59 protein-coding genes (2 of these 59 only partly in view) are annotated in these 57,671 nt (G+C 30.1%); 38 read left to right on the plus strand and 21 right to left on the minus strand.

Annotated features, from left to right (window positions below):
- The 5 genes from ACMC9J_RS07165 to ACMC9J_RS07185 form a co-directional block, all read right to left on the minus strand.
- Positions 1 to 676: the 5' portion of a TatD family hydrolase gene (locus ACMC9J_RS07165; protein ID WP_427003140.1), read on the minus strand. The gene continues 116 nt to the left of window position 1, outside the view; the window shows 676 of its 792 coding nt (coding positions 1-676); the start codon lies at positions 674 to 676; the stop codon falls past the left edge of the window.
- Between the two features lie 12 nt (positions 677 to 688).
- Complete coding sequence (gene pyrH / locus ACMC9J_RS07170) at positions 689 to 1,366, minus strand: UMP kinase (RefSeq protein WP_427003141.1); 678 nt, start codon at positions 1,364 to 1,366, stop codon at positions 689 to 691.
- 173 nt (positions 1,367 to 1,539) lie between these two features.
- Positions 1,540 to 2,925 carry an MATE family efflux transporter gene (locus ACMC9J_RS07175; protein WP_427003142.1) on the minus strand — a complete coding sequence of 462 codons (1,386 nt, stop codon included), beginning with the start codon at positions 2,923 to 2,925 and terminating at the stop codon, positions 1,540 to 1,542.
- Complete coding sequence (locus ACMC9J_RS07180; RefSeq protein ID WP_019264301.1) at positions 2,918 to 3,397, minus strand: MarR family winged helix-turn-helix transcriptional regulator; 480 nt, start codon at positions 3,395 to 3,397, stop codon at positions 2,918 to 2,920. Before ACMC9J_RS07180 ends, ACMC9J_RS07175 begins: the two co-directional genes overlap by 8 nt.
- 159 nt (positions 3,398 to 3,556) lie before the next feature.
- On the minus strand, positions 3,557 to 4,687 hold the full coding sequence (locus ACMC9J_RS07185) for an adhesin (protein WP_427003143.1): 1,131 nt from the start codon (positions 4,685 to 4,687) through the stop codon (positions 3,557 to 3,559).
- A 447-nt stretch (positions 4,688 to 5,134) separates the two neighbouring features.
- Between ACMC9J_RS07185 and ACMC9J_RS07190 the strand changes: the two genes are divergently transcribed.
- Together ACMC9J_RS07190 and ACMC9J_RS07195 are read left to right on the plus strand one after the other, a co-directional pair.
- Positions 5,135 to 9,379: a DUF11 domain-containing protein gene (locus ACMC9J_RS07190; protein ID WP_427003144.1), complete on the plus strand. Its 4,245-nt coding sequence runs from the start codon at positions 5,135 to 5,137 to the stop codon at positions 9,377 to 9,379.
- A 262-nt stretch (positions 9,380 to 9,641) separates the two neighbouring features.
- Positions 9,642 to 10,085, plus strand: a complete 444-nt coding sequence (locus ACMC9J_RS07195) for a hypothetical protein (protein WP_019264298.1) — start codon at positions 9,642 to 9,644, stop codon at positions 10,083 to 10,085.
- A 10-nt stretch (positions 10,086 to 10,095) separates the two neighbouring features.
- Here ACMC9J_RS07195 and ACMC9J_RS07200 read toward each other — a convergent pair whose 3' ends face one another.
- A complete protein-coding gene (locus tag ACMC9J_RS07200; protein ID WP_019264297.1) occupies positions 10,096 to 10,677 on the minus strand; it encodes a ZPR1 zinc finger domain-containing protein in 582 nt (193 codons plus the stop codon).
- Positions 10,670 to 11,614 carry a 3H domain-containing protein gene (locus ACMC9J_RS07205; RefSeq protein ID WP_019264296.1) on the minus strand — a complete coding sequence of 315 codons (945 nt, stop codon included), beginning with the start codon at positions 11,612 to 11,614 and terminating at the stop codon, positions 10,670 to 10,672. The genes ACMC9J_RS07200 and ACMC9J_RS07205 overlap by 8 nt, the downstream gene beginning before the upstream one ends.
- Positions 11,615 to 11,823: 209 nt before the next feature.
- Here ACMC9J_RS07205 and ACMC9J_RS07210 point away from each other — a divergent pair, with 209 nt between their 5' ends.
- Positions 11,824 to 12,873 (plus strand): DUF1611 domain-containing protein, encoded by a 1,050-nt coding sequence (locus tag ACMC9J_RS07210; protein ID WP_019264295.1) that lies wholly within the window; start codon positions 11,824 to 11,826, stop codon positions 12,871 to 12,873.
- Positions 12,874 to 12,878: 5 nt separating this feature from the next.
- Positions 12,879 to 13,328, plus strand: coding sequence for a cell division protein SepF (locus ACMC9J_RS07215; RefSeq protein ID WP_019266314.1), 450 nt, complete (start codon positions 12,879 to 12,881; stop codon positions 13,326 to 13,328).
- 8 nt (positions 13,329 to 13,336) lie between these two features.
- Here the strand turns inward: ACMC9J_RS07215 and ACMC9J_RS07220 are convergent, their stop codons facing one another.
- Positions 13,337 to 14,092, minus strand: coding sequence for a TatD family hydrolase (locus ACMC9J_RS07220; protein WP_094516671.1), 756 nt, complete (start codon positions 14,090 to 14,092; stop codon positions 13,337 to 13,339).
- A gap of 194 nt (positions 14,093 to 14,286) precedes the next feature.
- Between ACMC9J_RS07220 and ACMC9J_RS07225 the strand changes: the two genes are divergently transcribed.
- Positions 14,287 to 15,078: a helix-turn-helix transcriptional regulator gene (locus tag ACMC9J_RS07225; RefSeq protein ID WP_019264292.1), complete on the plus strand. Its 792-nt coding sequence runs from the start codon at positions 14,287 to 14,289 to the stop codon at positions 15,076 to 15,078.
- An 11-nt stretch (positions 15,079 to 15,089) separates the two neighbouring features.
- Here the strand turns inward: ACMC9J_RS07225 and glyS are convergent, their stop codons facing one another.
- Together glyS and dcd are read right to left on the minus strand one after the other, a co-directional pair.
- Positions 15,090 to 16,784 (minus strand): glycine--tRNA ligase, encoded by a 1,695-nt coding sequence (gene glyS, locus ACMC9J_RS07230; protein WP_250416502.1) that lies wholly within the window; start codon positions 16,782 to 16,784, stop codon positions 15,090 to 15,092.
- Between the two features lie 15 nt (positions 16,785 to 16,799).
- Positions 16,800 to 17,384: a dCTP deaminase gene (gene dcd, locus ACMC9J_RS07235; RefSeq protein ID WP_427003145.1), complete on the minus strand. Its 585-nt coding sequence runs from the start codon at positions 17,382 to 17,384 to the stop codon at positions 16,800 to 16,802.
- Between the two features lie 259 nt (positions 17,385 to 17,643).
- On the opposite strand from dcd, the gene ACMC9J_RS07240 reads away from it, so the two are divergent.
- Positions 17,644 to 17,772 carry a hypothetical protein gene (locus tag ACMC9J_RS07240; RefSeq protein ID WP_019266311.1) on the plus strand — a complete coding sequence of 43 codons (129 nt, stop codon included), beginning with the start codon at positions 17,644 to 17,646 and terminating at the stop codon, positions 17,770 to 17,772.
- 21 nt (positions 17,773 to 17,793) lie between these two features.
- Positions 17,794 to 18,582 (plus strand): hypothetical protein, encoded by a 789-nt coding sequence (locus tag ACMC9J_RS07245; RefSeq protein WP_427003146.1) that lies wholly within the window; start codon positions 17,794 to 17,796, stop codon positions 18,580 to 18,582.
- A gap of 62 nt (positions 18,583 to 18,644) precedes the next feature.
- Here the strand turns inward: ACMC9J_RS07245 and upp are convergent, their stop codons facing one another.
- From upp to tfrB, 5 genes are all read right to left on the minus strand, one after another.
- Positions 18,645 to 19,271, minus strand: a complete 627-nt coding sequence (upp, locus tag ACMC9J_RS07250; RefSeq protein ID WP_019264286.1) for a uracil phosphoribosyltransferase — start codon at positions 19,269 to 19,271, stop codon at positions 18,645 to 18,647.
- Complete coding sequence (locus tag ACMC9J_RS07255) at positions 19,264 to 20,550, minus strand: uracil-xanthine permease family protein (RefSeq protein ID WP_029143238.1); 1,287 nt, start codon at positions 20,548 to 20,550, stop codon at positions 19,264 to 19,266. Before ACMC9J_RS07255 ends, upp begins: the two co-directional genes overlap by 8 nt.
- A gap of 286 nt (positions 20,551 to 20,836) precedes the next feature.
- Complete coding sequence (locus ACMC9J_RS07260; RefSeq protein ID WP_427003147.1) at positions 20,837 to 21,031, minus strand: polyferredoxin; 195 nt, start codon at positions 21,029 to 21,031, stop codon at positions 20,837 to 20,839.
- A 185-nt stretch (positions 21,032 to 21,216) separates the two neighbouring features.
- Positions 21,217 to 22,122 (minus strand): TrmJ/YjtD family RNA methyltransferase, encoded by a 906-nt coding sequence (locus tag ACMC9J_RS07265; RefSeq protein WP_427003148.1) that lies wholly within the window; start codon positions 22,120 to 22,122, stop codon positions 21,217 to 21,219.
- An 11-nt stretch (positions 22,123 to 22,133) separates the two neighbouring features.
- Positions 22,134 to 23,615 (minus strand): fumarate reductase (CoM/CoB) subunit TfrB, encoded by a 1,482-nt coding sequence (tfrB, locus tag ACMC9J_RS07270; protein ID WP_427003149.1) that lies wholly within the window; start codon positions 23,613 to 23,615, stop codon positions 22,134 to 22,136.
- Positions 23,616 to 23,730: 115 nt separating this feature from the next.
- Between tfrB and iorA the strand changes: the two genes are divergently transcribed.
- Genes iorA through ACMC9J_RS07290 form a run of 4 tightly spaced genes read left to right on the plus strand, consistent with a single transcriptional unit; the run spans position 23,731 to position 26,905 of the window.
- Entirely contained in the window at positions 23,731 to 25,629 is a 1,899-nt protein-coding gene (gene iorA, locus ACMC9J_RS07275; protein ID WP_400223168.1) for an indolepyruvate ferredoxin oxidoreductase subunit alpha, read from the plus strand.
- A gap of 2 nt (positions 25,630 to 25,631) precedes the next feature.
- Positions 25,632 to 26,216, plus strand: a complete 585-nt coding sequence (locus ACMC9J_RS07280; RefSeq protein ID WP_019266305.1) for an indolepyruvate oxidoreductase subunit beta — start codon at positions 25,632 to 25,634, stop codon at positions 26,214 to 26,216.
- A 60-nt stretch (positions 26,217 to 26,276) separates the two neighbouring features.
- Entirely contained in the window at positions 26,277 to 26,555 is a 279-nt protein-coding gene (locus ACMC9J_RS07285) for a hypothetical protein (RefSeq protein WP_019264280.1), read from the plus strand.
- A 26-nt stretch (positions 26,556 to 26,581) separates the two neighbouring features.
- Positions 26,582 to 26,905 carry a hypothetical protein gene (locus ACMC9J_RS07290; RefSeq protein WP_094516672.1) on the plus strand — a complete coding sequence of 108 codons (324 nt, stop codon included), beginning with the start codon at positions 26,582 to 26,584 and terminating at the stop codon, positions 26,903 to 26,905.
- 18 nt (positions 26,906 to 26,923) lie between these two features.
- On the opposite strand, the gene ACMC9J_RS07295 is transcribed toward ACMC9J_RS07290, so the two are convergent.
- A complete protein-coding gene (locus ACMC9J_RS07295; protein ID WP_019264278.1) occupies positions 26,924 to 27,355 on the minus strand; it encodes an amino acid-binding protein in 432 nt (143 codons plus the stop codon).
- Between the two features lie 9 nt (positions 27,356 to 27,364).
- Positions 27,365 to 28,666, minus strand: coding sequence for a phenylacetate--CoA ligase family protein (locus ACMC9J_RS07300; protein ID WP_019264277.1), 1,302 nt, complete (start codon positions 28,664 to 28,666; stop codon positions 27,365 to 27,367).
- A 116-nt stretch (positions 28,667 to 28,782) separates the two neighbouring features.
- Here ACMC9J_RS07300 and ACMC9J_RS07305 point away from each other — a divergent pair, with 116 nt between their 5' ends.
- Positions 28,783 to 30,396, plus strand: coding sequence for a sodium:solute symporter family protein (locus tag ACMC9J_RS07305; protein ID WP_427003150.1), 1,614 nt, complete (start codon positions 28,783 to 28,785; stop codon positions 30,394 to 30,396).
- Positions 30,393 to 30,506 carry a symporter small accessory protein gene (locus ACMC9J_RS07310; protein ID WP_019264275.1) on the plus strand — a complete coding sequence of 38 codons (114 nt, stop codon included), beginning with the start codon at positions 30,393 to 30,395 and terminating at the stop codon, positions 30,504 to 30,506. Before ACMC9J_RS07305 ends, ACMC9J_RS07310 begins: the two co-directional genes overlap by 4 nt.
- 512 nt (positions 30,507 to 31,018) lie before the next feature.
- Here ACMC9J_RS07310 and ACMC9J_RS07315 read toward each other — a convergent pair.
- Positions 31,019 to 32,443 (minus strand): B12-binding domain-containing radical SAM protein, encoded by a 1,425-nt coding sequence (locus ACMC9J_RS07315; protein ID WP_427003151.1) that lies wholly within the window; start codon positions 32,441 to 32,443, stop codon positions 31,019 to 31,021.
- Positions 32,444 to 32,602: 159 nt separating this feature from the next.
- Here ACMC9J_RS07315 and ACMC9J_RS07320 point away from each other — a divergent pair, with 159 nt between their 5' ends.
- From ACMC9J_RS07320 to argB, 11 genes are all read left to right on the plus strand, one after another.
- On the plus strand, positions 32,603 to 32,953 hold the full coding sequence (locus ACMC9J_RS07320; RefSeq protein WP_019264273.1) for a nascent polypeptide-associated complex protein: 351 nt from the start codon (positions 32,603 to 32,605) through the stop codon (positions 32,951 to 32,953).
- A 9-nt stretch (positions 32,954 to 32,962) separates the two neighbouring features.
- Positions 32,963 to 33,706: a metallophosphoesterase family protein gene (locus ACMC9J_RS07325; RefSeq protein ID WP_019264272.1), complete on the plus strand. Its 744-nt coding sequence runs from the start codon at positions 32,963 to 32,965 to the stop codon at positions 33,704 to 33,706.
- A 75-nt stretch (positions 33,707 to 33,781) separates the two neighbouring features.
- Positions 33,782 to 34,807: an NYN domain-containing protein gene (locus ACMC9J_RS07330; RefSeq protein WP_019264271.1), complete on the plus strand. Its 1,026-nt coding sequence runs from the start codon at positions 33,782 to 33,784 to the stop codon at positions 34,805 to 34,807.
- The gene (locus ACMC9J_RS07335) at positions 34,800 to 36,002 is read left to right on the plus strand and encodes a hypothetical protein (RefSeq protein WP_019264270.1); all 1,203 of its coding nucleotides are present in this window, start codon (positions 34,800 to 34,802) and stop codon (positions 36,000 to 36,002) included. The genes ACMC9J_RS07330 and ACMC9J_RS07335 overlap by 8 nt, the downstream gene beginning before the upstream one ends.
- Positions 36,003 to 36,054: 52 nt before the next feature.
- Positions 36,055 to 36,324: a hypothetical protein gene (locus tag ACMC9J_RS07340; RefSeq protein WP_019264269.1), complete on the plus strand. Its 270-nt coding sequence runs from the start codon at positions 36,055 to 36,057 to the stop codon at positions 36,322 to 36,324.
- A 25-nt stretch (positions 36,325 to 36,349) separates the two neighbouring features.
- Positions 36,350 to 37,570, plus strand: a complete 1,221-nt coding sequence (gene argJ / locus ACMC9J_RS07345) for a bifunctional ornithine acetyltransferase/N-acetylglutamate synthase (RefSeq protein ID WP_427003152.1) — start codon at positions 36,350 to 36,352, stop codon at positions 37,568 to 37,570.
- Between the two features lie 366 nt (positions 37,571 to 37,936).
- A complete protein-coding gene (locus ACMC9J_RS07350) occupies positions 37,937 to 38,554 on the plus strand; it encodes a class I SAM-dependent methyltransferase (RefSeq protein WP_019264267.1) in 618 nt (205 codons plus the stop codon).
- 6 nt (positions 38,555 to 38,560) lie between these two features.
- Positions 38,561 to 39,271, plus strand: a complete 711-nt coding sequence (locus tag ACMC9J_RS07355; protein WP_094516675.1) for an IspD/TarI family cytidylyltransferase — start codon at positions 38,561 to 38,563, stop codon at positions 39,269 to 39,271.
- A complete protein-coding gene (locus ACMC9J_RS07360; RefSeq protein ID WP_094516676.1) occupies positions 39,255 to 40,283 on the plus strand; it encodes a ribitol-5-phosphate dehydrogenase in 1,029 nt (342 codons plus the stop codon). The genes ACMC9J_RS07355 and ACMC9J_RS07360 overlap by 17 nt, the downstream gene beginning before the upstream one ends.
- A complete protein-coding gene (locus ACMC9J_RS07365; protein ID WP_019264264.1) occupies positions 40,283 to 40,387 on the plus strand; it encodes a zinc-ribbon domain-containing protein in 105 nt (34 codons plus the stop codon). The genes ACMC9J_RS07360 and ACMC9J_RS07365 overlap by 1 nt, the downstream gene beginning before the upstream one ends.
- A 143-nt stretch (positions 40,388 to 40,530) precedes the next feature.
- Positions 40,531 to 41,409, plus strand: coding sequence for an acetylglutamate kinase (gene argB, locus ACMC9J_RS07370; RefSeq protein WP_427003153.1), 879 nt, complete (start codon positions 40,531 to 40,533; stop codon positions 41,407 to 41,409).
- Positions 41,410 to 41,440: 31 nt separating this feature from the next.
- On the opposite strand, the gene ACMC9J_RS07375 is transcribed toward argB, so the two are convergent.
- Both ACMC9J_RS07375 and aksF read right to left on the minus strand, forming a co-directional pair.
- Complete coding sequence (locus tag ACMC9J_RS07375; protein WP_427003154.1) at positions 41,441 to 42,919, minus strand: class I adenylate-forming enzyme family protein; 1,479 nt, start codon at positions 42,917 to 42,919, stop codon at positions 41,441 to 41,443.
- Positions 42,920 to 43,921 carry a homoisocitrate dehydrogenase gene (aksF, locus tag ACMC9J_RS07380; protein WP_427003155.1) on the minus strand — a complete coding sequence of 334 codons (1,002 nt, stop codon included), beginning with the start codon at positions 43,919 to 43,921 and terminating at the stop codon, positions 42,920 to 42,922.
- Between the two features lie 105 nt (positions 43,922 to 44,026).
- Between aksF and ACMC9J_RS07385 the strand changes: the two genes are divergently transcribed.
- The 5 genes from ACMC9J_RS07385 to ACMC9J_RS07405 all read left to right on the plus strand — a co-directional run bounded on the left by ACMC9J_RS07385 (position 44,027) and on the right by ACMC9J_RS07405 (position 48,440).
- Positions 44,027 to 44,494: a HEAT repeat domain-containing protein gene (locus tag ACMC9J_RS07385; protein ID WP_019264260.1), complete on the plus strand. Its 468-nt coding sequence runs from the start codon at positions 44,027 to 44,029 to the stop codon at positions 44,492 to 44,494.
- Positions 44,495 to 44,744: 250 nt separating this feature from the next.
- Positions 44,745 to 45,332, plus strand: coding sequence for a pyridoxal 5'-phosphate synthase glutaminase subunit PdxT (gene pdxT, locus ACMC9J_RS07390; protein WP_019266299.1), 588 nt, complete (start codon positions 44,745 to 44,747; stop codon positions 45,330 to 45,332).
- Positions 45,320 to 46,237 (plus strand): class II glutamine amidotransferase, encoded by a 918-nt coding sequence (locus ACMC9J_RS07395; protein WP_019264258.1) that lies wholly within the window; start codon positions 45,320 to 45,322, stop codon positions 46,235 to 46,237. Before pdxT ends, ACMC9J_RS07395 begins: the two co-directional genes overlap by 13 nt.
- 12 nt (positions 46,238 to 46,249) lie before the next feature.
- On the plus strand, positions 46,250 to 46,924 hold the full coding sequence (locus tag ACMC9J_RS07400) for a GXGXG domain-containing protein (protein ID WP_019266298.1): 675 nt from the start codon (positions 46,250 to 46,252) through the stop codon (positions 46,922 to 46,924).
- Positions 46,925 to 46,943: 19 nt separating this feature from the next.
- On the plus strand, positions 46,944 to 48,440 hold the full coding sequence (locus tag ACMC9J_RS07405) for a glutamate synthase-related protein (RefSeq protein ID WP_019266297.1): 1,497 nt from the start codon (positions 46,944 to 46,946) through the stop codon (positions 48,438 to 48,440).
- Here ACMC9J_RS07405 and ACMC9J_RS07410 read toward each other — a convergent pair.
- Complete coding sequence (locus tag ACMC9J_RS07410) at positions 48,437 to 48,988, minus strand: DUF2115 domain-containing protein (protein WP_019264255.1); 552 nt, start codon at positions 48,986 to 48,988, stop codon at positions 48,437 to 48,439. The genes ACMC9J_RS07405 and ACMC9J_RS07410 overlap by 4 nt on opposite strands.
- 233 nt (positions 48,989 to 49,221) lie before the next feature.
- On the opposite strand from ACMC9J_RS07410, the gene ACMC9J_RS07415 reads away from it, so the two are divergent.
- The 9 genes from ACMC9J_RS07415 to ACMC9J_RS07455 all read left to right on the plus strand — a co-directional run.
- Entirely contained in the window at positions 49,222 to 49,470 is a 249-nt protein-coding gene (locus ACMC9J_RS07415; RefSeq protein ID WP_250416462.1) for a DUF5654 family protein, read from the plus strand.
- 167 nt (positions 49,471 to 49,637) lie between these two features.
- The gene (locus tag ACMC9J_RS07420; RefSeq protein ID WP_427003156.1) at positions 49,638 to 51,470 is read left to right on the plus strand and encodes a hypothetical protein; all 1,833 of its coding nucleotides are present in this window, start codon (positions 49,638 to 49,640) and stop codon (positions 51,468 to 51,470) included.
- A 417-nt stretch (positions 51,471 to 51,887) separates the two neighbouring features.
- Positions 51,888 to 52,355 (plus strand): hypothetical protein, encoded by a 468-nt coding sequence (locus tag ACMC9J_RS07425; RefSeq protein WP_094516680.1) that lies wholly within the window; start codon positions 51,888 to 51,890, stop codon positions 52,353 to 52,355.
- Positions 52,356 to 52,452: 97 nt separating this feature from the next.
- A complete protein-coding gene (gene nikR, locus ACMC9J_RS07430; RefSeq protein ID WP_049780176.1) occupies positions 52,453 to 52,896 on the plus strand; it encodes a nickel-responsive transcriptional regulator NikR in 444 nt (147 codons plus the stop codon).
- Between the two features lie 16 nt (positions 52,897 to 52,912).
- Complete coding sequence (locus ACMC9J_RS07435) at positions 52,913 to 53,680, plus strand: methyltransferase domain-containing protein (RefSeq protein WP_019264250.1); 768 nt, start codon at positions 52,913 to 52,915, stop codon at positions 53,678 to 53,680.
- A 65-nt stretch (positions 53,681 to 53,745) separates the two neighbouring features.
- Positions 53,746 to 54,162, plus strand: a complete 417-nt coding sequence (gene hycI, locus ACMC9J_RS07440; RefSeq protein WP_019266293.1) for a hydrogenase maturation peptidase HycI — start codon at positions 53,746 to 53,748, stop codon at positions 54,160 to 54,162.
- The gene (locus tag ACMC9J_RS07445; RefSeq protein ID WP_019266292.1) at positions 54,159 to 55,262 is read left to right on the plus strand and encodes a carbamoyl-phosphate synthase; all 1,104 of its coding nucleotides are present in this window, start codon (positions 54,159 to 54,161) and stop codon (positions 55,260 to 55,262) included. The genes hycI and ACMC9J_RS07445 overlap by 4 nt, the downstream gene beginning before the upstream one ends.
- A 69-nt stretch (positions 55,263 to 55,331) precedes the next feature.
- Entirely contained in the window at positions 55,332 to 56,414 is a 1,083-nt protein-coding gene (locus ACMC9J_RS07450) for a glycosyltransferase family 4 protein (RefSeq protein WP_019267613.1), read from the plus strand.
- 30 nt (positions 56,415 to 56,444) lie between these two features.
- A protein-coding gene (locus tag ACMC9J_RS07455; protein ID WP_019267612.1) for a Mur ligase family protein crosses the window boundary here: on the plus strand, positions 56,445 to 57,671 show its 5' portion. The gene runs 210 nt beyond the window's last position; 1,227 of the gene's 1,437 nt are visible here — the first part of the coding sequence; its start codon is at positions 56,445 to 56,447; its stop codon lies beyond the right edge, outside the window.

Here is a 57,671-nt window from a genome sequence, read left to right on the forward strand (position 1 = left end):
CATTTTTATTACTTTTAGGTTTTTTATCAAAGTTTTTAGGTATTAAAAATGGAGCATCTGTTTCTATCATTAATTTGTTGGTTGGAATTACACTTACAGCATCCTGCAGGTCATCACCTCTTTTCATATCACAAATCCATCCGGTAACACCAATGCAGCATCCTAAATCGATATAATTTTGAGCTTCCTGTTTGGTTCCTGTAAAACAGTGAACTACTGATTTTTCACAAACATCTTCATGTTTTTTTAAAATATCATATAAATCTTTGTGAGCCTCTCTTTCATGTAAAAATAAAGGCATATCCAAATTTTCAGCTAATTCCACCTGTTTTTCAAACCATTTTCTTTGAACATCTCTTGGAGAAAAATCACGGTTATAATCAAGACCGCATTCTCCAATAGCTATAACACAATCATTTTCAGCTATTTTTTCCAGTTCTGAAAGAGTATTGTCATCACATGTTTTTGCATCATGAGGATGAACGCCGGAAGTTGAGTATAAAGTTCCAGGATAATTAGATGCATATTCACAAGCTATCTGACTTGCTTTGACATTGGTTCCGGTAATTATAAATTTGGAAACACCTTCATCAATGGCATCTTCAATTATAATTTCTCTATTTTTTCTAAAAGAAGGATGCATTAAATTAAGGCCAATATCAATAAGATTTTCCACTTAATCACCTGTTTATTTGCTGATAACTTTGGTTCCTACTTCCTCACCATTAATAGCTTTAATTAAGTTTTCAGAATCATAACCGTTAGCTATTACAGTTTCAAGAGATGATCTTTTAATCATTTGGATTGCAGTCATATCAAAGAATTCATAGGTTCCAGCCTTGGTGTCTTTTCCGCTGATGAATTCTATCATTTCACTAGCTGTAATTTCTTTAATTAATTTAGCATCTTCATATTTGTTCGGATCTCGGTCATACATTCCGTCAACAGAGGTTAGATTAATCAGTTTATCTGCATGAATGTATTCTGCTAAAATAGCTGAAACTGCATCAGTACTGTGTGCAGGTTCTGTTCCGCCCATTACAATTATTTTTCCGGTAGCTGAGTATTCCAAAGCTTCCTGGAAGTTATGAGGCACTTTCTGATAAGCAGCATCTCCAAGTGCAGATAATAACAATTTAGCATTAATTCTTGTAACTTCAATTCCAATATCATCGCACTGAGCTTCACCAGCTCCAAGTTCACGAACAACTCCGATATATTCTCTAGCAGGTTTTCCTCCACCTACAACAACGAATATTTCATGTTCGCTAGCTAATGATTTTAATATTTCACTATATTCATGGAATTTTTTACAGTCATATTCTTTTAATAAAATTGATCCTCCAATTGCTACGACTATCTTCATATATTCACCTTAACTATTATTTATTTGGATGATATTATTTAAATTTTAAATTATTATTTGCTGTAAAAAGAAAAATTGATTTTTAGTTTTCATATAAGTTTGTGGGTTTTTGCTTTAAAAATAGCTATATTTCATTTTTATTAAAATAAGAAAAATAAGAAAAAGAATTAAATTTAGTCAGCATGACCAAATTTAATTTTAAGTTTTTTAATGAATAATCTGGCCCAGCTGTAACCAAACATGGAACCGATAAAGCTTCCAATAATTACTCCTGCAAAGATACCCATTTCTCCGTAACCTAGCACTATTCCAAACAAGTATGCAAAGACTACTTCAGCAAATAATGACCTTATGATAGTTATTAATAATGAAGATGTTCCTTTTCCAACTCCCTGGAATACAAATGATCCTGCAATACCGAACGGTACGAATATTAAGAAGAAACAGAATATTCTAAGTGCAAATGCAATTTGAGGTGTAAGATATGCTGTTGCTGCAGAATATGAGAACAGCAATGCGATTTGCGGTGCAAATATGAATGTTAGAGCTCCTAAAATCAATGAAATAACTAATCCGAATTTGATACTGTATGTGAAACTGGTTTTTAATTTTTCATAGTTACGAGCACCGTATGCCGCTCCAGCTACTGTTAAAAGTGCAGTAGCAATTCCCATTAATGGAATCATTGCCATTGATACAATTCTCATACTTGCAGTATATACTGCTACTGCAGTTGTTGTTGAAACTATAACAAGCATTGCATTTATTGCCATTGTAAGTCCGGACATAATTAATTGCTCTGCAGTGGAAGGTATAGCTACTTTCATGATTTCAATTACAATTCCTTTACTTTTTTTGAATTGATTAAAACTTAAATTCATGTATGTGTCTTTTTTAACCCATATCCAGTATGCCATTACAATACAGGATATTCCTGCAGAAATTACAGTTGCCCAGGCAGCCCCTGCTATCCCCATATTTAATGAGTATATGAAAATCGGGTCTATGATTATATTTAACACTGCTGTAATAGCTATTGCGATTGTAGCTCTGTTTACATCTCCTTCAGATCTTAATATTGATGAAAGTACAGCTGAGAATAAAAATACTATTAATAATCCAAATGTAACTACACTGTAATCCATACATAGGTCAGTAACACTAGCTCCTCCCATAATTACAACTATTTCTGGGATTAATGGAAGTAATATTATTGGTATTACAATTCCTATGATTGTAGTTAATACAACGGAGTGTAGTGCTGCATTATTTGCTAATTCATCTTTTTTAGCTCCAAATGCTCTTGCAATTAATGAGTTTGCACCGGCACCTATTCCGTTTCCAAGTCCGACAATAATCATAAATAATGGTGTTATAAAACCTAGTGCTGCTAGAGCATCTGCTCCAAGTCCTGATACCCATACACTATCTGCTAAATTATAAAGCATTATAAGAAGCATTGATAGCATCATAGGCCAGGCTAATTTATTGATAGCTTTTTTAGGGTCTCCAGTTATTAATTCAATATTTGCATGTTTTCCTTTGGTCATATCAGCCATTTTTTTCCTCCTTTTGTGTGTTTTTTTGAATGTTTATTGATGATATGGTTATTTTCCTCATTAGTTCAACTATCTGCTTTTCATCAGTATTGCAGGTTGAATATATTTGGTTTTCCCATTCATTATTTAAATCCATGATTTTTAAAGCAACTGCTCTGCCTTTTTCAGTTAAAGACAATTGGTATTTTCTTCTGTTGTTTTCATCTATTTCCTTGTTAATAAATTGTTTTTCTTGTAGTTTTTGTATTGATCTAGCTATACTTCCTTTATCTATTTTAAAATGATTTCCAATTTCTTCTTGACAGGATATGTCTTTGTATAATAAATAGCTAAGTATAGGTGCATGTGATGCGGTTATTCCTTCTTTTTTAAGATAATTATTTAAATATATCATATATTGTCTGTGTATTATGGAAATAAATGTAATAAATTTAATATCATCGTTTTTAAACAAGTTAATGTCACATTTCATAAAAATCATTTTATAAATTTTATTTTGAAAATTTACAGTTTTAATATTATACTTTCATACTATATAAAACAGTTGGTGTGACAACAATTGTCATAACAATAATTGGAAATTACAACATTTTTAATTTCAAAATAAAAAATAAAAAAGGTTAATTTAATTTTATCTGCGTAATAACCTTTTAAAAATCATATAAATAAACATAATAACTAAAATAATCAATACAATTGGCAATATAGTTAATAAAATGCTGTCATTAACTTTATCAAAATGGTATTCTCTATCAAAATCCATATGTGATCCGTCAGTATGATTTGCAGTTATTTTAGCAAAATTATATTGTAAATCATAATAGCTAATGTAGGCACCTTCGTAATTTATGTAATCTGGAGCCTGTCCGTTTTCATCCATGTAATTTTTAACAATTCCACCCATTTTTATATAATCATAAATTGAATAGGAATCCTTGGTTAAAAGGGAGTATTTCAATGGAGAATCTGGAGCTTTATAATCTCCAGGATTTTCTAACCCGTTTCCATTTAAATAAGTACTGGTTAAATATAACAGTTGTGGAGCTGAATAAGAGTTGTAAGTTCCATTCATTTCATTGTCGTTGCTTTCTAAAAGACTTTGACTAGCATGAGCCATATTTGAAGGAGCTAATTTATGAGTTATTACTAAATTATTGTCATAATGTTTGGTGCTGTTGTAGTTATTTATATTATTAACAATCTCTCTGGCAATATATTTGTTTACATCATCATTATTCTGATTTATAATGCCGTCAGAACCTGCATCAGGATATTCTTTCAATGGCTGGATATAGCTGATTCCTCCATCATTAAGAAATGTTCCGGGGTTATTAATTCCTGCAAAAATTGTTTTTGAGTAGTTATCGTCCCATGCTCTTCTTAAGGATTCTGCAGTATCTAAATCATAATCTCCAGTATTGACAAATATTATCTGTTTGTCTGTAGTGGCTGTGGAATATTTATTTAAAACTAAAAAATTACCTGGATCTACGGCAGCAAACACTACACTAACATTTGAATCAGCTTCAATAGCTCTTGTTCCTTCTCCAGGTCCTGGAGACTGACTATCTACAATTACATTAATTTCTCCATTGCTGATTTCTTCAATATAGGTTTTTATGGAATTAAGCATTCCTACATCATCATTTGTACCCCTTATGTTATCGGATGTTAGAAAAACAGTGGTAGTTGCAGATACATCTTGAATTACACTAGCTAATAATAAAATAGCTAATAGGATAATTGCAATTTGTTTTTTCATAATTTTATTTCAATTTTTATGCTATAATAATTTTTTTATAGTATAATATTAAATTATTGTTTAAATGGATTATTTTTTGATTTTATTAATTTTTATTCATTTATTAGAAAAAATTTAAATAATTTAAAGTTTAATAAGATTTTTGAGGATTTAAAACGATTATCTTTTATTTTAAGTTCTATATTGTAGTTATTTTGAAAAATAACATTGCTTGTATCAAGTTGAAATAAATTTGTAGATTATAGCTAAGTATTTAATTTTAAAATATTTGGTTTTAGTTAGCTAATTTGATAGTTAAATATTAATTTACGATTTATTTTCAAATTTCATATTTAAGAATTATTATTTTCAAGTTTTATACTAAAATAAAAAGTTTAATTGCTAATTAATAGCTAATTTAGGTTAATTAATGGTAGTTAAAAATGTCCTCAAAATAGGAGATTTATAATGTTTAAAAGCAAACAAAAGAATTTTCTTATTTCTATGCTTTTATTAGTTTTATTTTTAGCAACTTTAGGCACAGCTTTTAGTGCTGATTTAAATGAAACTTTGGAAGCTCATGAAGTAAGTGTATCCAAAGATAATTTAGAAAATTCTCAAAATGACATAGTACAGGGTAGTGAAATAACTGTAAATGGAGGTAAATTTAGTGATATTCAAAAAGCAATTGATAATGTAGATGATGGTGGAACAATTCATTTAAATGGATATTATAGTGCCCAAAATAATGATGCTGTTGTTTATGTAAATAAAAATATTAAGATTGTAGGAGGTTCAAATGCTGTTTTAGATGGAAAAAATATTTCTTGTATTTTTTCAATTCAAAAAACAGGTTCAAATTGCCAAATAAGTAATTTAAAATTTATAAATGGGATGTCAGGTCATGGTGGTGCGATGGTTATTCTTGGTAGGGATGTAACTATTGAAAATTCAGTTTTTGAAAATAATTATGCAGATTATGCTGGAGGTGCAATTTATGTACTTTCAATTTTTGATAATAGCGGTAAATATCCGGAAGAAGGTGAAAATTTAATTATAAGAAACTGTAATTTTACAAATAACTTTGCACAAGTGGCAGCAGGAGCTATTGGTGTTTATGGAAATAATACTCAGGTTAGAGATTGTAATTTCGTATCTAATAAAGTTAAACCAACCACTAATCATAAATCATATGGTGGTGCGATTCAAATTGGTCGTGATGAATACAATATTTATTCTAATGTTGTAAATTGTAATTTTATTAACAATGAAGCCATTGCACATAATTTAAATAACTCTCATGGTGGAGCAGGTTGTGTTAGAGCTGGAATAACTTATCAAAATTGTAAATTTATTAATAACTCTGCAGATCAGGGTGGAGCATTAACTTATCATGCATCAGGTAATATTAAGGATTGTTTTTTTATAAACAACTCTGCAAAACTTTATGGTGGTGCATTAAGTACAGGTTATATAGATATGGATATGAATTTAAAAGTGGCTAACTGTAATTTTGAGCAGAATAATGCTCCTTATGGTGGTGCTGTTCAATTAAAAGGTAAAAATATTGAAATTCAAAAATCTACATTTAATAAAAATGTTGCATCAGTAAATGGTGGTGCTGTTAATATTATAGCTAAAACAGTCACTATTGATGACGTTGATTTTAATAAGAACATAGCTAATGTAAATGGCGGTGCGGTTTATATTAATGGATATAAAACAACTGTTGTAGATTCTTCATTTATAGCTAATGAAGCTATTCCTGATGTTAAAAAATTAGATGACGGATTAGGTGGAGCTATTTATATAAATAGTTCTGCAGCTACTATTAATAAAAATACATTTAATAACAATGTAGCAAGAAATGGAAGTGCTATTTATTATGATAAATCAGGTTTAAACTGTGTTATTTCAGATAATGCAATGGCAGAAAATCAAGCATGGGTTTATGCTTTGCCAATTTCTGCTAAAAATATTTATTATGGTGAAAATTGTGAAATTTCAGCCACTATATTTGGCGGAAATAATATAGCTAAATATAATGATTTATTTGTTTCAAATGCAATTTATAATAATGCAAAACAGGATAAAATTAAAGTAAATGGTGAAACTCCTATTTTAGGAGCTGTAGATAATGGAAAATTATATCAGGACAGTAGGGAATATAATATGGATGTTTTATTAACTGTAACTTATGAAGACGGATCTGTAATATTTAATAAAACTTTAAAATCTGATTTTAAAGGTTATGTTTCAAATGTCCTGGAAAATTTAAAGCCTGGAAAATATAAAGTTAGTGCAACCCATTTTGAAGATACTTACTACAAATATATTACAAATGTTACCTATTTCAGTGTTTATCCTAAAGCGGATCTTCAAGTAAATAAAAGTTCTAATTTGATTGATGCTAATTATGGGGATGTGGTAATATGGACATTAAAGATTACAAATAATGGTCCTAATATTGGAACTGGAATTAAATTAAAAGACTTAATTCCTGATGGTTTAATTATTTTGAACTGTGATGATGAAAAATACAATAAAAAAACAGGTATTTTAAATATTGGATCTCTTAACATCGGTGAATCTAAAACAATTAATATAAAAACTTTAGTTAATAAAACGGGAACTTTTATAAATGAAGCTAGTGTGTCTGGAAACGAATATGATTGGAATTTAAAAAACAATAATGATTCAGCAGGTCTTAATGTTAATCCATCAGCAGATTTAGCTATTGAAAAATTAGTTAATGATACTAATCCTAAATTCAATTCTTTAGTTAAATGGACTTTAAGAGTTACTAATAATGGTCCTGATAAAGCTACAGATGTTATTGTTTGTGATCTGCTTTCTAGAGATTTGATTTATCTTTCCAGTACTGGAAATTATGATGTAAAATCTGGTTTATGGAATATTGGAACTTTAGAAAGTGGCAAATCTATTTCTATCGATATTGTAACTTTAGTTAATAAAACTGGAAAAATAATGAATGTGGCTAGTGTGTCTGGAAATGAATATGATTGGAATTTAAGTAATAACTATGATAATAATTCTATTGATATTGATGTATGCGCTGATTTGGCTATTGAAAAATTAGTTAATGATACTAATCCTAAATTTAATTCTTTAGTTGAATGGACTTTAAGGATTACTAATAATGGTCCAGATACTGCAACTGGTGTTGTTGTTTGTGATATTTTGCCTGATGGATTAATTGCTATGGATAAATCATTTGATGGAACTTGGAATGTCGGCCAATTGCTTGCTAATCAGACAAAGGAATTAACAATAATCTGTTTTGTTAATAAAACTGGAAAGCTTGTTAATATAGCTAATGTATCTGGAAATGAATATGATTATGATTTAACTAATAATATTGCAAATAAAAGCATTGAGGTTAATTCAAGTGTTGATCTTTTTGTTAAAAAATATGTGAACAATAGGACTCCTGACTTTGGTGAAATAATTAAATGGTCAGTTGTTGTTTCAAATAATGGTCCTGATGTGGCTACTAATGTTCAGGTTAAAGATTTATTGGATGAAGGGTTAATATTTGTAAAATCTAGCTTAACAAAAGGAAACTATGATGTTGAATCTGGTATTTGGACTATTGATTCATTAGCACCTATGATTAATGAAACATTGGATATTTACTGTAAAGTTAATAAATCTGGGAAAATTCTAAACTTAGTCAGTGCCAATTCTACACAATATGATTGGAATGAATCAAATAATCATGATAATGAATCTGTTGATGTAATTAAAGTAGCTGATTTGTCAGTTATTAAATTAATTAACAATTCAAATCCTAATTATAATGATTTAATTAAATGGACAATAATTGTTTCAAACAATGGGCCAAATGCAGCTACTGGTGTTGTGGTTAATGATTTGCTTCCAAATGCTGTTGAATATATTTCATCTAATCCATCTAAAGGAGTTTATAATCCTGTAAGTGGTATATGGGATATTGGCAACTTAGATGTTGGTGAAGAATTGCAATTGGATATTGTCTCTAAAATTGTCAAAACAGGAAACATTACAAATGTTGTTAAAGTCAGAGGCAATGAAAAAGACAATAATTTAACTAACAATAATTATGAAAAGTCAATTAATGTTAAACCTGCTGCAGATTTAGCTATTGAAAAATCAGTATCAAAACAGGAAGTTAAGTTAGGTGATTTAATTACTTATTTAATTGAAATTACAAATAATGGGCCAGATAATGCTGAAAATATTAAGGTAAATGAATTATTAAACTCTAATTTAAAGTTAATTTCATTTGAGACTACTGAAGGTAATTTCAATAATGAAACCAATGTTTTAACTATTGGTTCATTAGCTAATGGTGAAAAATCTCTGTTAACTATTAATGCCGTTGCAAATAATTGCGGTAAATTTGAAAATACTGTTGTTGTTTCATCGGATACTTTTGATTATGATAAATCCAATAATCATGATTGTGCAAGTGTTTTTGTAAGTGAAAAAACTATGAAGAAATTAGAAAATATTGTAAATAATATCCATTCTCCAATTTTAACTAAAGATTCACTTCAAAAATCTATTGTTTCAAAATTAGAGAGTTTAACACAGGTACAGGCTTTAACAAGTATTGTATTGCCAAAAACAGGTTTGCCGATTGTATTGTTAATTTTAGTTTCAATGATTTCAATTGGATTTTTACCTATTAAAATTTCAAAGAAAAGATAATTTAAAGTAGCTATTTGGCTACTATTTTTTATTTTTTTAAAAGGATTTTTTAAAAATTTTAAACTATAAGAATTATTGATTTTTGCATCAATTATTTTAATGTTTTTTAATAAAAGTATTAAAAAAATAATTCAAAATTCTTAAATTATCAATAGTTTTAAATAGGACTTTTAACAAATATATATCTAGATATTGATGTATTGATGATTTTTTATTAAAAATTACTGTTTTTACTCAATATTAAATGTTATGAGGTGAAATTATGTCTGATGAAGAAATGATTGAAGAAACAAGCGAAGAATTTATAGAAGAAGATGAAGAAAAATTACCTTTCGCTAAAGCAGAAGTTGTTCGTTTAATGAAAGAAAATCTTGATGATGACAAAATGATCAGGGAAAGAGTAAAAGTAGAAATGAACAAATTCTTAGGTGAAGTTCTTAAAAACGTATGTAAACAATTAAATGATTATCCTTATACTACTATTGAGTATGAAATGCTTAAAGAATCTACTTACCCATACACTAACATTACAAGGATTAATCAGGAAAAAGAAAGAATATTATTACATTTAGAAGCTATTAAAGCAGATTGTAATGCATTAGCTATGGATGTTCAAAGAACTTTAAAATTAAAAGATGTTGCTGAAGAAGACGATTTAAGTAGCTTTTTAGCACATGATGATGAAGAAACTGAGGAAGAAGAATAAAATCTTCCTTTTAATTATCTTCAATAATACTAAAACCTGTTTTTAATAATTTCAATTCCTCTTCGGGAATGTCTAATATTTCAACATCATCACTTACAACATTACTCTGACCAAAGGGATCTTCAATAATTAAAGTAGCTGTTTTTTCTCCATTTACAAGGCTTTTTAAATCATTTAAAACTAACTGTGCATTTTTTTGAGAAGTATTGTCATTAAATAGATGAAGTGCCTGTTTTACTGCATCTTCAAATCGGGTGATTACTCCTTCAACATTAGTTACATATCCTTCTGATTTTGGACCAGGTTCCACTTTAACGCCAAGTTCTGGAATGGACACAGTTGCTGACTGTGATCGGACAATTCTGGTAGATAAATTATCTTTATTTATTTTTAAAACATATTTTGCAGGATCATTATGTTCAAGTGCTATAATATCACTATGTTTAAATCCGCAAGAATCACAAATAATAGTTGTTTCTAAAACCTTTCCGAAGTGTGGTATTTCAATTTCTTTCATTATAGATTTAGCTACATTCTCAGTGTTGCATGCTGGACATTTGATACTCATTTCATTAATTTCTGCTTCATTCATTATAAACAAATCCTCTTTTTGTTAATTCTTCAATGATATTATTTAAACTATTATCGTCAGGTGCACAGACAGTAAATTTTCTGTACTTTGACAGAGCATATAATTTATTTAAATCTTCTTTTTTCTCTTTGTTTTCATTAATGCTTTTAATAAATTTGGTTGCTTCATCAGAATCTGAAATATTAACAGTTTTAACTAATGAATCTTTAAAGCCTCCTAATTTGTACACGATTTTTGTTATGCTGCTGTTATTCTGTTTTATGATGATGTCAACTACATCTTCTAATTCATCAACACTATTAGTTAAACATACAGTTTTACAGGTTTGTTTTATTGTTTTAAGTAGTTTGGACAATGTATTATTAATATTTTCAGTATTGACTGTTATTGCATTGAATTTTTCAGCCTGAGATATTAGGTGGTTGTGGATTATTCTGTTTTCTTTAAAGAATTCTAATTGTTTTCCACCTCTATGTATTTGAATTGCTCTTTTAACAAATCTTTCTTTATGTGCTTCTTCATCTGATGATAATATAAAGAAATAAATATTTGCATCTTCGTAGAATTGTTCAATATCAATTAATCCAGGAACTAAATGCACTCCTTCAATTATAATGTCATCAAAGTCTGTAATTGCTCGCTGAATTACTTTTTCTAAAGCAGGAATAACATATGATGCGTGTTCATCAAAACCAGCCGCCACCAGTTCCTCATAGTTGTCATATTTTGACTTGTTTCGTAGGCTTTTATATGCTTCATAAGATGAATTGTGGAGTGCTGGAGCATATTCCTTTCCAATAATTCCTCTAACTACAGCACGTATGAAATCACTTTCTATTAAATGTTTTATGTTTAATTGTTTAGCTAATTCTGCAGCTATTGTTGATTTCCCAATTCCAGAGGCACTTCCAATTAATATAACATAAGGTTTTCTCATGTTGGTAGTCTCCTAATCTTTTTAATAGTTATATAATAATTAACATATTTAATTTATAAAAACATTATCTTTTAATAATAAGAAAATCAATAATTAATAAATAGATTATAATTTTTTTTGAAAATCTTTTTTTAATAAAGTTTTTATAAAAAATTAAGATTATTTTGTTACACAGTTGTTATAAATTATAAGTTATAGGAGTGATATTTTTGTATTCAGTAGATTCTGTTAAAGAACTTCAAGATTTGAATCCATTCATTGTTGTTGGTTGTGGTGGAGGTGGTGAGAAATTCTCCAATCTTGAAGGTATTGAAGCAGTTGGCTTTATAGATGATGATGTTAACAAACAAGGAACTCAGTTTTGTGGTAAAACTGTTTCAGGCAGTTTGGATGAATGTTTAAGTGAAACTTCTGCAAACTCTCTTGTTATTATGTTGCCTATTGGAGCTGAAGGTTCAGCTATTAAATATGCTGTTCAAGCTATTGATGCTGGTTTAAATGTTATAACTTCCTTTAGATCATTATCTATTGAAGACAATATTTCTTTAAAAAAATTTGCTGATTCAAAAGATTTAATTATCAAAGAAATAGGTCCTAGGTTAGATGTTGTTGAAAAAATAGCAGGAATAGCTCCTGAAAAATCCTGTGAAGTTTTACCAAAAATATCCTATGAACCTAAAGCTCCGGTAATCTTTGTTGGAGGAACTTCTCAGGAATGCGGTAAAAGAACTACTTCCAAAAAATTAGGAATTGCCGCTACTCAAAGAGGTTTAACTTCAGCAGTTATTTCCACTGATGAAATGGGTCTTGAGGAACCTACAGAATTTAATTTTAGAGCAGGAAGTTTATCTGCTATGGATGTTCCTGCAGCAGTATTGTCTGCAATTAAATATGTTGAAGAAACTAAAAAACCGGATATTATTTTCATTGAAGGTCAATCTAGTTTAACTGAAAAAGGAAATCCTCATCCAAGAGGTTTATCTGCAGCTATTTTGATTGGTGCAGCTCCTGATGCAGTTATTATTGGACACAGACCAAACCATCCATATAGAGAACCTAGAGGCATTGAAGAAGAAATTAAAGCTATTGAAGCTGTTGAACCTACAAAAGTTGTGGGAATTTCAATTAATCTTAAAAATGCAGAATTGGATTTGGATACTGAATACTTTGAACATAAATATGACTTACCTGTAGAGGATGTTTATAACAATGGTGCTTCAAAATTATTAGATGCTATACTTGATTATTTAGGAGAGTAATTTAAATGGGTTTTACTGATGCTTTAAAAAGAAGTTTAGGTTTTGAAGAAAATACATCTTTACATAACAAACAGCCAAATAATTATAGAAGGCCAAGCACTCATTCTAGTGACTTTAGAATGTCAAATAATAATGCTTCAGATTTAAGCAGTCATAGCTATTATGATGATGTGTCTATTTCTCCGGAACAGTCTTTCTATGAAATAATGTTAATAAGGCCAAAAACTATTGATGATATTAATTATGTTGTAGATCAAGTTCTTGAAGAAAGTAATCCTGTTATTTTAGATTTATCTTTTTTAGAAAAAGAAAGTCCGGCTAATTTCAAACTTGCCGGTGAAAAAATCAAACAAATGAGAAGTAATTATGGTGCAGAAGCACTTTTACTTTCCCGTTGCAATGATAAAAATTTAATTATTATAGCTCCAAAAGGAGTTAGTTTAGTTAGAAAGTAGAAAAATTCTTATATTTTAAAGAATTTTTCAGCATTTTTAAATGCTACTTTCTCTATTTCTGTTTTTTTATATCCTAATTTTTCGAGTTCACGTACTGTTTTTGGAACAGATAGTGGATCAGAGGGTTTATTGCTGATGTCACTATTTAACAGGAATTTGTCAAATCCATATTCATCCAATATAGCTATTGCTTCTTCTTTGTCCATTTTTTGAGGCTGTACTGTTAATCCTAAAGTGTAATCTTTGTCAATTACATCTTCAACTACATTTTGGTTTATATGGTCGATAACAACTAATTTTGGGTCAATATGTTGAGGTACAATATCCTGAATGACTTTTAAGACTTCTTTTTTATTTTTACGTGGTGTGTGAACAATAACTTTTGATTTAGTTTCTTCACCAATATCTAACTGTTTTTTAAAGATGGATATTTCACTATCTGTTAAATCTTCAAGACCTATTTCTCCAATAGCTACTATCTGTTTGTTTTCAATCCATTTGTAAAGGTTTTCGTATATTAATTCCGGATTTACACTTGTATTTGCAGGATGGATTCCTAAAGCGACTTTTAAATCAAGGCCATATTCTTTAGCTCTTTTGGTGTCATAGTTGAGAATTCTTTCCAAATGATTTAAAAGAGTGCTTTCATTATTTAACTTGTATGGGTAGAAAGCACAGGTTATTGCAGCATCTATTCCAGATAAATACATTTCACCAAAATCTTCACTACTTCTTGAATCTCCATGCATATGTGTGTCAATCATTTCAATCACTTTCTTATAATGTCTATTTTGTGATTAATATTATGGTTGTCTCTCTTAAAAAAATTAATGCTTCAGAGTTATTATTTTTATATTTTTCTTATGTGTTATTTTACACATTTTCTCACTTTGAGAGTTTTTATATTTTTTTAGTATTAAAAATATCTTTGCTAGTAATACTCTTTTTGGTGATATCTGTGAATGAAAATCAAAAATGTATGGAAAACTATGAAACAGTATCTGAAGAAATTAAATATATAACAAACTCTTTAGTAAGGTTAAAAATCTTAGCAACTTTATATGAACAACCGTTGAATATGAAAGATATTAATAAAACTACCGGATTAAGTTATAGCTCAATATCAAGCAATATGTTTGGACTGGAATTGGGAGGTTTTGTTTATAGAAGCGGAAATCTCTATTATATCTCAAATACAACTGAACTTTATATAACTAATATTCTGGAATTAAAAGATACAATAAACTTATTTAATAGGTTTTTTAATATTTTAGATGCTCATATTGTAGACATGATTCCTGAAAATTCAATAGCTCAATTGTATTTGCTTGGAAGGGCTATTTTAGTTGAATCCAATGAAAAAGATATTTATAGGGCTTATAATATAATTCAGCATGCATTAAAAGAAGCCTGCGGTTTGAAATGTGTTTTTCCTTTTTTCTATGGGGATTTTAATAAATATATAAATGATTTGATTGATGAGAACAGGCATATTGAAATAATAATTCCTCAAAACATTAAGGAAAACTTTGAATATTTCTTGAATCTGGAAAATGACAATGTAGAAATGTCTACTTTTAATATTGAAAATAATTTTTTATTGGTTGTAACAGATAAAGTAATGATTCTTGGCCTTTTTAAGGAAGATGGAAATTTTGACCAGAACAGAATAATAACTTCTAAAAAAGAAGAATGTATTGAATGGGGTGAAAATCTATTTGAAAACTTTAAAAATAAGATAAATAAATGAGTATTTTTTACTCATTTATAATATTCTTCCAGATAATCTTTTATTTCATCAATAGCTATTCTTTCTTGAGCTTCACTATCTCTGTTTCTTATAGTTACTTTATTGTCTTCCAAACTATCAAAATCAACAGTTATTGCAAGAGGAATACCAATTTCATCTGCTCTAGCATATCTTTTACCGATTGTTCCACTTACATCATATTCAACTTTAAATCCAGCATTTCTTAATTTATCAGTTATTTCAATAGCTATTTCACGAGGGCCTTCTTTGTTTACAAGAGGATAAATTCCCACTTGAACAGGTGCAACAGAAGGTGCAAATTTAAAGTAATCTTTGTTTTCTGTTTCTTTAAATGAATGTAATAAAACAGAGTAAAGAATACGGTCAATACCAAATGAAGGTTCAATAACATGAGGAACTATTTTTTCACCGGAAATTTCCTCTTCAACATCTTCAAAAAGCAGCAAATCAGGAGTTAACTCATAATCCTTATCCAGACTAACTACATATTTTCCATCATTTTCAATAGCCTGTTTAATTTCATCTACATCAGCTTCTTCAATAGCCTGTTTTACTTTAGGGGAATCTCCTTTAAATATTGGTCCGAATTTGGATAAATTAGGTTTTACAACGGTTTTTTTTACTGTTTTAGGTTCATCATATTCAATAAATACATTTAAATCATCATTACTGTATTTGCTGTGTGATGTTAAGTCGTAATCTCCCCTATCAGCTATTCCGATTATTTCAACCCAGCCATATTTGTCAGTTTTAACTTCAACATCCCAGCAGTCAAGAGCATAATGAGCCATTTCTCCAGGTAAGTGCTGTCTGAATCTTAAAACATCATTGGGAATACCAATTTCATTTAAGAATTTTCTAGCTAAATATAATTGATAAATTAACATTTCATTAGCTACAATTCCTTTGTCAAGCGCTTCACGGGCAGTGATTTCTAAAGGTTCACTGTTATTTATTTGAACATCCTGGGAATTTAAGCATAAAACTTCATCAGCTATCTGACTGAATTTAGGAGTGGTTTTGTCTTTAGGATTTAAAAATATTTCAGCTTCTGCTTGTGTGAATTCCCTTAGACGAATAACTCCCTGTCTAGGTGAAATTTCATTTCTGTATGCTTTTCCAAGTTGAACAACTCCAAACGGAAGTTTACCTCTAAAGAATCTTTCAAGACGTTTGAATAATATAAAAATTCCCTGAGCTGTTTCTGGTCTCATATAACCTACTTTATCACCTTTAGCTCCAATCATGGTTTTAAACATTAAATTGTAATTCCAGATATTGGAAAGCTTTCCGCCACATTCCGGACATTTGATGCTGTTGTCAATAACTATTTGGTCGAGTTCTTCATTTTCCAGACTTTCTACATCTTCACCAATAACTTCTTCAATAATGTGGTCTGCTCTAAATACTTCTCCGCATTCTTCACATTTGGTCATTGGATCTGTAAAGTTATCAACATGTCCTGATGCTTTTAAAACTTCTTTAGGCATTACAGTAGGACCTTCTATTTCATAAAACCCTTCTCCGGAAACATACTGTTTTCTCCATTTTTGCATTATATTATTTTTTAAACTAGCTCCAAGAGGTCCATAATCTGTAAATCCTGAAACTCCGGAATATATTTCAAAAGATGGCCATAAAAATCCTCTTTTTGCACTGATATTTGTCATTTTGTCATGATTCATAAGTATTAACTTCCATTATTTTTTTAATTCATAATCTAGTTTAACTCTGCTAGATTCAGGTTTCAATTGCTTCATATATTTGCTATTTCTTTTCGGATGACCATAAGGTAACTCGGCAGGAGTAGTCATAGTTTCAAATACTAATTGGCATACTCTTTGACCGGGATAGAGTGCAACAGGCATTGCTCCGATATTGGATATTTCTAAGGTTATTCTACCTTCAAAACCTGGATCAACATATCCTGCTGTAACGTGCATTGTAACACCAAGCCTTCCCATACTTGAACGGCCTTCAACTCTAGCTACTAAATCATCAGGCACTTTAACATATTCCTGTGTTGTAGCTAGTGCAAATTCATTTGGGTGGATTATAAATGCTTCATCTTCAGGAACGGTACTTGATTCCATGTATTCTGCAATATCTTCTTCATCTTTTGGGTCAATATAAGGTTTTCTAATTACCTTAAAGACTTTAAACTCGTCTCCTAATCTCATATCTACTGATGAAGGTTGGATTTGCTGTTCATCCTTCAAAGGATCAATTACAATTTTGCCTTCTTCAAGATATTCTTTTATGGTTTTATCACTTAAAATAGCCATTTTTTCACACAAACAAAATTAATATAATATATTTTTGTGGGTTATTATTTTTTAAGTTTTGGATAGATTTGTTATTCTGAGTATTATTTTGCTGTTTTATATTTTGTTTGATAACTGCTTTGATGTATTGATTATTTAATTATATGATTGTTGTCTAGATTTCTTTAATGCAATATAATGTTTTCATTGTTCAATTTAGATTAATTTAAAAAGAATTATATATACATTATATTTTTATTATTAGTTAGAGGTATTATGAATGTTAATTAAGAAAAGATTTATTGTGGCAATTTATATGATTTTCCCATTCATAGAAAAAATTAAAGATGTTGCTAAATGGGAGGTTTTCCCAAGTTTTGTGCAGGAAATTATTGATGATAATTCATAAAAATGAATGGGGAGTGTTATTTTGAAAAATATTTTTAGATTTGCATTTTGTCGTTGGGACAAAATACCTAATGATGAACTCAAAGAATATTCAATTTATATTTTTTTGGTAGGTTTATTGATTGGTTGTTTATTATTTGGTTTAATGAAGGTATTGTTTAAATGGAGCTTTAATGAACTTATTATGATTTTATTGGCAAATAGTGTGTTTTCTTTTTTATTTAGTATGGTTATATATAAAAGAGAATGGATTGATGAAAAATATGGTTTGGGCTATGATGGATACTACATTGTTCCTGGAAGAAATGAGGGAATGTCTTATAAAGCAGCTATTGTTTTAATTACAACAGCCGCCCCATTATTTTCTATACTTTTCTTTGTAATGGGTTTGCATTATGGTAATATGATTGTAGCAACAGCTTTTCTCATTGCCATGCCTATCCCATTTATTTTGATGTTTTTAAGGATTGATGCTTATGAAAATAAGATAATTGTCACGCCTAAACAATTAGATTATTGCCCTCCATTTTATTTCGTACTGGGTCAGCTTAATGCAATGGCAGGTCTTGAATTTTCAATAAGGACTATTTTAATTAGTTTGATTTATGGTACTTATCCATTAATTTGGGCAGTATTGTATTTTTTATTTTCTTTTTTAACTCAAATATTCATAGCATCTCCAGATATTTTAGATAATATGATTTCCGTTGATCTTAGAACTGTACAAGGTTTTAAAAAAGGAGCTGTTATTTATTCAGTATTAATTTTCATAGGTTATGGTATATTTTTAATATTTCAAAATATTTTTTGAGAAGTTAATTTCTTCTCATTTTTTAAAAAAAGAAGTAAAAATACTATGAGTAATTCATAGTATTATTTTGTACCGTATACTCTGTCACCAGCATCTCCAAGACCTGGTAATATGTATGCGGTTTCATTTAAAGTTCTGTCTACTGTTGCACAGTAAATTTGAACATCCGGATGGTCTTTTTCAATTAAATTAATTCCTTCGGGAGCTGCAACAACACATAAAAGTTTGATTTTTTGAACTCCCTCTTCTTTAAGTCTTGAAATAGTTGCAGATGCACTTCCACCTGTTGCAAGCATTGGATCAATAATTAATACTTCTCTGCCTTCAATATTTTCAGGCATTTTAAAGTAGTATTCAATAGGCTGGAAGGTTTCTTCATCTCTGTAAAGACCAATATGACCTACTTTTGCATTTGGAATTACATTTATAATTCCGTCAAGCATTCCCATTCCTGCTCTTAAAATTGGCACAATTGCATAATTGTCTTCATTTAATTTGCCGGTTTCCATTTTTTCAAGTGGGGTTTCAATTGTTGTTTTTTCCAATTTTGCATCTTTAGTTGCTTCATAACAAAGAAGTGTGGAAATTTCTGTAATTAATTCACGAAATTCTTTAGTTCCGGTATGTATATCTCTTAAAATACCTAATTTATGGGTTATTAATGGATGGTTAAGAACTATTTCATTCATGTTTTTCCTCCGGAATACATAAGTTAAGGATGATTCCAATGATTGCTGCTAAAGACATACCAGAAATAGCTAAGGATAAATCTCCATATGTAATTGAGAGTGTAGCTCCTCCTAAACCTAAAACTAACATTGTAGCTGCAACAACTACATTTTTAGTGTTTGTAAAATCAACATGGTTGTGGATTAAAATTTTAAGACCATTTACACTAATGAATCCGTAAAGAAGAATAGAAATACCACCAAGAACAGGGGATGGAATTGCAGTTAACAGTGCAGTTAAATGTCCTGAAAATGCAAAGATAATAGCTATAATAGCTGCAAGTCCAATTACATAAACAGAAGCAACTCTAGTCATACCTACAACAGAAGTATTTTCTCCGTAGGTTGTGTTTGCAGGCCCACCAAGAAGTGCTGCAACAGTAGTAGCTATACCATCACCTAAGAGAGTTCTGTCAAGACCGGGATCTTGAAGGAGGTCTCTTCCAATAATTTCACTTAATACTTTGTGGTCTCCAACATGTTCCACCATAGTTACAAGAGCAATTGGAACAATTGTAAGCATAGCTCCAAAATTAAGATTATAATCAATAAATGGTATGTAGAATGCAGGCATTTCAATAATATGTGCACTTGCAACTCCTGAAAAGTCAACTACTCCAAGAATTGCTGCTGTAATGTAACCAATTATAATTCCAATTAAAAATGGAATAACTCTTAATAATCCTTTTCCTCTTACAGCCAATATTGCAGTACTTAAAAATGCGACAAATGCAATAATTAGGTTGGTCATTGGAACGCTGGCGGCATTTATACCTATTTCTTCAATTGCCGTTGGTGCAAGTGATAAACCAATAATCATAATCATAGGTCCAACAACAACTGGTGGCAATACTTTATCTATCCATTTTTTACCAACTATTCTGATTATAGTTGATATTATTACATACATTAATCCTACAAAAACGATAGCTGTAAAAACACTGGCTTTTCCAGCTATTGCATATCCTGCTACCATAGGTGCAATAAATGCAAATGAACTTCCTAGGTAAACAGGACTTCTTCCTCTAGTACATGCAATGTAAATAAGGGTACCTATACCAGAGGTGACGAGAGCTACAGGTATTGACAAGACATCTGATCCAACGGTGGTATTTACAACGATTGGTACTAAAATTGTAGCTCCAAACATAGCACATACGTGTTGAATAGCAAGTAAAATCCAGTTTACTACTGGAGGCTTGTCTTTAACGCCTAATAGCATATTACTATTTTCACTCATTTTATCTCCTTTAACTTTTAAAAAAACTCTTTTTTGACAAAATAATTGTTTAAATCAAGTATTAATTCCAGATTATTTTTATTTTCTTTGAATAAATAAGTGATTAATTTAATTTTTGTTCATAATAAAAAGAATCTTTTTTATTTTATTTTAATAATATTCATAAATTTTTATTATACATTTATATTTCTTCAATTACAATTATAAAAATCTTTTTAAAATATTTTAACTTAGCTTTGTCTTTTAAGGAAAGTGTATTTTGTAAAAAATAGTTTATATTTAGTTTTTAAAGTTCAACTAAATTATATAATCTGTTAACTATGGAATCAGTTGATTTATCATCGTATTTTAAAGTAATAGCATTTTGTTTACAAGTATTAACACTGAGTCCGTAGCCTCTACATTTATTTTGGTTAATTTGAATTTTTTCATCTTTAAAATTAATGGCATCAGCTATACATATCTCATTTAAGCATTTCATGCAGTTTATACATTTTGAATCGCCGATAACTATTTCCACACTATTTAATTTGTGAATTTTGTCATCTGAGTAGGGCTATTGCTTTCCATAAACAACAGTATGTTTTTGCTTGTTAGTTATTCAGAATCTCCAATTGAAAATATATTTTACTGCAAATATACTTATGTCTGTAAAGCTAATTTTTCTTATTGTTTACCTATTTTCATTTTTAAACGTCTTAAAATTCCTTTTAAGGTGTGAGCTTCTCGGCCTGTAATATATGCTCTATTAATAATGTTTTTAAATGATTTAAGCCCATTTTTCTTTTTGTGTTCTGGAATATCTAAACTGTCAATTAAATCATGCATGTCTTTCAATACATATTCCTTTTCAATAGCTGTACTTTCTTCCAGACCTTCAACAGGGTATTCATGCATATTTTTAAATAATTCATAGAAAATAATAGCTGCTGCATGAGATATGTTTAAAATAGGGTATGTAGGGTCTGTTGGAATTGAAACACAAATGTCACATTCGTCAATTTCTTCATTTGTAAGTCCATTTCCTTCCCTTCCAAATAGAATAGCTGTTTTATTATTTGTATTGATGTTTTTTCCAAGATTTTCAGGTCTTACGGGTATTCTTGAGAGATTGTAACTTCCGCCAGCTACACCAGTTGAAGCTACTTTAAAGTCTATTCTTTGGCTTTGATAGAATTCATCAAGAGTATTGTATATTTTAGCATTATCCACAATGTATTTTCCATGTGTTGCCTGATAAAATGCTTCTGGGGTTAAAGTAGGCGGATTGATAAGAACCAAATTCTTCAGTCCGAAATTTGCCATGGTTCTTGCAAGAAAACCGATATTTCCGGGGGTTTCACATTCTACAAAAACAATATAAATATTATTTTTGAAATTGCTTAATTCCTTTTCAGCGTCTTCTTCAGGACCTTTAGCTATTTTTATTCCTCTTGACTGTTTTTTAGATTTTGATTTTTTCAAAGAGGTTGATTTTTTTTCAGTTTTGGTTTTTTCTTTAACTTCTGGTGAATTTAAATTAGTTTCAACTATTTTTTCTTCACTTACAGCTGTATCTCCTATTTTAATCAACCCCTATTTATCTAATCTTTTTGATAAGCTAGTTGTAATAGCTCAATTATGTTCATAGCTTTTATATCTTCACGGTCAATAGCGTCCAATCCATCCTGGATGTTGTACTGACAGAACGGACAGATTGTAATTACTGATTCTGCACCTGTATCTTCAATCATTTTTGCTTTTTCTTTTGCAAGGGTCATAGCAATTTCAGGATGGCCTGCTTTTATTCCTCCTCCAGCTCCACAGCATTGACATGGATATTTCATCTCTTTAAATGTAACTCCCGGAATCTGTTCAAGAATATCACGAGGTTGACCTTTGATGCCTTGGCCTCTGCCTAAATGACATGGGTCATGCCAGGTTACTGTTGTGTTCAGTTCATTCATTTTGTCAGTATCCAATTTATCTACTAGAAATTCACTGATGTCCATTACATTTAGATTGGATCCATATTTCGGATGGTCATTTTTAAGAGTGGAACCGCAGCCTGCACAAATGGTAAGTACAGTATCATAATCTTTAAAAACTTCATTGTTTTTATCAACAAGTTCCTGAACCATGTCTGTCTGACCGGTTCTTATTAATGGTGAACCGCAGCATACCTGTCTTTCAGGAATATCTATGGTTATTCCATTAGCTTCAAGTACATCAATTAATGCTTCTCCGATGTGGTGTAATTTATTATCTACCATACATCCGGTAAATAATGCTATTTTTGAACCGTTGTCATTTTTAACCTGTTCAATAAAACTTGGCCCTTCAGCTTTAATTGATCTTCCTGTTTTTTCTATATTTTCTTTAAATGCAACATGCTCCGGAAGCGGTCCTTTACCTTCTTTACATGCAATTTCCCTTAAACGTTCAATTGCATCTCCAAAGGTGTTTATATCTTTAGGACAAACAGCCTTACACTTTCCGCAACTGGTACATTTATATAATCCTTCTTTTAAACTTTCATCAAGTCTGTCAAATTCATCTCTTGGGTCTGATTCAAATTTGGAAAGGTATCTCATTATGTAAGGTCCGCCAAATTCTGTTTTAATGAATTTTACAACAGGACAAGTTGCAAGACAGGAATAACATTCAATACAACTTCTAACTTTTTTAGTGTTTTTAATATTTTCTGGAGTTAGATTTTCATTTAAATCACTGTCATATCTTTGAGGATTTAAATAAAGTTGCAAATCTTTTACTTCCTGTTCTATTTGGCTTTTATCAACAATTAAATCTTTAATTACTGGAAAATTTTGAGGTTCAATTATTGCACCGTCCTTTATATCTTTTTGACATGCAAGAGCTCCATTCCCATTAAATAATATTCCGCAGGACCCGCATTGTCCGGCTCTGCAGGAACTTCTAATACTAATGTCAGCATCATATTTTTCATTAATTGCATTAATGGCATCTAAAACTTTCATTTGAGGTGTCTGTTCTATTTCATAACACTCTAAATGAGGTTCACTGTCCACTTCTCTGTCAAACCTTGATACATACACTTTAATCATTACTTTACCCCTTTAGTCATAATCAAATATAAAATAAGTATAATATTTATATTATATCTAAACCTATTATATTATATATTTTATTAGATTTTTAAATTATTTGAGGAAATAAATAATGAACTTAAAAGAATTAGTAACAGGGAAACCTGGTGATAAACAATTTTTGTTAGGTAATGAAGCAGCTGTAAGGGGAGTTATAGAAGCTGGTGTTTCTGTTGCAGCTACTTATCCGGGTACTCCTTCATCAGAGATTGGAAATGTTTTGTCTGGATTGGCTAAAGATGCTAATATTTATTTTGAGTTTTCTACAAATGAAAAAGTAGCTATGGAAGTTGCAGCTACTGCAGCAGCATCTGGATTACGTTCATTTACTTTCATGAAACATGTAGGTATGAATGTAGCCAGCGATTCATTTATGACAACTGCTTATAGTGGAGTAAATGGCGGTATGGTTATTTTATCAGCAGATGATCCGTCACTTTTTTCATCTCAAAATGAACAGGATACTCGTAATTACGGACGTTTAGCAAATGTGCCTATTTTAGAACCTTCTAATTGTCAAGAAGTTAAAGATATGGTTAAATATGCTTTTGATTTATCTGAACAGTTTAAATTACCGGTTATTGTAAGAACAACCACTCGTGTATCTCATATGAGAGGGGTTGTTGAATTTGGTGAAACAGCAGATAATTCTTCAGATGGTGAAACTCATTGGAAAAAAGGATTTTTCAAGAAAAATCCTGCACAATTTGTTCCAGTTCCTGCATTTGCAAAAGATATGCATATTGAACTCGTGGAAAAAATGGATGAAATTAATAAAATAACCAATGATTCTGATTTTAATGTTGAATCTGATTTCAGCCAAAATAAAAAATATTGTGTTATTGCTTCAAGCAGCGCTTATAATTATGCTTATGATGTAATCAGGTATAATAATTTAGATATTGATGTTTTAAAACTTGGATTTTCATATCCTTTCCCTTATGATAAAGTAGCTGATTTTGTAAAAGATTATGATGAAGTCTTTATTGTGGAAGAGGTAGATCCGATTATAGAAAAAGATACATTAGTAGCTATTGGTAAAAATAATTTAAATACTGTTGTTCATGGTAAATTAGATGGAACATTTCCTGTATACCATGAATTTAATTCTGATATTGTGGCTGATGGTTTTAATAAATATTTGAATTTCATTGAAGAAGATAATAATGATTATTCTGATACTTTACTTAAATTGCAGGAAGAAATTCCTTCCAGGGCTCCAGTACTTTGTGCAGGATGTCCTCACAGGGCAATGTATTACGGAGTAAATAAAGCATTGGAAGAATTGGGAATTCCTCTTAAAGATGCTGTATTTGCATCAGATATTGGATGTTATACTTTAGGAATTAATCCTCCTTACAATGCAGCAGATTACCTGTTGTCTATGGGATCTAGTGTAGGAGACGGCTGCGGATTTTCAATAGCTACTGACCAAAAGGTAATTAGTTTTATTGGAGACTCAACATTTTTCCATAGTGGAATATCACCTTTAATAAATGCAGTTCACAATAAAAATAATTTTATTTTAACTGTATTGGATAATAGAATTACAGCTATGACTGGAGGTCAGCCAAACCCGGGAATTCCTGTTGACGGAATGGGGGATGATGCACCTGAAATTTCCATACGTAAACTGGCTTTAGCTTGTGGTTGCAATTATGTTCGTGTAATCAATCCGTTAAACTTGGATCAGGTAATTAAAACATATAAGGAAGCTTTGGAACGTGATGAGGTTTGTGTAATTATAGCTAAAGCTCCATGTACTTTAATTAAAGGTAAAACTAGAAAACCACCAGTAAATTACATTGATTCTAATTGTAATGGATGTAATAAATGTGTAAGTGAACTTGCATGCCCTGCTATTTCAAAAGATAGTGGAAAAATAACTATTGATAAATCCATGTGTGATGGCTGTGGGGTTTGTATCCAAGTTTGTAAATATGGTGCCTTAGAAGCTGGAAGAGGTGAATAAATATGGATAATCATTATAATATTTATATTTGTGGTGTTGGAGGTCAGGGAATTATTAAAACCTCTGTAATTATTGGAGAAGCTGCAATGAATCAGGGATTAAATGTAGTTATGAGTGAAATTCATGGAATGTCTCAAAGGGGAGGTTCTGTTTCTACAGAATTAAAAATAGGTGATTATAACAGTTCAATTATTCCGGAACATGGTGCAGATATGTTGCTTTCATTTGAGCCTATAGAAACTATAAGGGGATTAAATAAAGTAAATGATGATACTAAAATAGTATTTAACACTCATCCTATTGTTCCAGCTTCATCAGATAAACCTTATCCTGGTGTAGCTAATATTACTGAGGTTTTAAAAGAAAATTTCAAACATGTCCTTCCTATTGATGGAACTAAATTAGCTATTGATGCTGGAAATGTATTGGCTTTAAACATGGTTTTATTGGGGGCAGTAACTGCAGATGATAAATTCCCACTTTCTAAAGAATCTGTTATTGCAGCTATGAAAAATAATTTAAAACCAAAATTTCATGAATTAAACTTAAAAGCTATTGAAAGTGGTTATAATTGGATTAAAGGTTAAATATTTAAATTATTATAAATTAATTAATATTAAGTAAGTACTAAAAAGAGGTTGTTATACATGCCTTATAAAATTGATAATGCTATATTAAAAAAGGATAAAACAGGAAATGTCACTTTAATTGATCCTGAAAATGTTTTTAAAGATGAAGATGCTTTTGTAGCTATTAAAAGTGATGATTTAATCACTATTCAGCTTTTAATAAACAGTATATTGCATAATGATTTTAAAAGATGGTCAGAACTTGGTGTTGTTCCTGAAACAGAACCTGTTAAAAGTTTATTTGTTAGGTTAGGTTATTCTAAAGCAGATATTGCATCATTGTTAAAAGAATTTTAAAAATATTATTGATGGAGGTTTTCAAAATGCCGGAATTCAAATTATCTAAAGAAGCAGGAACTAAAAAGTTTGAGCTTTCAATGGCTATTGATTATGATGAAGATGGCAATATTGAAGCTCAGGAATTTTATGATGGTGTTGACTGGTCTGATAATCCTGCAGATATCAGGTTAAATACTAGTTATTGTGATGAGGATGAACAGGACGAGTGGAATTTGTTTTTCAACGATTTCATGCATTTGCTGGAATCACATGAGTTAACTGAAAAAGCTAAAACTTTAAAAGAAGTGGATGATTCCTATTATTTTGTTGAAGAATGTATTGAAATTGTTTTAACTGAAGAAGATTAAGAAAAGAGGAGGTCTTTTCTATAAATCTTCTATATCTTTTTTTTCCAGAATGTGTGCATCACTATCTTTTAAAAGAGTAATTGCTTCATCCATATTTTTCAATCTCATTACTACAATAGCTTTTTCTGTTTTTGAACTTACAAATGCATAGAGGTAATCTAAATTAATACCTTTTTCATCAAATATAGCTAATGTAGAGTTCAATCCGTTTGGTTCATCTGGAACTGCCACAATAATGACATCATTTTCTTTTACAATGAATCCGTCTTTTTCCAATGCTTCAATAGCTTTTTTATTGTCTGAAACGATTAATCTTAAGATTCCGTATTTTGTTGTATCAGCTATTGAAAGTGCACGTATGTTTATGTTTTCCTGAGCTAATGTATTAATAGCTTTTTTCATTCTTCCTTCTTTGTTTTCTATAAATACAGATATTTGTTTTACTACCATGCTTTCACCTTATTCAAAGTTTCTTTCATCAATAACTCTTACAGATTTTCCTTCACTTCTTGGTAATGATTCTGGTTCACATAAAGTTACATTAACTCTTAATCCAGTTTCACTTTTAATGGATTTTACAATCATTGCCTCAGTTTTTTCCATTTCTTTCATTTCATCAGAGAATAATTCTTTAGTAGCTTCTACTTTAACTTCAACTTCATCTAAAGTATCAGGTCTTGTTACTTTAATTAAGTAGTTTGGACTTGCTCCTTTAATTTTAAGTAAAGCCTTTTCGATTTGTGATGGGAAAACCATAACTCCTCTGATTTTTAACATGTCATCGCTTCTACCGGTAATTCTACTCATTCTTACACTGGTTCTTCCACATGCACATTCTTCTATGATTAATGAGGTTAAATCTTTTGTTCTGAATCTTAAAATTGGTATTCCAGTTTTGGTAAGTGTAGTTAATACAAGTTCCCCTTTCTGTCCTGCTTTTAGGGTTTCTCCAGTTTTTGGATTAATAATTTCAGGATAGAAATGATCATCTTGAATATGCATACCATTTTGTTCGATACATTCCTGAGCTACTCCAGGACCCATAATTTCAGTTAGACCATAAATATTGTATGCTTTAATGTTTAATGTATCTTCAATTTTATGTCTCATTTCTTCGGTCCACATTTCAGCTCCGTGAATTCCTATTTTTAAATTAATATCTTCCAAATTAATGTCAGACCCTTCAAGACTTTCTCCAAGATACATTGCATATGAAGGTGTACAGGTTATAACATCACTTTGAAAGTCTTTCATAGTTTCAAGCTGTCTTTTTGTGTTTCCTGCAGAGATTGGTACTGTTATTGCTCCAAATTTTTGAGCTCCGTGGTGAATACCGAATCCTCCGGTAAATAATCCGTATCCGAATGCATTTTGAATAATGTATTCTTTTTCAACACCTACCATTCCAAGACCGCGTGCAATACATTCTGACCAGATATCAAGATCTTCTTTAGTGTATCCGGTAACTGTTGGTTTTCCGCTTGTTCCTGAAGATGCATGAATTTCTACAATTTCTTCGTAAGGAACAGCAAATAAACCAAATGGATAAGCTGCTCTTAAATCGTCTTTTGTTGTAAATGGGATTTTTTCAATATCTTTCAATGTTTTTATGTCTTCTGGGGTGATACCAGCTTCATCAAATTTTTCTTTATAAAATGAAACATTATTATAAGCTAATTTAACAGTTTGTTGTAATCTTTCTAACTGTAATTTTTCTTTTTCTTCTTTACTCATACATTCGGCTTCTTTGTTCCATACCATTGTATCACTTGTTAAATATTCTTTGTTCTAATTTTTAATATAAAATTATATATAACTATTCATATTAAAAATTTAATCATATATTAATTTTTTTTAATATATCTGGAGTTTAAATTATGGACATTATGATTTTAGCGATTGTATTTATAATTTACATTTTTGCTTTAGTATATGTAGGTTATTATGCATGGAAAGAAACAGAATCCTCCGAGGATTTTATGATAGGTGGAAAGGATACAAATCCCGCAATCATGGCTTTAAGTTATGGTGCAACATTTATTTCGACAGCAGCTATCATTGGTTTTGGAGGAGTTGCTGGTGAATATGGTATGAGTGTTCTTTGGTTAGCATTTTTAAATATAATTGTGGGAATATTCATAGCTTTTGTATTTTTAGGTAAAAGAACTCGTAGAATGGGACACAGTTTAGGTTCTTTAACATTTCCGGAGTTCTTAGGTAAACGTTTTAACAGTAAATGTATTCATTATTTGTCAGGATTAATTATTTTTTGTGCCATGCCTCTTTATGCAGCTGTAGTTCTTATTGGAGCTGCAAGGTTCTTGGAATCTTCTTTAATGATTGATTTTGGAATATCATTATTTATATTGGCAATTATAATTACATTCTATGTATTCTTTGGAGGTATTAAGGGAGTAATGTATACTGATGCATTGCAGGGCGTAATTATGGTTTGTGCAATGGTATTTTTACTTGGATTTGTTTATTGGTTGTTAGGTGGTGTAACTCATGCAAACACAGCATTAACAGATATGGTAAGCTTATATCCAGCTAGTGCTACAGCTACTGGAGGAACGGGTTGGACGACATTCCCGGAATTTGGTTCACCATTTTGGTGGAGTTTAGTTTCATCTACTCTTATTGGTGTAGGTATTGGAGTATTAGCTCAACCGCAATTGATTGTAAGATTCATGACTGTTAAATCTGATAAGGAATTAAACAGATCTGTTCTTGTTGGAGGATTATTTATTGCAATAATGCCAACTACAGCTTATATTGTAGGATCACTTTCTAATGTATATTTCTTTGATAAATTGGGAAAGATTGCTGTAGATGTTGTTGGTGGAAATGTTGATAAAGTTATTCCGACATTTATTACAATGGCACTGCCTGAATGGTTTGTGTATATTTTCTTATTGTCATTATTAGCTGCAGCTATGTCTACAATCAGTTCTCAGCTTCATACTCAGGGAACTGCATTTGGTGTAGATATTTATGGTACTTTAAGAAATAAAGCTAAACAAAAAGCAGATCAGATTACAGTTACAAGAATTGGTATTCTTATAGCTATTATTTTAGCTTTAATATTGGCATTTTCTCTTCCGGGAAGTATTATTGCTCTTGGAACAAGTTTATTCTTTGAAATTTGTGCTGCTGCATTTTTACCTGTGTTTTTAGGTGCATTGTATTGGAAAGGAATTACTACTAAAGGTGCTATTGCAGGAATTGTTTCTGGAACAGTTGTTAGTTTATTCTGGTTACTCTTTGTATTTGCAAAAACAGCTAAAGGTTTAGGATTGTGTAAGGCAATATTTGGTTGTGCAACTTTATTGCCTGCTATGCCATGGCCTTATATTGATGTAATGTTAATAGCAGTTCCTATTTCTGCTATATTTACATTAGTTGTTAGTTTACTTACAAAACCTCCAGCTCAGGAAGTTATTGATAAAGCATTTGAAGATATTGATAATAAGGGAAGTGGAGTACAATGATGGTTTTAGGAATTGAGGACCCTTGGATTTGGGGTGTTTATGTATTAATCATTTTATCCACTTTATTATGTATAATCTATGGGATTGTATACTGGAATAGGGATTATTAATACCTGTTCTCTTTTTTATTTTTTTTATTTTTTCAAAATAGTAAAATATATATGTCATAAGATGTAAAGGATATATTACACAGTGTAAACTATACATTACATTGTTTTGTAAGTGATGATTATTTCAAGGTTATTGGCTATATTCAATTGTTATTAAATTTCTGCTAATATTGGTGTTTAACACTAAATTAATTATTGTACGACATTCTGACGAAAAATTGAAAAATCCCATTAACATTAATTTCAATTTGTGGTGTTTGATGTAGTTAATAAATTCTTGATAATTATTTCTTATTTCAAATGCTGGTAAAAAATAGTTTAATTATTTTCGCCAATTGACAATAGAAATTAACATTACCTCCCAATTAATATGTCAAATTAGAAAATTTAAACACATTTCTTAAATTTAATCTCCATTTTGAAAATTATTTTAAACTATTTTATTACTGGTGTTGATAAAAAAATATGTAATTTGGTTATTTAATGTTCACCAAAAAAATTATTTTTAAAAATCACATATTTTTTAATTCTTTTTTATTGTAATCTGTATTTGCAGGAGTTTTTGATAGTGCAGTTTTTATTACTCCAAAGATTGTTTTTAAAAGGTAAGGACCGTCCTGTAAAAACTGTTTTATTATATAATGTGGCCTTAAATAAAATTTAATAAATGCTTTTGCCTGAATTTTTCTCATATCTTTTAATGAACAGTCTACTGTTTCTAAAATTGGGGTTATTAAAGTATATTTAGACCAGTCTTTTATTTTTATAAGATTTTTTTCAAAAGATTCCTTATAGAATTTTGTTCCGGGGTAAGGAGTCGCTAAACTGTATATTGCATAATTCGGTTTAAGTTTATGGACAAATTTAATTGTTTTATTCATAATTTCTTTAGTATCTCCAGGCATACCTAAAGCTACTGAAGCTATTGTTCTTATTTTTAGTTTATGCGCAATTTTAAATGCATTTTCAATTTTTGTTATAGTGGTGTTTTTGCACATACGGTCTAATTGTTGCTGATCTGCTGATTCTACGCCTATAAATATTGTAATACATCCCGCTTCTTTCATTTTTTTTAATACTTCTTCGTCTAAAGTGTCTACACGTGATGTACATCCCCACATGATTTTAATATTTCTTTTTAATATCTCATCACAAATTGCCATTACTTTTCGTTTTTTTAAAGTGAAAGTATCATCCATAAATGCTATTGTGTCAATATTATAATCTGTTTTCAGATGTTCTATTTCATCAACAATGTTTTCTACACTTCTTTCCCGAATTTTTCTTCCATGCATTGCAGCTGATGAGCAAAAAGAACACTGCATAGGACATCCTCTAGTTGTAATCATAGTGGTCATATGGGTATCCATGTCTAATAGACGGTATTTGTCCATTGGCAATAAATTTAGTGCAGGAAATGGAAGTTTGTCTAAATCTTCTATCAGCGGAGCTTCAGGAGTTATTACAATTTCTTTTGAGTATTTGTCTTCAAATACAATTCCTTCAACATCATGTAAGCTGCTCTGATTTTCTAGAGCCTGCACTAGATTTAACATGATGTATTCTCCTTCACCTCTAATTACAATATCTATATTTTCATCTTCTAAGGTTTCTATAAAATTAAATGTAGGATGATATCCTCCTATTACAACTATTGAGTCTGGAAGGGTTTCTTTAACTACCTGTGCAGTTTCAAGCGCTCTTCCTATTGTTGGAGTAAGTGCAGTTAGAGCTACTAAATCAGGTTTTCTTTTAAGCAGTTCATTTTCAACATCTTTAAAATCCATATCTTCTGCAGAAGCATCAAGTATTTCAACATCAACATTGTTTTCTTGCAGTACTCCAGCCATGTATGCAATACCTAATGGTGGAGCTATTACTCCCATAAATTTATATTTAGAAGCAGTTTGTGGCGGGTTAACAAACAAAACTTTCATAATTTACTCCTTCATTATTTAATATTCGTTAAATATGTTATCTTATATATGTTATATAGATAAAGGTTATGTTTGCATAATTGTGAATTCTATAATTACTTTTAATAATATTAAAAAACATAGATATTTACTAATAATTAAATTAATGAGGATAATATTATGATACCTGGTATGAATGCAAAACAGATGAAAAAAATGGAAAGACAAATGAAAAAGATGGGTATGGACATGAAAGACCTTAAAGGGGTCAAAGAAGTCATAATCCGTTTAGAAGATAAAGAATTAGTCATTCCAAATGCTGAAGTAAGTTTGATGAATGTAATGGGTCAAGAAACTTATCAAGTAACTGGTAAAGCACATGAGGTAACAGTTGATGAAGAACTTGTTATTCCTGATGAAGATATTGAAATGGTAGCTAATCAGGCAAAAGTGTCTGAAGATGAAGCAAAAGCAGCTTTGGAAGAGACTAACGGCGATCTTGCAGAAGCTATCTTAAAATTAACTCAATAGGATAATAATATGCCTCTTATTGTACATATTTCTGATTTGCATGTTAGTGAATTGGGATTTGATGAAGATGTTTTTATAAAAGCTGTAGCTGAAATAAATGCCATAAATCCAGACATGATAATATTAACAGGTGATTTGACTAATAATGGTTATTATAATGAATTTGTTCAAGCTACCAAATATTTGGGAATGTTTGATGCACCGTTATTTGCAGTACCTGGAAACCATGATGCCCGTAATTTAGGTTATGAGACTTTTGAAGAGTTAATTGGTGAATGTAGTTGGAAACTTACAAAAGATGATGAATTTGTAGTTGTAGGATTAGACAGCAGTTCTCCAGATATATCAAGTGGGAATATTGGCAGGCCACAGCATCTTTGGATGGAACATCAATTGGATCAATGTGTTATTGATGAGTTGTTTAGTATTGTGGCTCTTCATCATCATGTAATTCCCATTCCAAAAACTGGTAGGGAGCGTAATGTATTAACTGATGCTGGGGATGTTCTTAAAACATTAACTGATCATGAAGTTGATTTGGTACTTGCAGGACATAAACATGTTCCAAATATTTGGAAAATGAATAATACTTTATTTGTTAATGCAGGGTCATTATCTTCTAATAAGCTTAGAGGTAATGATAAAAATTCATATAATGTATATGAAATTACTGAAGATACAATTAGGATATTTCTTAATAAAGTTGATGGAGAAAGGTTTTTATTTGGAGAATATCCAAGAAATAGCATTTAGTTAACTCTTAATTAAATTTAAATATAAAATTTACAAATAATATAAATATTAATTAAATAAATTTTAGGTGATAATGTGAAAGTTGTTGTTGATGCTTCAAATGTTGCATATAGTACAAAAAATGAAAATTCACAGCCTCAAATGTCCAATATTTTAGCTGCGGTTAAATCTTTAGAAGAAAGTGGTGATGAATTTGTAATAATTGCTGACGCATCACTTCGTCATGACATTGATGATAAAGAAAAATTTGAAAAATTGTTGGAAAGTGAAAATGTAGAAGAAGTTCCGGCCGGTAATGATGCAGATCATTTTATTCTTAACATTGCCCATAATGAAAAAGCTAAAATTTTATCTAATGACAAATTCAGAGATTATGCTGCAGAATTTAAAAATATTAATTCTATGAGGATTCCTTTTGTAATAGAAAATGGCAGAGTTACATTTGGAAAACCTAAATCACCTAAAAAGGATAAAAACATTTTGCAACATATATCTGATGAAATTATTAAGGAATTAAACTTTAAAAGATGGGAAGTTTATACTGGGAAAGAAGGTTTGGAAATTTCACCATTAAACATTGCTAAACAGGCTATTATTCGTATAGATAGTGATAATGATGCCAGTTCTAAACTGGAAAAGGTTTTTTCTAAGATACCTATGTTTAACAAGATTGTAGACATGGTTGATGATGTGGAAGTAGCTGCTCCTTATGTTATTTTCGTATTGGTTCATCCAAAAGATTACAAATTAGCTGTTAAAAATGCGGGCAATATATCTGTTACTGTTGCTGACAGGTTAAGACTTGAGAAAAAACCATTAATAGCTGTTCGTAACGATTTATTTACAAAACCGGGTACTTTTGAGTTAAATATAATGTTAGCTGATGAAGTTACTGAACATGCTCCTTATAATGTTCTTGTTCGTGTAAGTACTCATGATGAAGTATTTATTAAGAAAAATTCAAGAAACATTGCCAGTACTATAGCTGGAAGGCTGGGGTCTTGGAAATTTCCATTTGTTTCTGTTAAACCAGACATGCTTTTAGAAAAACCGGGAGATTTTGAGATTGAGCTAGAAAAAGGAGGAGGTTTGGATGGTTAATAGCTTAACTAAGGAAATTATTAAGCTATCTACAAAACTTAATCCAATTAGTGTTGGAACTAAGTTTTTTCCGACAAATTCTGTTGAAACTGAATATGTGGAGCTATTTAATTATACTCAAACTATTCTTTTTGAACTTGAAAAAGCTGAAATTACCTCTGAAAGTATTTTAGAAAATCTTAAACGGGATGTTGGTGTAGAAAATCTTCCAGAAGAATATAATTTTTATGAACTAAAAGCAGCTGAAAATAAAGTTGAAGAATATGCACTTGTAAGTAACATTATTATGGGTAGTGATCGTTACTTCTATGTTGAGCTTCCCCATCCTTCTAATTTAATTAATATATTTGTTAAAATAATTGAAAATGAAAAAGGACTGATAGTTGAAAAGAGCTCTACAGAACTTGTTGCAAGAATGTTAAGTAAAAATGATGCAATAAGGGTAGCTATTGAAATTATTGGAATTGGATTAGAAAAAGGTGTTCCAATTATTTCTGCAGTTGGTATGACTGGAGCTGCTTCTATTGAGCGTTCAATTAATTATACTCAAAATGTTGGAAATTTTCCAGGAGTTGCATTTACTAAGCTTGGTGGGGAATACGCACTTGTATTTGATGAACCATTTAAATTAATGCAATCTGAACCTAAAGAATTTCAAAATTATTTATTCATTGATTTAATAGACTCAACTGGTTTTATCAGTAAAAATGGTAGAAATAAACTTGTTGAATTAATGACAGGAATTAAAAATTTTATTGAAACTGAATGTGAAGGTGAATTAGAAGGTTATAGAGAAGGTGGTGATGATTTTATAGCTAGATTCCCATCAAAAGATTTAGCTATTCGTGCAGGACTCGATTCTGCTTGGTTTGCATTGGATAATGGTGCAAAAATCAGAGCAGGAATTGGCAGAAGTAGGAGAGAAGCGGGTGAGAGAGCTCAATTAGTTGATAGTTTAAATTCAACATCTCCATTATCATTAGTTGTATTTGAATTAGCTAATGGGTTATATGCTTACAATATTCCTTCTGAATTTTCAAGAACAATTATAGATTTGATTGAAAATCAAAAAGGTAAATTAATTGGAATATTTGCATTTGTGTTTATATTTGTTTATGTTTTATCTATATTCGGTTTAGGAATGTTTAGTTTTATTGGAATAGTATTGGCACTTGTTTATGCACTATTATCTTAATGTTTAAATAAGAGTAGTTTATTAAAAAATTAATTAAAAGAAAGGGATTAAAGTGGCGTCTAAAAACGATGGAACACTTGTTGTGTTTATGGTTATAGCATTAATTGCTTTTTGTGTAGGTGCAGGTATTGGTGTATCTATGGTTATTTCAGATGATGGTGATGATGTGGCTAATAACACAACACACGTTGAAAATGTTACTCATGAAATGACTACAAATATAAATGATACAAACAGTGATATTGTTTATGATTCAGAAATAGATGAGTCAAATTACCTTGAAAAGGGTGAATCAAACTTAGATTATTCAACTAATGACTAATTTATTTTTTTATAATGGGATTATTATGATATTTAAAGAACTTGATGGTGGATTGTCAGTTATTGATAATATTAAGGTAGCAGGTGCTAAAGAAGGAAAATATGGTGTTGCAGTTATTGTATGTGAAAATAGTGATGCTTCTGCTGTATTTACATCAAATAAAATTGTTGCAGCTCCTGTTATATATACTAAAAAAGTTATTGAAAATGGAAAAGTTTCAGCAGTATTTGTCAACAGTGGAAATGCTAATTGTTTTACAGGCAATCAGGGAATGGAAGACTGTAAATCATTGGTTGAATTGGTTTCTAAAGAACTGAATATTCCTGAAGATGAAATAGCTATTTCTTCAACTGGAGTTATTGGCCGTAAAATGCCTTTGGATATTATAACTGATGTAGCTTCTAAAGTATTTTCTAATCTTGGAAATAAACCTGAAGATTCATTAGCTGCTGCAAATGCTATTATGACTACTGATAAAATTCCAAAACAATGTGCTCTTGAAGTTACATTAACCAATGGTCAAAAAGTAAAAATTGCAGGAATTACAAAAGGTAGTGGAATGATTGCTCCAAATATGGGAACTATGCTGTCATTTATTGTAACTGATGGAATAATGGAAAGTAAAGACATTAATAAAGCTCTTAAAATAGCTGTCAATAAAAGTTTTAACATGATTGTTGTTGATGGTGATGAAAGTACAAATGACACCTGTTTACTTATGGCAAATAAAGCATCTGGAGTTAATATAGTTCATGATGGTGAAATTGATCCGAATTTCCAAAAAGCACTTGAATATCTGTGTATTGATTTGGCTAAAAAAATGGTTAAAGATGGTGAAGGAGCATCTAAAGTTATAGAAGCTAATATTTATGGAGCTAAAAATATTGATGAATCCAGATTGGCTGCAAAAGCAATTGTAACTTCTCCTTTATTCAAATCTGCAGTATTTGGTGGTGATCCAAATTGGGGAAGAATAGTCTCAGCAATTGGTTATTCTGGAGCAGATGTAAGTGCAGATACAGTAACAATAGCTATAGCTAATAAAAATGATGAAGTTGATCTTGTAAAGGATGGAAAAATCCTTGCTTTTGAAGGAACGGATAATCTTTTGAGAGCTGAGAAAATTATGCTTGGTGAAGAGGTTATTGTTAATGTTAATCTTAATAAAGGTGAAGCTGAAGCTACAGCATGGGGATGTGATTTAAGTTATGATTATGTGAAAATCAATGCTGAATATACCACTTAAAGAAAAGATATAAATACTTTAAGAAGTAAATATTTTTATGTTATAGAAATTCTATTTTTGATTTTCGATTAAACTGATATTGAATCAAATTTTAACTATTATAGTTATATTGTTTGATTTTAATTTATTAAATAAATTTAATGGGGATATGATTATGGCAAAAGTTAAAGGAACCAATAAAAGAACAAGAGCAAAAAGAAGTTATACCAAACCTGGTAGTAAAAGAGGAAGAGGAGTTAAACAAACCTGGAAAAAATAATCCTCTTTTTTCATAACTTTTTTTAAATTTTAAGCTTATTTTTACTTAGAAAAAATTATATACTATTTTTTAAAGATTATTACTCATATACTATAAGATGTGGTATTATGGGTAAAAAGAAAATGATGATGCCGGCAAATGGCCATAGAATTCAAGGTATGACTAGTGAAAAATTCCTTGATGCTAACGAATTTTTAGATGAATTAAATCTCACAGGTAGTGAGAACTTTATGGATGCAGGCTGTGGGGATGGTCATGTAGCTATTAAAGCATTGGAAGAATACATTACTGATGGATGTGTTTATGCTTTAGATATGTATGAACCGTCTATTGAGGACATGCTTAAATACAAACAAGAAAACAATGCAGATAACTTAATTCCAATTGTATCTAATATTGCTGAACATATTGATTTGGATGATGAAACATTGGATGTTATTTTGATGGTTAATGTTTTCCATGGTTTTAAAGCTACAAGAACTTTAGATGAGGCAGTGGATGAATTAGCTAGAGTAATTAAAACCGATGGTGGAAGAATAGCTATTATGGATTATAAAAAACAGGATGTTAAAAATGGACCTCCAACAGTTATTAGGAGCTCTCCGGAAGATTTACAGGAATTATTCTCAGCACATGGTCTTAAAATGACTTATTTAAATGAAGAAATTGGGGAAGATATTCCTGAAGGTAAATCTCATTATTTAATAATATTTGAAAAAGAGTAGTTAAAAATGATTTTTGTAGCTATATTGGCAGGTGGAATCGGATCAAGAATGGGGGACACAGATACTCCTAAACAATTTTTAAATTTAGGAGATAGGCCTATTTTAATCCACACAATTGAAAAATTTGTAATTATTGATGAAATTGATGAAGTGATAGTTTTAACTCCACAAAATTTTATAAATCACACTAAGTATCTAATTGAAGAATATATTCCAAATAATGATAAAGTGGTTGTGATTGAAGGTGGAGAAACTAGAAATGACACTTTAAAAAACAGTATTGATTATATTAATGAAAATCATGATGTTGATGATGATTCCATAATTATAACTCATGATTCTGTTCGTCCATTTGTAACTCATAGAATTATTCGGGACAATATTAAAGCTGCAAAAGAATGTGGAGCCTGTGATACAGTAATTCCGGCTACAGATACAATTGTAGAAAGTAGAGACGGTAAAGTTATTAAAAATATTCCAATCCGGGATTATTTTTATCAGGGTCAAACTCCGCAAACATTTAAAATTAATAAGTTGAATTCTTTAATTGATGATTTAAGTGATGATGAAAAGGAGATACTTACAGATGCTGCTAAAATATTTGTTTTAAAAGGTGTTGATGTATCTCTTGTTAAAGGAGATGTAACAAATATTAAAATTACATATCCTTATGATTTGAAATTGGCTAATACGATTCTAAATGATAAAAATGATTAATATTATTTACAGATTAGTAGCTCCAAAATTCTTTGAAGAAGCTATAGAAGAGATTAACATAGACGATGTAATTGTAAGGCCAACATATCTGTCAATTTGTCAAGCTGATCAGAGATATTATCAGGGTAAAAGAGCAAGTGATGTTCTTGAAGAAAAATTGCCAATGGCTCTAATTCATGAAGGAGTTGGGGAAGTGGTATTTGACAATACAGGGAGCTTCAATGTTGGAGATAATGTTGTAATGATACCAAATACTCCAACAAAAAAAGATGATTACATATCAGCTAATTACTTGCCGTCATCAAAATTTAGAGGCAGCGGTTTTGATGGATTTACAAGTGATTTAATTCAACTAAATCCAGACAGACTAGTTAAACTACCGGATAATTTTAATTTGAAAATATCAGCATTTATAGAATTAATTTCAGTAATCTGTCATGGAATAGACAGATTTGAAAAAATAGCTATTAAACACAAAAACAGATTTGGTGTTTGGGGAGACGGAAACTTGGGATATATTATGGCTCTGTTTCTAAAAGAGTTCTATCCTGAAAGTGAAGTTATAGTTATTGGAAAACATGGTGAAAATCTAAACTTATTTTCATTTGCTGATAAAACCTATAAATTCCATGAGGTTCCAGACGATTTAGCTGTTGACCATGGATTTGAGTGTGTTGGATCAAATGCATCACAGGCAGCTATTGATCAGATAATAAATACAATAAATCCTCAGGGATCAGTAATCTTATTTGGAGTAAGCGAATATCCTATTCCGATTAATACGAGATTGGTTTTGGAAAAAGGATTAACGATTCAGGGAATAAGTAGAAGTGAACGTAAAGACTTCTTGAAAGTAGTTGAAATACTTAAAAACAACCCTAAATTATTTGATTCATTAGATAAGTTAATTGGTGAAGTTGTAACTGTAAAATCATTAAATGATTTAAAAGAAGCTTTTGACAAAGATTATATCTCAGGTTTTGGAAAAACAGTGTTGGTGTGGGATAAATAATGTGTGAAGAAGAGGACGATGAGTTTACTGTAATCTGCCCAGTTTGTGGTGAGATGGTTGATGCAGGAGATGCAGTTTGTCCGTTCTGTGGAACTCCGATTTAAATATAAATTTTTTTAGAAGAAACTTTTTTTCATATGTTTTGAAGGATAAAATTCAGATATTTATTAAAATTGATTTTTTTTAAAAATGAAGAATTCCAAAGATTTAATAAAGTATTAAGTAAAATAATTATTGTAGTGATTAAATGAAGGACGTAAATATTTTAGTTGAGGCTTTACCTTATATTAAAAAATTCCATGAAAAAAAGATTCTGATTAAGTATGGAGGGCATGCTATGATAGATGAAGATGCAATGTCTTCTACAGTTAGAGATACTGTTCTTTTAAAATATGTAGGTATGGAACCACTTATTGTTCATGGTGGAGGTCCGGAAATATCTAGATCTATGGACAAGTTAGGTAAAGAACCTAAATTTATTAAAGGATTAAGGGTTACTGATGAAGAAACTATGGAAATTATTGAAATGGTTTTAGTCGGTAAAATAAGTACGGATATTGTTTCTCAAATTTCTTATCATGATGGAAAAGGTATCAGTTTATCTGGTAAAGACAGCAGATTGATTTTTGCTCATAAAAAACCAGTTAGTAAAGTTACCAGTGAATCTGGTGGGGAAGAAGAAATTGATTTAGGTCTTGTGGGAGAAATTGATTGCATCAATACAGATTTGCTTGAAATGTTTCTAAAAAACAATTATATTCCAGTTATCTCTCCTGTTGGTATAGCTGATGATGGATCAAGTTTAAATTTAAATGCAGATACTGCAGCTGGTGAAATAGCCAGTTCTGTTGATGCTGAAAAGTTAATAATTTTAACTGATGTTCCGGGAGTTTTAAGAGATCCTAATGATCAGAACTCATTAATTCAAAGAATAAAAATAGATGAAGTGCTGGATTTAATTGAACAGGGAGTTATTTCTGGAGGAATGATTCCAAAAATTGAAACATGTGTTAAAGCAATTGAAGATGGTGTTAAATCCTGCCATATAATTGATGGACGTAAAAAACATTCTCTTTTACTTGAAATTTTCACAAAAAACGGTATTGGAACTATGATTTATAAATAGTTCTTATTTTAAAAAATAAATGGAATATAATCTATAAATGATTATATTCTTCTCTTAATTTTCTTCTAAGCAGTTTCCATCCATTAACTCTTGGAAGCTCTTTTAGGCTAAATATTTTTCTTGGCACTTTATATCTTGAAAGATTTTCACGTGCATAGCTAATTAAACCTTCGTTGTCTTCTTTATTTTCCCAAACTACTGCAGCTACAGGTAATTCTCCGCGATGACAATCAGGAATACTGAAAATAGCTATTTCTTTTACTTCGGGATATTTGATTAGAACTTCTTCTACTTCTGTTGGATAAATTTTCCATCCGCTCATCACAATCATGTCTTTTTTACGGTCTGTAATGAACAAACGATTATCATCATCAAGATATCCGATATCTCCTGTTAAAAACCACCCATCTTCTAAAAATGATTCTTTTGTAGCTACTTCACGTCTCCAATAACCTTTAGCTACTGCAGGACCTCTTAGTGCAATTTCACCGTGTTCGTATTTTTCAAGCTCTTTGGTGTAGTCATGTTCATCAACAATTTTAACTTCTGAAAAACAAACTGGATGTCCAACACTTTCAAATCTGTCTGCAGTTCTATAATCCTCTGGTCTAATAACAGTCCCTGTTCCAATTACAATTGTTTCAGATAATCCGTAAGCATTAATTATTGGAATGCCGTATTTTTTATGGAATTGTTTCCAGATTTTTCTGTGTAGCGGTCCACCTCCACTTATTATTTCACGTACAGTTTTTAACTGTTTTTCAGCACCTGTTTCTAATCTTGTCAGGGAGTGTATTACAGGAGGCATTCCTGTTAGAACAGTAACATTTTCTTGTTGGCATAATTCAAGATATTCATCTAAATTAAATTGCTCTACCATGATGTAATAAGCTCCTGCTCTAAGTGCAGCTATTGCCCATGATAATCCTACATGAGCCATTGGATATATTCCCATGTAAACGTCGTCTTGTTTTAATGTTAATACATCACATTCATTATGGATTGCAGTGAAATAATTTCCATGAGTAAGCATGGCTCCTTTTGGTTGACCTGTTGTTCCTGAAGTGTACTGTAACTGACATAAATCATCCCAATCTGTAGGCTCGGCAGGTAAAATTTCTCCATTTTTATAATTTTCAATATTTTTTGGAATATATTTGTATAAATCAACAATATCTTTTGCATCTTCATCAGTAATCATTAATTTTGCCTGCGAATCATCAATGATGTATTCAAGTTCATGAGGGGTAAATACTCTGTTTGTTGGAATAGCTATAGCTCCAAGTCTCCAAATTGCAAATAATGAGAATAAATAGCTGGTTGAGTTATTTAAATATATTAAAACTCTGTCTCCTTTTTTAATGCTGCAATTTTTTAGGTCACGAGCAATTTCTGAAGTTATTGCTAATATTTCGCGGGAATTGTATTTTTCATTAGTTTTTGGATTGTATAAAACATTTTTATCTAATCTGCAAGCATTTGCATCAAGAAATGTAGTTATATTAAGCATTTAGTAGTCACCTTCAAGTATTTCATGCACGATAGCTTCAGTAAGTTCTGCTGTAGTGCTATTTCCACCTAAATCGGGAGTTAATGTTTTGCCGGCACTTACAACATTTTCAACAGCTTTATTTATTTTATTGCTTATCTCATATTCTTTTAAGTAATCCAGCATCATAGCTATTGTTAAAATCATGGAACATGGATTGGCTATACCTTTACCTGCAATATCTGGTGCAGATCCATGAACAGGTTCAAATAATCCGTGTTCATCTCCAATGTTTCCTGAAGGAGCAAGTCCAAGTCCACCTACAAGACCTGCACCTTCATCAGATAGAATATCTCCAAACAGATTGCTGGTTACAATCACATCAAAGTTTTGGGGCTGGGTAATAAGATACATTGCCGCTGCATCAACATAAAAATCATTGCTTTCAATATTTGGGTAATTTTCAGCTATTTTGTAAAAGCTTTCTTTAAATATTCCATCAGTTTTTTTTAAGACATTGCTTTTATGTACGCAGGTTACTTTTTCTTTTTGTTTGGCTATGCATTGTTCAAAAGCAACTTTAGCTATTTTTTCACTAGCTTTTCGTGTAATGATTCTTTGAGCAATTAGTTTATTGTCTTGTTCATATTCAACTTGGCTATAGAGTCCTTCAGTATTTTCACGAACTATTAGGAAATCAATATTGTCCTGTATTGATCTGACTCCTTTGTAGGATTTTATTGGCCTTAAATTTGCATAAACATCAAGTTCTTTTCTAAGATTTATAATTGGGCTTGGTTGGCATGGTGTGCTTGTACTAGCTCCAAACAATGTTGCATCTGATTTTTTAGCTATTTTAATGGTTTCTTCAGGTAATGTAACTCCATTTTTGTTGTAACATTCAAAACCGGCTTCACCATATTCAAAACTGAAATTCAAATCAAGTTTGTCTAGCAGATATTCGCCAGATTCCATTACTTCTTTTCCAATTCCATCTCCTGGTATTATTGCAATTTTGTACATTATTTCACTTATTTAATTTTGTTCGTATATTTTCGAAATATATTTATATAGTTAGATATAACTATTATATGTTTACAGTTATATTAAATATAGTGAGGAATGTTTATGTCAAAATCTGTTGAAGAATTAATTGAAGATTTAAATGACCAAGATGAATTTGTTGTTGAAGCGGCTGCTGGTGAATTGGAAATGATGGGGGAAGAATCTGTAGATGCTTTAATATCTGCATTATCCCATAGGAAGAAAAATATTCGTTTAAATGCAGCAAAAATTTTAGGTGCTATGTCTTATCCCAAATCCATCAATGCTTTAATCTTAACTTTAAGGGATAACAATAAATTAGTTAGAAGAGAAGCTTCTACTGCTTTAAGTCGTATGGGACAGTTAGCTGTTGATCCTTTAATTGAAATTTTAGATGATGAAGATTGGAGGGTAAGAGGTGCGGCTGCCTGGGCTTTAGGAAACTTAAAAGACGATGCAGCTATTGAACCACTTGAAGCACTTTTAGAAGATGAAAGCGGTTATGTTAGAGCCGGTGCTGTAAATGCAATAAATAGCATTAAAAATGAATAACTAATTTTGTTATTTTCTTCATTTTTTCCCTTTTTTTACCACTTTTTTTGAATATTGTTTAAATTTATATTTTTATAGTTATTTTTTTTCAGAAAATTTTTTGGTCGGAAGTAGTTTTCCACTACATTTATATAATATGAAAGGATAAATATTATATTAGCAAATATTCTATATCTTAATAATTTTACTATAACTTTTAGAATTACTGCTATTTTTTTAAAATAATTGTTTAGAATGATTAGTGAGTTATATGATTACAATAGGAATACTAAATTTACAAGGTGCCGTAAGTGAACATTACGACATTACAAAGAAAGCTATTGAAAATATGGGTATTGAAGCAGAAGCAATTTCTGTAAGGTATGCTGATGAAGTAGCTAACTGTGATGGTGTAATCATTTCTGGTGGTGAAAGTACTGTAATAGGAAAAATCATCAAAGAAAGAGGGATAGATAAAGTTATTAAAGATAACAAGATTCCTGTTTTTGGAACTTGTGCAGGAATGGTTTTGCTTGGTAAAAAAACTGATTTTGATCAACCGTTATTGGGAATTATGGACATTTCAGTTAAAAGGAATGCATTTGGAAGACAAGTAGATTCATTTGAAAGTCCAATTTCTATTTTAGGGGAGGATTATTTGGGAGTTTTCATTAGAGCGCCGTCACTTGATGATTATGATAAGACTAAAGAAGATATTAAAGTTTTATCTGAATTGGATGATGAGATAGTAGCTATTCAGCAAGGACATAATATAGCTATTGCATTTCATCCGGAATTAACTGATGATACTCGAATTCATGAATATTTTATAAAGGAGGTTTTAAATTGTGCGGAATAGCTGGTATAGTTTATAAAGATAAAAAATTACATTGTGCAGGTAATGATATGACCAATATGCTCCATCAACTTCAGCATAGAGGTCCTGATTCTGCAGGTTATTCAATTTATGGTGGAACTGGTCTTAAAGATGATGAATACATCTTAAAAATCCAAGTAAAAGAACAACCAAGATTATTAGAAACAGTAAAAGATACAATAAACTTTGTAACTCCAATTCAGGGTGATGAAGTTCTTCCATCTGTTGGAGATTCATTTATTTATAAATGTAAAGTTCAATTAGATAACTTTTCAGAACTTAAACCACTTATATCAACTGTTGATACAATTGATGATGTTATTGTAATTAATGGAAGTCAGGATTTTGAAATGATTAAGGATGTAGGTTCTGTATTGGATATTGCAGAAAGGTACGATGTACGTGAGGTTAAAGGAACTCATGCTATAGGCCATACAAGGTTTTCAACAGAAAGTGGTGTAGACAGATACCATGCACATCCATTTGAAACTTATATTGTTAAAGATGTTTCTGTTGTCCACAATGGTCAAATTACAAATTATTGGAACATTAGAGATCCATTAGAAAGAAAAGGCCATGTATTTGAAACATTTAATGATACTGAGTGTTTAGTTCATTATATTGCAGATAAATTAGATACGGGTTATTCTTTAGAAGAAGCACTGGAACAATCTGTAGAAGATATGGATGGTCCGTTTTCTTATATTATAGGAACTCCAAATGGTATTGGAATAGCTAAAGATAAATTAGGATTACGTCCGGGAGTAATGGCAGAGACTGATGATGTTTTTGCAATTGCATCTGAAGAAGTATCTTTAAGGGAAGTTGTTGATACTCAAAATATTGAACAAATTTCTCCTGGTGAAGTAATGGTGTATGAAATTTAAGGGTTGGTTTTAATGAAAATAAAAGAGTTAGATGCAGCATCACTTTCTCCACGTGAATTAAATTCACAAGTTAAAGAGTCTGCAAAAGATTATGATAAAATACTTATTAAAAATCCTAATGCAATGCATTATTTGGTTGCAGGAGTGACTGATGAAGTTAACATTGAATTGGATGGTTCTGTAGGTTATTTCACAGGAACAATGTGTGATGGTCCGAAAATTAAAATTAACGGTAATGCTGGCTGGTTTGTTGGAGATAATTTAACTGATGGTGAAGTAGTTGTTGAAGGATCAGCTGGTGATGGAGCAGGACAGGGAATCTATGGGGGAACAGTTGTTGTTCGTAAATCAGTAGGTTCAAGGACTGGAGAAATCATGAAAAACGGCACTATTGTCATTGGTGGAAATTCCGGATTTATGACTGGAATATTCATGATGGGTGGTCGTATGGTTATCTTAGGTGATGTGGGAGAAGATGTTGCAGAATCTATTATTCGTGGTGTAATCTATGTTAAAGGGGAAGTTAAAAGCTTAGGATATAATGCTAAAATTGACGAATTAACATGGGAAGATAAACTTGAATTAAAAGAGTTATTGGAAAAATATGATTTTGATTTAAAAGAAGATGAATATGACGAATTTAAAAAAATAGTTCCAGAAAGTGCAAGGCCATTTTACGGTCATTAATTGAATGGGAGGGAAGTATATGCCATATAGAGTAGAGAGAAATCCAGTTTTATGTAAGAAAAACTTTGGAAGACCTGGTTGTTGTTGGTATTTGTGTGATGACCGGGATGAAAAAATCTGTGGAAAGTGTTTCTCATGTTATAATAATTGTCCTCACGGAGTTTATGAAATTATTCAGGGTGAACCATATCCATTAAATCAGGAAAAATGTGTTGGATGTAGAATTTGTTTGGAAATGTGTCCGAATAGAGCTATTGAAGTAAATGCAATTCCGCAGGATGCAAGAGAAGCATGGGGGTTCCCGGATGTTGTAGAAATAGTGAGAAAAGCTCAATCAGCATCATATAAAATCAGAAGTACTGGTGCTTTAAGAAAAATTCCAGACTTTGATGATTTGGTGGTAATACCTGCGCAAGTATCAAGACCTCCTATTGATAAATATAGGGAACCATGTGGAACTGATGTTGTATTGGGAGATAGATATGCTGAAAATCCTTTAAAATTAGATACTCCTGTGATGATTGGAGCTATGTCTTTCGGTGCATTAAGTAAAGAAGCAAAAATGGCACTAGCTATTGGTTCTTCACTTGCAGGAACTGTAACAAACACAGGGGAAGGAGGGATGCTTCCTGAAGAACGTGAACTGGCTGATAAACTTATAGCACAATATGCATCTGGAAGATTTGGTGTTTCTGCAGATTATCTTAAACAGGGAGATGCAGTTGAAATCAAAATTGGTCAGGGAGCAAAATCCGGAATGGGTGGTCACTTGCTTGGTGAAAAAGTAACTGCTGAAGTTTCCAGAATCAGAAAAATCCCTGTGGGGTCTGATGCTCTGTCACCTGCAAGACACATGGATATTGTAGGTCCTGAAGATTTAAGTATGAAAATTTCCCAATTACGTGAAATTACTGACTGGAAAGTTCCGATTATTGTTAAATTTGCTTCAGGTAAAGTAGCTTCTGATGTAAAAATTGCAGCTAAAGGTGGAGCAGATATAATTGTTGTAGATGGTATGCAGGGAGGAACTGGAGCAGGACCGGATGTTATTATGGAACATTCAGGTATTCCATCACTTGCAGCTATTGTAGAAGCAGATCAGGCATTAAAAGAAATTAACTTGAGAGAAGATGTAAGTTTGGTAGCTGCTGGAGGAATTCGTTCTGGAGCAGATTTGGCTAAAGCATTGGCTCTTGGAGCAGATGCAGTATATATTGCAACAGCTGCATTAATTTCTATAGGCTGTAGGGTCTGTCAAATGTGTTATAAAGGTAACTGTAGTAAAGGAATAGCTACACAGGATTTATCATTAAGACACAGGATTGATTACAAGGAAATGGGTAAAGCAGTAGCTAATTATATAAATGCAATGACTGATGAGGCATGTATGCTTGTTCAGCAGGCAGGAAACACACATATTACAAAATTGGAAAAACAAAACTTAAGGGCCTTAACAATGGAAGCATCAGCTTTAACTGGTGTTCCAATGGCAGGTTCTGAAAACAGAAAAAATTAAATTCCAGGGGTCTGTTCAGCTAGACATAAATTACAAATAGCATTTTCATTGTCTTTTTGTTTGTCTTTAACTGGACAGTAATATTCTCCATTTTTTTCTTCTACTTTTAAACTTCCAGGAAATTCACTTCCAACCGGATGAATAGGCTCTTCCAAAATAAATGTTGTATAAAGAGCAACAATAATATAAATTAAAGGAAACTTATCTTCTTCTATTGTGTAATTTCTTTCTTTTTCAAACTGATGTTTTAATAAATTAAATGATTTATCAAAACTTTCTTTATCAATATCTTCATCTATATAATTGTTATTGTCAAGTATTTCCTTTACACGCATGATGAAGTATTTTACATAAACTTCCAAGTATTTTTCACGATAATTAGCTTGAACATATTTTCCTTCTTCCCTCATTCTAGCTGTTGCAAGCATTAGGTCATAGGGTGAAATTATTTTGCAATATTTTTTTAAGAGTTTTAATAATTCAGTTTTTGTTATTCTTTCTTTTGATGAAATATTGCGTAAATCTTGAAATATGTCTGTTGCTTTCATATATGTTAATTTTATAGTTGAATTATTTAAATTTTTTAGTTTTGTATTCTAAGGAAAACTAATTAATTTTTTAAAATAGATTTAAATAAAATAAACTTAAGATATTATATTGAATAATGTAAAATGTATACTTAAAAGTTTTTTAATACATATTTTGTACAATAAATTTAATAAATATTAATATTTTATCATTATTCATAAAAATTTTATAAATAATAAATAAGGTGATGATTATGGATAGTGAAATAAGCAAAATGATAATGGAAACTATGTTAACATTAATTACTACAGCATTTGCATTTGTTGCAGGTTTAGCTTGGAATGAAGCAATACAAAAATTAATTGAAGAATTTTACACTGCTGGAGGTGCAGTAACTGGATTATTAATATATGCAGTTATTGTAACTATTGTTGCTGTAGTTGTTACTGTATTACTTGCAAGAATTGCTGGAAAAATGGGTATTGATCTTGATAAAGACTAAATATCCTTTTTTATTTTTTTCCAAAAATTCTTTTTTGTATTGTTTTTTTTAGATGAATCATTTTATTGGCCATTATAATTTAAATAGTGCCAATGATAGAATGAACTTATTGTAAGTATACTTAATTTGTGTGTTTAAGTATAATTACAGCATTGAGGAAGTATATTATGAAAAAAAGATATTTTTTAGTTTTAATTTTAATTTCGTTATTATTTTGTTTAAATACTTGTTTTGCTCAGGATAATGACACTAGTTTAGATAATAATTTGATTACAAATGATAATGTCAAAATTACTACATATGATTTGGTTAAATATTATCAAAATGATTCACAATTTGAATTTAATGTAAAAGAAAATAATTTGCCTTCTAAAGATTGTACTGTTAATTTAAATGTTGGAGGTAAAAATTACACTAGAGTTACAGACAGCTATGGAAATGGAAAACTTAATATTCATTTAATGCCTGGCAAGTATTCAATTACTACTTCTTATAAAAATACAACTGTTAAAAATAATATCACTGTATTGTCATTTTTGGAGAGTAAGGATTTGGTTAAATATTATCAAAATGATTCTCAGTTTGTATTTAAAGTTTTAAATAAATCTACAGGAGGAACTGTTTCTAATGCAAAGGTAACTTTAAATATTAATGGTGTGTTTTATCATAAAAATACTGATGAGTGGGGTTTAGGTAAATTAAATATTAATTTACGCCCTGGAAAGTATATTATTACATTAATGTATGATAATCTTGCAACTGGTTATAATATTACAGTATTGTCATTTTTAGAGGGTAAGGATTTGGTTAAATATTACAAAAATGATTCTCAATATTTAGTTAAGGTTTTAGATAAATCTGGCAATCCTTTAATTAATAAAACAGTTAAAATGAATATTAATGGTGTATTTTATTATAAAGCTACAAATAATTTGGGAATAGCAAAATTAGATATTAATTTAAATCCTGGGGAGTATATATTAACTGCTTATTATGATAATTTGGAAATGGGTAATAAAATAAAGGTTTTAAGTAGAATATCAGGAGAGGATATTTCTTCAACTTATGGAAATCCAGTTAATGTTTCGGTTAATTTTGTAGATTCTACAGGAAATCCCCTATGTAATAAGTTAATTAAATTCAATGTTGCAGGCCAAATTTTAACTGCCTATACTGATGATAAAGGAATTGCAACAATTAATTTAAATAATCCTGCCGGAAATTATATTATAACTTATTATGCTGATAATATGTGCAGCAGTAATAAGTATATTGTTAAAAATGATTGTTTGTTAACAACTTTAAATTGGAATACTGGTGCAGATGTTACTAAAAACTCTTTAATAAAAAATAATTTACCTAACTCAGAATTAATCAATCAAGTCATTAATTCTGCAAAATCAGGCACACCTTGGATTACTTTTAAAGGTGGAATTGGAAATGTGGTATTTATTACTGCAGGTATTCATGGATCAGAGTTATCTTCTCAAGTAGCTGTGTTAAAGTTAATAAGTTATTTGGAAAACAATCCAATTAAAGGTACTGTACATATCATTCCATTTATCCAACCAAAAGCAACTGCTAGTAATGTTAGGAATTATAATAATGTTAATTTAAATTCAAAAGCAAATGTTCCGGGAACTATATCAAATAATGTAGTGGAATTAATATGTTCATTAAAATGTGATAATTATGGTGATTTCCATTGTACTCAACCTAACGGTGATCCTGGAAAGGATGTAGCTATGGGTTCTTATTCTCCCTTATCTGAAAGTGCAAAAATAGCTGATTTTATTTCTAAAAAAACAGGTTACTCTAAATTAATATATGATATTGCAGGTAAAGAATATGGTGGAGCTATGGAGGATACAGTTAATTTAAGGGGTATTCCATCTGTTACATGTGAAGTATTAACACCTCATGGTACGATTGCTGCTGGAAGTGTGGATAAATCATTCAATATGATGAAAGCATTGTTGCAGTATAATAACTTAATTTAATGATTTATGAGTTTTTTATTTTAAATCTAATTCCTTTTTTTAATTTTTTTCAAAAATTCTTTTTTTAGCATTTAAAGTTAATAAATTATTCTTTTAATCTTTCAACAATTTTTTAAATTAAAAATTAGCAGTTTTTCTTAAAAAGAGATAGTTCGAAGTAAAAAAGAGGAGGGTAATTAAAAGACAGAATAGTTATATATGTTTAATAATTTTGAATATGTTTTTACTTCAAACCTATATTTACATTATTTTTCATATTATAAATACTTTTTTATAAAAAAGTATTACTTAATTAATATTAAAATTTTAAAAAGTATTAATATAATTTCGAAACAAATTTTTCTTTGTGTTTTTTAATAATAATGTGTTTTCAAAAATTTTAAAAATGATAATTATTATAATATAAATAGATTATTTATGATTACAATTACAAAAAAAGAGGAAGTTGTTTTAAATCAGGTAGAAATATTTAATCCTGAATATTCTGAAGGAGTACCTATTAAACTTTTAAAAGAGGAATTAGGATTTCATGAATATGATTTGGTTCAAATTTTAAACACATTATCTGAAAAGAATCTAATTGAGTTTAATGGTAGCAGTGTTAAGTTAACTATTTCTAATAAAGAGATTAATGCAGTTAAATCTAAAAAAGATGTTGAAAAGATTGAACTGAATATTAAAGAAAAAGAATCTTATAATCTAATTAAAGAGTTAGTTGATGATAAGAATTTGGTTTCTAAGTATACTTTAGAAGGCCATTTGTTATATGGTGATTTAAAACTTTCTAATTTTAAAATGTATCATATTATTTTATCTCTGGAAAATAAAAACCTTCTAAAACCCATTAAAAAAGAAGATGGGGAGTATTATTTACTTGTTGAATAAGAAATATAGTAATATAAATTTCTTATTTTTTCATAACATTTATATATTTTAAGTTTAATATTATATTTAAATCACTTTGTTGTGGACGGTTTTTACTATGATGAGAATAAGTATGTCATTACCAAAAAAATTATTGGCTGATTTTGATGAAGTTTTAAAAGAAAGAGGTTATCAATCTCGTTCAAAAGGTATTCGTGATGCTCTTCAGGATTATATTGTAAGACATCAATGGATGAATGAGATGGAAGGAGAAAGAATTGGAATTATTACTATTATTTATGATCATCATTATACTGGAGTTATGGAAAATCTTGCAGATATTCAACACAGTTTCAGAAATGAAATTAACATGAATATGCATCTTCATATGACTGAAAAATATTGTATGGAAATCGTTGTTGTTAATGGGGATATTAGTGAAATTCGTGAGTTAACTGATAAAATAATGAGACTTAAAGGAGTAGAACACGTAAAACTCACAACTACTGCTAATGGTGAAGAGTTTAGTGATCCTGATCATGAACATAATCATCACCATTAATTTTATTTTTTTTCACATGAAATTTAAAACAACTCATTACCATTTTGATTTATTGAAAGATGAAGAAAGAATTTCAGCATTTTACGAAGCTATTGAAGATTTATCTGTCAATCAGGAATTAGCTTATGATTTAGGATGTGGAAGTGGAATTTTATCTTTTTTCTTAAATTCTTATTTTAAAGAAATAATAGCTATTGAACAAGATGTTAAAGCTAGTATATGTGCTAAAAAAAATTTAGAAAACTTTAAAAATATTAAAGTTATTAATGAAGATGTTTTTAATTATAATTTTTCTAAAAAATCTGATTTAATTGTTTGTGAAATGTTAGATACTGCTCTTATTGATGAAGAAGAAGTTCCAGTATTGAATCATGTAAGAAATTATCTAAAAGAGGATGGCAGAATAATTCCTCAGGGTATTATTAATATTATAGAACTTGCACACCTGGAGCGAGATTATATTCATTATGATGAAGATGTTTCTTGTGAAATTTTATCAAAGCCGGTTATTTATGATGAGATTAATTTTCTAAATGAAATAAATCCTAATTTTGAAAAAGTTATAACTTTAAAGGCTAAAAAAGATTCTTCAGTTAATGGATTGAAAATTACAACTGTTACTAAGCTTAACGATAATTTGGTTTGTGGACCTACGCCAATGTTAAACCCACCTCTGTTAATTCCTTTAAATGAAAAAAATGTAAAATGCAATGATTTAATTAATGTTAAATTAAAATATATTATGGGAAAAGGAATTGGAACTATTGAAGCAAATTATTATTAGGTGATTTTATTTCATTTAAAAGAGAGCTGGAAGAATTTTTAAAAAATAAAGAAAAGTTAATTATATTGGGAATTGGAAACGAGCTTAAATGTGATGATGGTGTAGGACCTTTTATAATTAATGAATTAAAAGATTTGGAAAATTCTGATTTAATAATTATTGATGGTCAAACAGTTCCTGAGAATTTCACAGGTAAAATCAGAAAAGAAAAGCCGTCACATGTAATTCTTGTTGATGCATGTTTGATGGGGTGCAGGCCTGGGGAATTTAAAATTGTAGACAAGGATGATTTTGTCAATATTGGAATTTCAACTCATTCAATGTCTTTATCATATTTTGTTAAATATTTAGAGCGAGATAATGATTTTAAGATAATATTTGTTGGTATTGAACCTGAATCTATGGATTATTCAGACATGCCAACACCAGCAGTTCAGAAGGGAGCTTATAAGTTTATAAATATTTTAAAGGAGATTTTATGAAAATTTTATTTATTGGTTCAAGATTGTATGATGATATAGATTATTATGTTAGAGAAAATGGTATTGAAAGTATAATTACTGAATCTAATGAAGATGCTATAAATCTGGATTTGCCTGATCAAGTTTTTATTGTACCTAGAGGTATGGACAGTCCAAAACAAATAGCCATCAGTCAGAATGTAGACGCGGTTGTACCATTAATAGGTATTGATCCACCATTAATAGAAGTAGCTAAAATGAAAGAAGAACTTGAAGCTGAAACGGATATTCCAGTAATAGCAGCAAATGTTCGTGCGGTTAGTTTAACTTCTGATAAAATTAAAACAAAAGAGTTCTATAATGAAATTGGTGTAGCTACTCCACAATATCAGATATTAACTAAGGATAATTTTGAAAATAAATTGGAAATGGAATTTCCAGTTGTTTTAAAGCAGGGCCAAGGTCAGGGCGGAAAAGATATTAAAGTAGCTAATTCTTTAGATGATGTTAAAAAGTACTTTGAAGAATTTGACCAGGCTTTATGCGAAAAATTCATTGAAGGTTCTGAGATTTCTATTGAAGTATTAGGGTATAATGGTGAATATATGCCTTTATCTCCAATTTATAAAGGCGAAACAACTTTGGAAGGAATTCATCCTTTAAATAAGGTTAAAACTGCTCCTTGTTTAGTTGAAGGATTAGATAATAATCTTATTCAAAGAACTGCATATAAAGTAGCTAAAAATTTAGCTTCTGACGGTATTTTTGAAATGGATTTTATGTTTTCAAAACAGGAACAGCAATTATATGCTATTGAAGTCAACACAAGACCAAATGGAACCAGATATTTAACAACAGCTACCTGTGGAGTTAATTCTTTATGTGAATTAGTAAATATGGCATCAGGTAAATTTTCTATTAAAGACATTCAGGACAAATTAGAATATTATTATGCTACTGAAATTCCTATTGGACATTATGAAGGTCCGGCTTTAAATGAACCTTTAAAATCCTTTAAAAATAATGATTGTGTGGTTCATGGACCTGAAGGATATCAGAGAATTACAGTTAGGGCAAATTCAAAAGAGCAATTAGACAAATATGTTAAAGATTTGATTTAATAATAACTTAAACACTATTAAATTAATTTTATATAACAGTAAGAATAAAATTAATATGATACATAATTTATGTGTGGTAAAATGAATAATGGGGATATGTTAATTCTTTTTTTAATAACATTTTTTGGTGCAATAATTTTTACATATTGTATTAAAAGAATATTACTTAATGCAAGGATAGCAGATAATCCAATTGTTAGTGAACACAGACATAAAAGCGGTACTCCTACAATGGGAGGTATTGCATTTTTATTTGTAATTTTGTTGATTATTGCTATTTATTATAATAATACTCCAATTTTAATCATGTCTTATATTATGCTTGCAGGAGGTATTGTAGGTTTATTGGATGATTTAATTGGTCTTAAGGTTAAAGAAATTCAGAAAGTTGTTGTAAACTGTTGTGATGAGGTAATTACTTTAGGCAGACTTGATGTTGAGCCTAATGAAGAAGTTAGAGTAGCTACTCCAAAAGCTAAAAAAGAAATTGATAAATTAGTGGAAGAGGGCAAAGTAGAAATTATTGGTGAGGTTCCAATTAAAACAGAACCTGGTGAACTTGAAAAAATCATTTGTCAAATTCTTTTAGGTGTGTTATTAGGTTTAACAGGGGTTGTAACTACAATTGGCGGATTTAATTTGGGAATATTGGCGTTTCCAGTAGTTATAATAGCTATTTTAGGTTGTATTAATTGTGTGAATTTAATTGATGGAATGGATGGTTTAGCTGCAGGAATTGTAGGTATTGCATCTTTTGCTTGCTGCTGTTACTTATATTTATGTGGAAATATGGCAGGTATTCCAGTATTCATAATTTTAACTGGATTATGTTTAGGATTTTTAGTATTTAACAAATATCCGGCATCTATATTTATGGGAGATACAGGATCATTTGTATTAGGTACTGGTTATGCTGCAGCTGTTCTTATATCTGATATTCCATATTTTGGTGTTCTTGCATTAGGTGTTCCAATAGCATCTGTTGTTGTTAGTTTGTTACATAGGGCAAATATTATTAAATTGCCTGTTGAACCGTTACATCACACATTAAATCATTATGGTATGTCTGAACGTAAGATTGTACTTAGCTATTGGGGTGTTACTGTGTTATTATGTGTAATTGGAATTCTTGCTCAGTTATACATATTCTAATTTTTCTTTTTCTTTTTTGGTGATTTTTATATGATTATACAAGATTTAGCTAGTTTTATTGAAGGCAACATTATTGGAAAAGACAGTTTTTTTGATGATGAAGGATTTACAGGAAGATTTACATTTTTAAATGATGCCATTGATGGAGATATTGTAATACGCCATAAAATTAATGATAAAGGTGTTGAAATTGCAGCTAGTAAAAATTTAGCCTGTTTAATTACTCAAAATCCTCAGGACGGAGCTTGTGATAAAGCAATTGAATTAAATTTTCCGCTGATTATTGTAGATAAAATAGAGTTAGCTACTGCTTATGCTCTTAAATGGACGATTGAAAAATTTTCTCCTGATTCAAAAAATGTTATTATAACGGGCACTAATGGAAAATCAACAACTTCTCATCTAATTTACCATATTTTAAAAAATACTGAATCACATGTTCTTACGAATACGGATAGTGAATCAGAATTTAATACATTAATTGATCCGATGGTTTCCAAATTAATTTCGGATGAAGTTAAAAATAATGGAAAATTGGACTATTTGGTTATTGAAGTTTCTGAAGTTCAAGGTTGGCTTGGAAATTTAATGAAACATCATGCATATCTGATGGCCAGTGCAGTTAAACCCTGTGTTGGAGTTATAACTAATATAGCTATGGATCATATAGGGCTTGTAAACTCTATTGATGAGGTTTTTGATGAAATAAATCAAGTTCCTAATGCTATTGGAGATGGAGTTACAGTATTGAATTATGATGATGATTTAGTGATGAAATTAACTCCAAATAATCCATTTTTATGTTCGATGAATAAATTCGACTCAAAAAATCCTCATGTTTATTATGATGATGGAATTTTTTATGAAGGTAATCTGATTTTGGAAAATAATGATTTGCCATTTACTTCTCATCATTTTATTCAAAATATTTTATCTGCAGTTGCAGCATGCATATCTTTAGATATTGATATCAAAAACATTGTTGAAGGGGTAAAATCTTACAGACCATTAAACAGAAGATTTTCAAAACTTCATGAAAATCCGTTAATTGTAGATGATTTTGCACATAATCCTGACGGTATAAAGGCTACAATTGCGGAAACTTATAAATTACTTCCAAAAAACCAAACATTATATGTTGTATGTTCTATCAGAGGTTCAAGAGGCGTGGAAATCAACAAATTGAATGTTGAAGCATTGGTGGAATCTATGAATGATAATATAAAGCTGGTTTTATCTTCAAGTAATGATGTTGTT

The organism is Methanobrevibacter intestini, from assembly GCF_047402955.1.
Lineage (GTDB): Archaea > Methanobacteriota > Methanobacteria > Methanobacteriales > Methanobacteriaceae > Methanocatella > Methanocatella intestini.

Excerpts from the sequence above, each read along its gene's own strand:
- pyrH (WP_427003141.1), bottom strand. The coding sequence starts at position 1,366 with ATGAAGATAGTCGTAGCAATTGGAGGATCAATTTTATTAAAAGAATAT.
- ACMC9J_RS07175 (WP_427003142.1), bottom strand. The coding sequence starts at position 2,925 with ATGGCTGATATGACCAAAGGAAAACATGCAAATATTGAATTAATAACT.
- ACMC9J_RS07180 (WP_019264301.1), bottom strand. The coding sequence starts at position 3,397 with ATGAAATGTGACATTAACTTGTTTAAAAACGATGATATTAAATTTATT.
- ACMC9J_RS07185 (WP_427003143.1), bottom strand. The coding sequence starts at position 4,687 with ATGAAAAAACAAATTGCAATTATCCTATTAGCTATTTTATTATTAGCT.
- ACMC9J_RS07190 (WP_427003144.1), top strand. The coding sequence starts at position 5,135 with ATGTTTAAAAGCAAACAAAAGAATTTTCTTATTTCTATGCTTTTATTA.
- ACMC9J_RS07195 (WP_019264298.1), top strand. The coding sequence starts at position 9,642 with ATGTCTGATGAAGAAATGATTGAAGAAACAAGCGAAGAATTTATAGAA.
- ACMC9J_RS07200 (WP_019264297.1), bottom strand. The coding sequence starts at position 10,677 with ATGAATGAAGCAGAAATTAATGAAATGAGTATCAAATGTCCAGCATGC.
- ACMC9J_RS07205 (WP_019264296.1), bottom strand. The coding sequence starts at position 11,614 with ATGAGAAAACCTTATGTTATATTAATTGGAAGTGCCTCTGGAATTGGG.
- ACMC9J_RS07215 (WP_019266314.1), top strand. The coding sequence starts at position 12,879 with ATGGGTTTTACTGATGCTTTAAAAAGAAGTTTAGGTTTTGAAGAAAAT.
- ACMC9J_RS07220 (WP_094516671.1), bottom strand. The coding sequence starts at position 14,092 with ATGATTGACACACATATGCATGGAGATTCAAGAAGTAGTGAAGATTTT.
- glyS (WP_250416502.1), bottom strand. The coding sequence starts at position 16,784 with ATGAATCATGACAAAATGACAAATATCAGTGCAAAAAGAGGATTTTTA.
- dcd (WP_427003145.1), bottom strand. The coding sequence starts at position 17,384 with ATGGCTATTTTAAGTGATAAAACCATAAAAGAATATCTTGAAGAAGGC.
- ACMC9J_RS07240 (WP_019266311.1), top strand. The coding sequence starts at position 17,644 with ATGTTAATTAAGAAAAGATTTATTGTGGCAATTTATATGATTTTCCCA.
- upp (WP_019264286.1), bottom strand. The coding sequence starts at position 19,271 with ATGAATGAAATAGTTCTTAACCATCCATTAATAACCCATAAATTAGGT.
- ACMC9J_RS07255 (WP_029143238.1), bottom strand. The coding sequence starts at position 20,550 with ATGAGTGAAAATAGTAATATGCTATTAGGCGTTAAAGACAAGCCTCCA.
- ACMC9J_RS07260 (WP_427003147.1), bottom strand. The coding sequence starts at position 21,031 with ATGAAATGCTTAAATGAGATATGTATAGCTGATGCCATTAATTTTAAA.
- tfrB (WP_427003149.1), bottom strand. The coding sequence starts at position 23,615 with ATGATTAAAGTGTATGTATCAAGGTTTGACAGAGAAGTGGACAGTGAA.
- iorA (WP_400223168.1), top strand. The coding sequence starts at position 23,731 with ATGAACTTAAAAGAATTAGTAACAGGGAAACCTGGTGATAAACAATTT.
- ACMC9J_RS07280 (WP_019266305.1), top strand. The coding sequence starts at position 25,632 with ATGGATAATCATTATAATATTTATATTTGTGGTGTTGGAGGTCAGGGA.
- ACMC9J_RS07285 (WP_019264280.1), top strand. The coding sequence starts at position 26,277 with ATGCCTTATAAAATTGATAATGCTATATTAAAAAAGGATAAAACAGGA.
- ACMC9J_RS07290 (WP_094516672.1), top strand. The coding sequence starts at position 26,582 with ATGCCGGAATTCAAATTATCTAAAGAAGCAGGAACTAAAAAGTTTGAG.
- ACMC9J_RS07295 (WP_019264278.1), bottom strand. The coding sequence starts at position 27,355 with ATGGTAGTAAAACAAATATCTGTATTTATAGAAAACAAAGAAGGAAGA.
- ACMC9J_RS07300 (WP_019264277.1), bottom strand. The coding sequence starts at position 28,666 with ATGGTATGGAACAAAGAAGCCGAATGTATGAGTAAAGAAGAAAAAGAA.
- ACMC9J_RS07305 (WP_427003150.1), top strand. The coding sequence starts at position 28,783 with ATGGACATTATGATTTTAGCGATTGTATTTATAATTTACATTTTTGCT.
- ACMC9J_RS07310 (WP_019264275.1), top strand. The coding sequence starts at position 30,393 with ATGATGGTTTTAGGAATTGAGGACCCTTGGATTTGGGGTGTTTATGTA.
- ACMC9J_RS07315 (WP_427003151.1), bottom strand. The coding sequence starts at position 32,443 with ATGAAAGTTTTGTTTGTTAACCCGCCACAAACTGCTTCTAAATATAAA.
- ACMC9J_RS07320 (WP_019264273.1), top strand. The coding sequence starts at position 32,603 with ATGATACCTGGTATGAATGCAAAACAGATGAAAAAAATGGAAAGACAA.
- ACMC9J_RS07325 (WP_019264272.1), top strand. The coding sequence starts at position 32,963 with ATGCCTCTTATTGTACATATTTCTGATTTGCATGTTAGTGAATTGGGA.
- ACMC9J_RS07335 (WP_019264270.1), top strand. The coding sequence starts at position 34,800 with ATGGTTAATAGCTTAACTAAGGAAATTATTAAGCTATCTACAAAACTT.
- argJ (WP_427003152.1), top strand. The coding sequence starts at position 36,350 with ATGATATTTAAAGAACTTGATGGTGGATTGTCAGTTATTGATAATATT.
- ACMC9J_RS07350 (WP_019264267.1), top strand. The coding sequence starts at position 37,937 with ATGGGTAAAAAGAAAATGATGATGCCGGCAAATGGCCATAGAATTCAA.
- ACMC9J_RS07355 (WP_094516675.1), top strand. The coding sequence starts at position 38,561 with ATGATTTTTGTAGCTATATTGGCAGGTGGAATCGGATCAAGAATGGGG.
- ACMC9J_RS07360 (WP_094516676.1), top strand. The coding sequence starts at position 39,255 with ATGATAAAAATGATTAATATTATTTACAGATTAGTAGCTCCAAAATTC.
- ACMC9J_RS07365 (WP_019264264.1), top strand. The coding sequence starts at position 40,283 with ATGTGTGAAGAAGAGGACGATGAGTTTACTGTAATCTGCCCAGTTTGT.
- argB (WP_427003153.1), top strand. The coding sequence starts at position 40,531 with ATGAAGGACGTAAATATTTTAGTTGAGGCTTTACCTTATATTAAAAAA.
- ACMC9J_RS07375 (WP_427003154.1), bottom strand. The coding sequence starts at position 42,919 with ATGCTTAATATAACTACATTTCTTGATGCAAATGCTTGCAGATTAGAT.
- aksF (WP_427003155.1), bottom strand. The coding sequence starts at position 43,921 with ATGTACAAAATTGCAATAATACCAGGAGATGGAATTGGAAAAGAAGTA.
- ACMC9J_RS07385 (WP_019264260.1), top strand. The coding sequence starts at position 44,027 with ATGTCAAAATCTGTTGAAGAATTAATTGAAGATTTAAATGACCAAGAT.
- pdxT (WP_019266299.1), top strand. The coding sequence starts at position 44,745 with ATGATTACAATAGGAATACTAAATTTACAAGGTGCCGTAAGTGAACAT.
- ACMC9J_RS07400 (WP_019266298.1), top strand. The coding sequence starts at position 46,250 with ATGAAAATAAAAGAGTTAGATGCAGCATCACTTTCTCCACGTGAATTA.
- ACMC9J_RS07405 (WP_019266297.1), top strand. The coding sequence starts at position 46,944 with ATGCCATATAGAGTAGAGAGAAATCCAGTTTTATGTAAGAAAAACTTT.
- ACMC9J_RS07410 (WP_019264255.1), bottom strand. The coding sequence starts at position 48,988 with ATGAAAGCAACAGACATATTTCAAGATTTACGCAATATTTCATCAAAA.
- ACMC9J_RS07415 (WP_250416462.1), top strand. The coding sequence starts at position 49,222 with ATGGATAGTGAAATAAGCAAAATGATAATGGAAACTATGTTAACATTA.
- ACMC9J_RS07420 (WP_427003156.1), top strand. The coding sequence starts at position 49,638 with ATGAAAAAAAGATATTTTTTAGTTTTAATTTTAATTTCGTTATTATTT.
- ACMC9J_RS07425 (WP_094516680.1), top strand. The coding sequence starts at position 51,888 with ATGATTACAATTACAAAAAAAGAGGAAGTTGTTTTAAATCAGGTAGAA.
- nikR (WP_049780176.1), top strand. The coding sequence starts at position 52,453 with ATGATGAGAATAAGTATGTCATTACCAAAAAAATTATTGGCTGATTTT.
- ACMC9J_RS07435 (WP_019264250.1), top strand. The coding sequence starts at position 52,913 with ATGAAATTTAAAACAACTCATTACCATTTTGATTTATTGAAAGATGAA.
- ACMC9J_RS07445 (WP_019266292.1), top strand. The coding sequence starts at position 54,159 with ATGAAAATTTTATTTATTGGTTCAAGATTGTATGATGATATAGATTAT.
- ACMC9J_RS07450 (WP_019267613.1), top strand. The coding sequence starts at position 55,332 with ATGTGTGGTAAAATGAATAATGGGGATATGTTAATTCTTTTTTTAATA.